Origin of the sequence: Luteolibacter ambystomatis, assembly GCF_018137965.1 — a bacterium.
Lineage (GTDB): Bacteria > Verrucomicrobiota > Verrucomicrobiia > Verrucomicrobiales > Akkermansiaceae > Luteolibacter > Luteolibacter ambystomatis.
In genome coordinates, this window is record NZ_CP073100.1 from 4607397 (window position 1) to 4664259 (window position 56863).

Sequence of the window (56863 nt, forward strand, 5' to 3'; positions counted from 1 at the left end):
TACCGCAAGCCCGCCTGATCTTACGCCTAAATCCTCAGTGAGATGATCACGCCGAGCGGATTTCCGCCACGGCGTAGGCCATGTCCGGCGCGCGGAAGGTGGAGGAACCTGCCACCATCGCGTTCGCGCCCGCTTGGCCGCAGAGGGCCGCAGTGCGGGCGTCGATGCCGCCGTCCACCTCGATGTGATACGCCAGCCCGTGTTCGGCACGGTACTTCGCCGCCGCTTCGATTTTCGGCAGGACTTCCGACATGAACGCTTGGCCGCCGAATCCCGGCACTACCGTCATGCACAGCAGCAGGTCGATCTGCTTGAGATAGGGGATGGCCGCCTCGAACGGCGTCGCCGGATTGAGCGCCAGACCGGCTTGGCAACCGGCGTCCCGGATGCGGCCGAGGGTGTCGCAGACATCGTGATCCGCCTCGACATGGACGGTGATCAGGTCCGCTCCCGCCGCCACAAAGCGCGGCAGGTAGTGGTCCGGCCGGGAAATCATCAGGTGGACGTCCAGGAAGATGTCATTGGTCTCATGGACCGTCTGGACCATCGCCGGGCCGAAGGAAATGTTGTCCACGAAGTGGCCGTCCATCACGTCGAGATGCAGCCAGTCGGCCCCGGCGTGGATGGCGCGGGTGACTTCCTCACGGACACGCGAAAAATCCGCCGCCAGCAAGGACGGCGCCACCACCCGGTCGTGGAACGTTCTTTGGATCACGCGGAGAGAGAAGCGGCGGAGCCGGAAACTGCCAAGCCACAAGTGGACGGCAATTTTTCATGGGCGGAGCGCCCGCGGCTCATGTGGGCCGGCGGATCGGTGCACCACGCACCTCCGCGGCGGAATTTTGCACCCTCCGGGGGTCTCAAATATCCCATGCATTTTGCGAAAAACGACAACGAGCCATTTGATTTCAGCGGATTGCGGTTCCATGGTGCCGGATGGCCCGGTGATTGCGATGGGGGTGCCAAGAGATTCGATCTCGATTGCACAACCCGAAACGATCATGAAAAAGACTCGCACACCTCTCCGCGCCGGCCATTCGCACGAACACGCTGGTCTCATCAACTACCTCGCCCTGATGCACGCCATCTCCCATCCGGAGCCGGCTGAAGCAGGCGGGCATTGAGCGGAGGGGGCCTCAACCCCGTCCGTATCCAAATCAAATGAAACCGTCCCTTCGTTCCCTTCTCAAGATCGCCCTCGCTGCCCTTGCCGGAGCCGCCCTCAGTTCCTGCGGTACCGTCGCTGGCTTCGGCCACGATGTTCACAAGGCCGGGCGTGCGATCGAACGCACCGCCAACAGTTGAACTTCCATGAACACCACCGTCGCCGAGCCTTCCGCCAAATCCCCTGATGCCACCGAAGTCCGGGCGAGCCGGATGCTCGGCGATCTGATCCGTGTGTGCCGTGATGGCGAGGACTTCCATCGCTCGGCCGCCGAGCGTTGCGTGTCCGATTCGATGAGGGCCCACCTCATGGAGCGCTCGCATCAGCGAGCGGGTTTCGTGGCGGCGCTGCAAACTTTACAGCGCCGTCACGGGGGGGATTCCGTCCGGGAAAGCGGCTCCGTGGCGGCAGCACACCGGACTTGGAATGAAATGCGGGACGCTTTCTCCCCCATCACGGATGAGGCGATTCTCTCCGACTTGGACGCCGCCGAAGCCTCGGCGATCCAAGGCTATCGCAACATTCTCAATGATTTTCCGGCCGGACTCTACCCTGCGGACGCGGCGGTGATTGCCTTCCACCTGCGGGAAATCGGTCGCTCGCGCGACAGCCTCCGGGCGCTGCAAACTGCCAATTTGGCTGGCTGAAATCCCCGATTGGAAAGAGGCGTGAAACGGTTAACGTAGCGGCGTTTTTTGCGCTCTATGTACTCCGTCTTGTCCCGATCCGCCGTGGTCATGATTCTGGCATCCACCGCCCATGGTGCGGTGGACCTGAACAATGAAGCCGCCCTGCAGACCACCGCGACCACACCGCAAGGTCGTCATGAACTGGCGGTGGCGGAACTGAAACGGATCGCGGGTCCGGAGCTGGACAAGATGAGCGGTGTCTCGGACACCCGCTGGTTTGCCCAGGATCTGCTGGCCTCCAAGGAGCGGATGGCGGATCTGATGTTGTCCGGTCCGTTGGAGAATCCGGCGAAATCGCTGCGCATTCTTGCCGCGATCTGGAAAATGGATCCGAAAGGCGTGGCGGACCGCCGCGAACAGACCACTGCGGCAGCCGTGGCGCTGATGTTCGCCAAGGACAAGTGGCCGGAGGATCGTGCCTTGGATCGCTACAAGTATTACCGCGATTCGCGGGTGGCGGGAAAACTCCACCCGCAGTTCGATACCTTCGACACATGGGAGAAACGCTTCGTCGTTTCCGGCGGCCAGAATGGCGGATGGTCGGACAATGGTGCCGCCTGGGGTGACGACTCGCTGGTGTGGCTGCGTGACAACGTGAAGCTCACCGCGAAGGAATACACCGGCGCATGCTGGCAGGCTCCTTACAAGCTGAACAATCTCTTCGGCGATTCCATCCACGGCGCGAATTACTACGCGCCTTTTAAGAACGAGATCCACGCCGAGCGTGTACGCGATGTCGGTGGTGTTTGTGGATCGCTGTCCCACTACGGGGCGAATGCGGCGCGTGCCAACGGTCTGCCCGCGACGACGATGGGCGAGCCCGGCCATTGCGCGTACACGGTACGTGTTGCGCGTGGCGATTGGGAACCGGCCTATTCACTTTCCTGGCAACGCGGTCTTCACATCAGCCTGTGGGGCACCACCTGGACCCAGCTCGTCCTTCAGGAAAAGATTTTCGACGACAAGGCATCCTACGACCGCTGCATGGCCCACGTCTGGCAGGCGCGTGCCTTGAAGAGCAAGAACCCCGTGCTCGCCGAGCTGGCCTATCAGGCGGCTTTGGAAACCCAGCCGATCAACTACCCCGTGTGGTGCGAATCGGTGGAGTTCCTCCGGGATGTCCGCAAGCCGGATGCACAGGCTTGGGAGATCATCGGCAAGTCCGTGGGAGCTGCCCTGGCTGCTTATCCGGAAGCCGCTTGGGACGTGCTGTCCCGCATCGACGAAGCCGCATTCAAGGCGCTGCCTGCCGACCGGCGGATGGCGTTCTTCCTGAAGTATCACGAGCAGATCGCGAAGCAGGAGGGCCCGGCGATGTGGGAATACGAGAAAGCGCTCGACGATCAGGCGAAGGCCCTCGGCGGCGATCCCAAGCAGGAGCTTGTGTTCTTCGAGAAGGTGCTGGCGATCCAGTCCGCATCGAAGTCGTGGTTCGCCCCGACCATCGCGTGGGGACAGAAACGTTTTGCGGCCGATGGCGGATCCACGAATGCGTTCTTCGCCGCGCTGGGCCGGGTTTTCTCATCGGCTGCCTCCGGCGCGAACCAAGATGGACTGAAGAGCGCGCTCGGGCCCGCGATCCTCGCGGCGGAAGCGGCTGGCAATGTGGATGCCTTCCAATCGCTCGGCCGGGCCGGGCGTTCGTTTTCGAAGAGTGCTCCGCTGAAAGCGGAACCCTTCCCCGGTGACTTGCTATCTTCCGGCGGCATCCTGAAAATATCCTCCACCTGCCAGTGGGATCATCCGGAAAACCACTGGGGTATCCTGGAGGAAGACGGCGGCTCGTTCCACACCGACAAGCAGGTCCGGCCGAATGTCGTGGCCCGTCTCGGCAAACTCGGCGACCTCAGCGGCATCGTGATTCTCGGCAGCGACTACGGCCAGAACGGCAGCCGTCAGATGCCATTGAAGATCTCGGTATCCGAGGATGGATCGACCTGGCATGAGGTTTTCCGCACCACCGAGCAACAGGGCCCGTGGCGCATCCCGCTCTCCGGCAAGGCAACGCGGGTCCAGTATGTGAAAGCGGAGCGCGATGACGATCGCACCGAGTTCTTCCACCTCGCGGGCATCCGCGTTTACGGCCGCCGCCTCCAATAAACCTCCACCACCATTCCGATCATGATGCGTTCTTTCATCGGCGGCCTGTGCGTGGCCGCATGCCTTTCCACCGCCTTCGGCCAGCGTGTGGCGGATTTCACCGCCGCGCTTGAGCAGGCAAAGGGTTCCAAGGCGGATATCGCCGTGTTCATCCATGGTTCCGATTGGAACCGCCCGGGTGAAGCGGCGGCGAAGATCTGGAACGATCCTCGTTTCCTCAGCGGGATCGGTTCCGATGTGCTGCTGATGGACATCGACCGCAAGGAAGCTCCCACTGATGCCGACAAGGCTCTGGCGAAGCGCAACGAGAAGGGCAATGCGGATGTCCGCAGCGTGCCGGCGGTGGTGGTGTTCGATTGCGAGGGCCGCATGGTCGGTTCGCTTGCCGGCACCGCCGAAATCGATGCCGCGGGAGGGCTCATTCCAGCCACCAAGAAGCTGCTTGCGACCCGCCGCGAACGTGATGATTTTTGGAAAACCGCCGCGGGTGCTTCCGGCATGATGAAAGCCGGACGTCTTGGCCAAGGCCTCGACCGCATGAACCTCGGCCTCGGGCCGAAGGGCGCTTACAAGCCGGTGTTCGAAGAGATGAAGAAGGCGGACCCGGAGGACAAATCCGGCTACATCGCCAAGTATTCGTTCTCCGGCGAGAAGCTCGTGGATCTCGCCTTGGGCAAGGCGGAGAAGAAGGAGTTCACCGATGCCGAGAAGGAACTCGACAAGTGGTCGGCCAATCCACGGCTCTCACCGAAGCAGAAGCAGGAAGTGGAAGCCGCGCGCTTCGCGCTCTACCAGCGCTGGCCGGAGAAAAAGGACAAGGTCCGTCCGACACTGGAGAAGATGCGCGACGTTGATCCGAAGTCGGAACTTGGCCAGGCCGCGGCGAACTACATCGAGATGCTCTTCAAGGAAAAGAAGAAGGGCGATCCGCAGGCGTGAGAGTTTTTCTTCGTAGCCGGATTGGTCACAATTCGGGCGGGGAGGACGAACCATCCAAGTGATGGCGTCCCTATCAAAAAGACATGCCCGCACGATCTTCCCGCATTCAAGTCGCAGGAAACTTCGCCAATCCACCCAGCCCGAACTGTCACCAGTCCGGCTACAAAGAGGCTACGCCGCCACCGCCTGTTTCTTCGGCTTCCCGGCGAGGAACAGCAGCACATCCGTCTTCGTCACCGCTCCGAGCAGTTCACCAGTGATCGCGGTGACCGGCAGACGTTCGGCTTCGGCCTGGCCGAAGAGTTCGAGCGCCTCGTTCATCGTCTGGTCCGGCTGGAGGCGGGTGAAGTCGTCGCGCATCACATCACGCGCGATCAGCAGCGATTCCAACTCGGGTTGGTCGAGGTAGGGCTTGATGTCGTGCAGCGAAACCACGCCGAGGAAGCGGTTGTCGTGGACGATGTGCAGGAACTCGTGACGGCTCTGGAGGAAGGCTCGGGCGACTTCGCCGAAGGTGGCATTCGGCGAGAGTGTGCCGGTGTCCGGCGTCATCAGGTCGCCGACCTTGAGCGTGGCGAGATGCTGTGCGACAGCGGCGGCACCCTTGCGCTTGAGCGCCTCGCCATAGAGGGTTTCGGGTTTCAAAGAACGGCAGATGTAGTAGGCCACCACACTGGCCAGCATCACCGGCATCAGGATCTGATAGTTGAGCGTCAGCTCAAAGATCATGATGATGGCCATCACCGGCGCACCGGTTGCCGCAGCAAGGAAAGCTCCCATTCCGATCAGGCCGAATGCTCCGGGCTCCATGCCCCATGCCGGGAATAAGGAGCACATGGCGATGCCGAACAGGTAGCCGAATGCCGCACCAGCGAAGAGCGTGGGCGTGAATACACCGCCCACCGCGCCGGAGCCGAAAGTGGCTGCTGTGGCCAGCAGCTTGCAGATGAGCACGACGGCCAGTGCCTGCCATGCCCAAGGCTTGGTCAGAACGTCGATCACCAGTTCGCGGCCGTTTCCAACTACTTCCGGACGAAACACCGTGATCGCGCCGACAATGAGCCCACCGAGCGCCAGCTTCACCCAGACCGGTGCTTTCAGCAGCGAAAACGCGCGTTCGCCGCCCTTCATCAGCGATAGGAACATCGGCGTGGCCAGACCGCAGGCGATACCCAGTCCCACATAAGGCAGCAATTCCGCGTTGGAATGCAGCGTGAAGGCTTCACCGCCTTCCAGGATCGCCGCATCGCCCTCGTGGGCGCGGATGGTCAAGGTGGCGATGACCGAGGAGATCACCAGAGGGCCGAAGGCTTCCATCGCCACCGATCCCAGCACGATCTCCGCCACGAAAAACGCTCCGGCGATGGGGGCGTGGTAGGCGCTGGCGATACCGGCAGCCGCACCGCAGGCCACGAGCTGGCGCTTGCGCGCGAGCGGGAACTTCAGCCATCGGCCGAGGACCGAAGCCACCAGCGAGGAGAGCTGGACCAGGGGGCCTTCGCGACCGATCGACGCGCCGGAAGCGCCGGAGAACCACGCTGAAACGGATTTCACCAGGCTGACCCGCACCGAGAGGTTCCCATCTCCGACGACCACGGCCTCCATGTAGTCGGTGGAATTGGCCTGTGCTTTGAAGCGGGTGCGGAAAAGGAGCGTGAGTCCGGCCAACAAACCACCGATGGTCGGGATCAGCAGCCGCCGCCATGTCGGCATGGATTTGAAGCTCGCAATTTCCGTCTGATGGAATCCGGTGAACAGGTGGTGCAGCCACTCGGTTGCTTCCTTGAACGCAATGGACGTCCAAGCTCCAAGGAAGCCGATGATCGCGGCCCACAACAGGGTGGCCTGGAGTTCATTGAAGCGGAGGCGCTCGCCCAGCCAGATCCGCACGCGGACCAGCCGACGTATGAATTTGCTCATGCCGGCCGTGCCGTCCGCTTCGGTCATGCGAGCGCTTGGGTGAATGCCACGGCGTCCTGCGCCTCCAGCAGTTGCTTCACCACTTCCGGATCGCGCAGGCGGCGGGCCAGTGCGGCGGTGGTGGCCAGATGTTCCGCCACGCGGTGGGGCGGGATGCCATAGAGGAAGATGAGTCGCACGGGCGTCTGGTTCTCCCCGAAGTTCACATGCTGCTTGCAGCGGGCCATCGCGAAGACGACCTCCTTCACCTGTGAGGTGCGGGCATGGGGCATGGCGATGCCATTGCCGAGCAGCGGGGGATTGATCTTCTGCCGCTCGAACACGGCCTCGGCGAAGGCGGGTTGGTCGAGCACTTCCGGGTTGCCTTCCAGCAGGCCGATCACCGCGCTGATCGCTTCGTCTTCCGTGGAAACATCGAGATCGAGGAGGAGTGGAGCATTCGGCGGCAACACGGGTGAACTCATTGGTCCCCCAATTAACCAAGCGGCCATGCAGGAACGCCACCAAAAAGAGGTCCCATCTTTGCCTAATCCTCCTCTGGCACCGGACCGGGAATAGGCTTAGCGTCTGATTCGTGAAGCCCGATGTGCCCGATGCCCGCCCGCCCGTGGAGGACCCCGGCGATTTACAGGTCAAACCGCCGAAGACCTGGGCCGTGGGCTTTCCGGCGGTGGCCTCGGCGATGTCCCAGATTGTGATGAAATCCGGCCTGCGCGGCACCCGTGCCCTGCTGGATCTCAACCAGTCCGGCGGATTTGATTGCCCGAGCTGTGCATGGCCGGACCCGGATCACCACCGCTCGATTGCGGAATTCTGCGAGAACGGAGCCAAGGCGGTTGCTTCCGAAGCGATGGGAAAGACCATCGGACGGGAGTTTTTCGCCGCGCATTCGGTGGAGCAGTTGGCGGAACAGAGCGATGCCTGGCACGATTTGCAGGGACGTTTGACGGAGCCGATGCTGCTGGAGGAGGGAGTCACCCATTACCAGCCGGTGGGCTGGGATCGCGCGTTTGCAATTCTGGCTGAAGAGCTGAGGGCACTCGTCTCGCCGAATGAGGCGCTGTTCTACACCTCCGGCCGCGCGAGCAACGAGGCGGCCTTTCTCTATCAACTTTTCGCCCGCGCCTACGGGACGAACAACCTGCCGGACTGCTCGAACATGTGCCACGAATCGAGCGGCACCGCGTTGAAGGCCGCCATCGGGGTCGGCAAGGGCACGGTGACGCTGGAGGATTTTTTGGAGGCGGAGACCATCCTCTGTGTGGGGCAGAATCCCGGGACGAATCATCCGCGGATGCTCACCACGCTGGCGCAAGCTGTGGCGAATGGCGCGAAGCTGGTCGCGGTGAACCCGCTGAAGGAAGCGGGCCTCACGGGGTTCGCGCATCCACAGGAGGTATTGGGCTTGCTCGGGAGGACTTCGCCCTTGGCGTCCACCTACCTGCAGGTGCGGGTGAATGGGGATCTAGCGTTGTTCCGTGGTGTCGCGAAGGCGATTCTGTCCGTGGGAGCGGAGGATGTTCCTTTCCTCTGCGAGCATGTATCCGGTTACGAGAGTTATCGTAGTCAAGTGGAAGGGACGGCATGGGAGGAAATCGAGACGCTTTCCGGTATCGCACGAGTGAAGATCGAGGAGCTGGCGGCCCTGATGGTCCGCGGTGAGCGCCGCGTGATCACCTGCTGGGCGATGGGGCTTACCCAACACCGCAACGCGGTCGCCACGATCCGCGAGATCACGAACGTTCATTTGCTGCTCGGCGCGATCGGTCGTCCCGGGGCGGGGCTCTGTCCGGTGCGCGGACACAGCAACGTGCAGGGCGATCGCACGGTGGGCATTTGGGAAAAGATGCCGGAGTCCTTTATGGAGGCGTTGGATCAACAGGCGGGCATTGTTTCGCCGCGTGAGCACGGGCACGATACGGTGGCCTCCATTCTCGCGATGCACCGCAGCGAAGCAAAGGTGTTCTTCGCGTTGGGCGGGAACTTCGCGCAGGCCACGCCGGATACGGATTTTACCGCCGCGGCGCTGAGGAATTGCAGGCTTACCTGCCATGTCTCGACCAAGCTCAACCGCAGTCATTTGGTTCACGGTCGCCGCGCGTTGATCCTGCCATGCCTGGGGCGGACCGATCGCGATCACGGGCGGTTTGTTTCGTGCGAGAACTCGATGGGCGTGGTGCAGTCGTCGGAAGGGAGGCTTGAGCCGGTTTCAACGGAGCTGCTGAGCGAGTGCGAAATCGTGGCGCGAATGGCGGAGGCGGTTGCCGGTGACGTCGGCAACATCCGTTGGCGTTGGCTGGTGGAAGATTACGATCGTATCCGTGATTGGATTGAAGCGGTCGTGCCGGGTTTCGAGAGCTACAATGAACGTGTGCGCCAACCCGGTGGTTTCTACCTTCCGAATGCCGCAAAGGAACGGCGTTGGAACACCGACACAGGCAAAGCCAACTTTGCCGCCGGGCCGCTGGATGCCTTCACCCCCGCGCCGGGTTGCCTGATCCTCCAGACGATCCGCAGCCACGACCAGTTCAACACGACCATCTATGGCATGAACGACCGCTATCGTGGCATCGGTCACGCGCGGCGCATCGTGCTGGTGAATCCCGATGACCTGGCGGAACGCGGGTTCAAGACGGGTGATCTGGTCGACCTCATCAGTGTGTGGGAAGATGGCGAGCGCGTGGCCCCGCGCTTTCAAGCCATCGCCTATGACATGCCGCGTGGTTCTGCCGCGGCATATTTCCCGGAGGCGAATGCATTGGTGCCCGTGCGCAGCACGGCGGAAGGCAGCAACACGCCGACGAGCAAATCGATCTCGGTGCGAATCACGGCTTCATGCTGAGCCGTTCGGTTGACACCGCCTACTGTGTGCTGCTTTGAAACTCGCCGCCTTCCAAGCGTGCCTTGGCTTCGCCTACGAGGAATAGGGAGCCGGCCACAAGCACGGGCTCGTTGAACGCAAGAGAGGCTTCGAGAGCCTCATCGAAGGTGGCGTATTCCGTGGCCATCGCGCCCTCGGGCAGAGCGGCGGCGAGTTCGGAAGTTGGTACGGCGCGCAGCGTATCGACGGGGCACAGAAGAATGCGTCCGGCCAGCGGAGTGAGCAGCGAGAGGATGCCGGAGATGTCTTTCGAAGAGACGGCGCTGAACAGCAGCGTGGCCTTCTTGTCGCCGAAAACCTGCTGCCAGGTTTCCGCCAGCACCTTCGCGGCATGGGGATTGTGCGCACCATCGAGGATAATCTCGGGTCGGCAATCTGCCGGGAAGCGTTCGAATCGCCCGGGCCACTTTACGTGGGAGAGCCCGTATTGGACCGTATCGAAACTGAGTGGCACGGCAGCGGCATCGAGCGCGGCCAAGGCAAGCGCGGCGTTCCATGCCTGATGTGGTCCGGCGAGCGCGATGGAGTAGCCGAGCAAAGGCTCGCGTACGAACGTGAGCGGGCAGCGGCATTCGTTCGCTTCCTTCTCCAGCACGAATCGGGCGGCTGGTTCCTGTGGCGATGAAACGGCAGTGGCTCCTTCGATGAAAATGCCTGCTTTCTCGGCGGCGATGAGTTCCAGCGTGTCGCCAAGCCACTGGGTGTGGTCGAGGCCGATCGGCGTGACCACGCAAACGTCCGCAGGCACGGCGGTGGTGGCATCGAGACGGCCGCCCATGCCGGTCTCCAGCACGATTAACTCGCACTCGCGCTCACTGAACCAGCGCATCGCCAGCGCGAGAGTGATTTCGAAGAAAGTGGGATGGGTTTCCAATCCCTCGCAGATGCCGCGCAGTTGGGTGAGCATAGCGGCGCAACCGTCCTCCGGGATCTGCTGTCCGGAGACCTGGATGCGCTCGCGGTAATCGACCAGGTGCGGCGAAGTGAAAAGACCGGTGCGGAGACCCGCGGCGCGTGCGACGCTGTCGATCATCGCGCAAGTACTACCTTTGCCGTTGGTCCCGGCGACATGGATGACCTTCACGCCGCGCTTCGGAAAGGCGAGGTATTCCTTGAGCAGGTTCCGAGGTCCCTCCAGCCCCAGCTTGATGCCGAACATCTGGGTGGAGAAGAGCCAGTCGATGGCTTCGGGATAGGTCATGGGAAGGGTAGGGACGGATCGCCGATCCGTCCGGGCGGAAAGAGATGCGTTCGCGGAATCCATCCGCTTCCAAAACAGAGAACGATGAAATGGGATGCGCGGCGCTGGAAAGCGTGAGCGCGAGACCCGGACGCCTCGGCGAGGCGTCCCTACCGGCTCACTCCGGCATCATGTAACCCAGCAGTTCGACGAGCTTGTCGCGCAGTTCCTTGCGCGGGACGATCGAGTCGATCAGACCGTGGTCGAGCATGAACTCGGCGGTCTGGAAGCCGGGCGGCAGGTTCTGGTGGGTCGTCTCCTTCACCACGCGCGGGCCGGCGAAGCCGATCATGCACTTCGGCTCGGCGAGGTTGATGTCGCCGATGGTCGCGAAGGACGCGGTGACGCCACCGGTGGTCGGGTGGGTGAGGACGGAGATATAGGGCAGCTTGGCTTCGGACAAGCGGGCGAGCGCGCCACAGGTCTTCGCCATCTGCATCAGCGAGAGCATGCCTTCCTGCATGCGGGCACCGGAGGAGGCGGAGACGATGACCACGCCGCGTTTTTCGGCGACGGCGGTCTCGATGGCGCGGGTGATCTTTTCCCCGACCACCGAACCCATCGAGCCGGCGAAGTATTTGAAATCCATCACCGCGATCATCGCGGGCTTGCCGCCGATGGTGAGGCGACCGGTGACGACCGCATCGTTGAGACCGGTTTTCTGGCGCAGGGAAGCGGTCTTCGCCTCATAGCCCGCGAAGCCGAGTGGGTTGGCGGAGACGAGGTCGCGTTCCGTTTCCTCGAAGCTGTCCGCGTCCGCGATCAGGGCGATGCGGTCGCCGGAATCCATCAGGAAATGGTTTCCGCACTGCGGGCAGGTGTGGAGATTCTGCTGGAGTTCCAGCGTGTGGATCATCGCGCCGCAGTCCGGACACTTGGTCCAGAGGCCCTCGGGCATGTCATCGCGTTTTTCGCGGCTGCGGAGACTCGGCTTTTTGAAGATGCCCATGAGAATGAGGAGGTTCGGGGCGGCGGCGGGGAAGCGCTCGCGCCGTGGCGGCCAGCCTAGCCGCGCATCACGGTCACGACAATCACCTTTTGAACGCCGCCCCGGCGGAGCACCCGGGCGCATTCGTGGACGGTCGAGCCGGTGGTGAAAACATCGTCGATCACCACCGCGCCGGGAGGTTTGCCGGAGGCGAAGCGGGTGCCGGTGCGGCTCAGGGCGAAGGCCCCTTTCAGGTTGGCCAGCCGTTGGGTACGACCGAAGTGGGTCTGGGTCTCCGTTTTCCGGATGCGCTTGAGGGCTGGCAGGACTGGCAGACCCGTGACGGCGGAAACGGTGCGGGCGATTTCCGCGGCTTGGTTGAAGAAGCGCTCGCGTTGGCGGGCCGGATGGAGCGGCACCGGCACCAACGGCCAGGATTCCGCGAGAGCGGGAGCGAGCCGGGGATCGGCGAAGGATTCGGCGGCGAGGCGGCCCAGTTCGGGGGCGAGATGGAGGGCCTTCTGGTATTTCAGACCGTGGATCAGCTCCATCGTCCGCAGGTCTTTCCGGAGTGCGGGACGGGCGAATTCGAAGGCGGGATCGAGCCCGGTGCAGTTCGGGCATTCGAAGGAGGTTTCGATGACGCCATCGAACGATTCACCGCAGACCGCGCAATAGGGTTCGGTGAGGCGTGGCAGGCTGTCCGCGCAAGCTCCGCAGAGCGCACGACCGTGGGCGAGAGGCGCGTGGCAGAGTCCACAGGATGGTGGGTAGACCAGATCCAGCGTCCGGGAAACCAAGGCCCGCCAGCCGTGCGGCGGCTCAGATGCCGGGTCGGTCGGCATGGCGGCGGGTGATGAAATGGATCACCACGCCGGTGACCGCCACGATCGCCAGCGGCAGCAGGCCTTCGCGCAGGGTGGTGCCGATCAGGAACCGGGAAACACCGCCCAAATTCGGGATCGGCTGGGTGATCGCCTTGAACACGAAAACGCCGAAGACCCAGCCGGCATGCAGGCCGATGGGCATCCACAGTCCGGCGGTCCTGACCCGGGCGTAGGCCACCACCGCTCCGAGCACGAACAAGGTGCAGAAGCTGGAGAGCAGAGGTAGTGGGTCCGCGTACTGGGCGAAGATCCGGCCTAGCAGCCAGAAGCCTGCCTTGGCGGATTCCGGATCGGGCACCGCGCCGAGGGTTTTCGGATCGAGGAAATGCAGGAAGGCAAACAGCAGCGAAAGGCTTGCGATGGCCGCCCACGGCTTCATGGCGCGCAGGAAAATCCCAAGCAGTACACCGCGGAAGACAATTTCCTCCAGCGTGGCCACCAGCAGCGAGCTGAACAGCGCCCCCGGGATCACCTTGCCCAGATGGAGCGGCTTTGGTGGGAAGAGGTTCGGCACGCCCTTGGTCGAGAAGGCGCGGTTCTCCATCACGAACGCCCCCGCATGGAGCAGCCACCAGGCCAGCAACGCGAGGCCGCCGAGAGCGAGCACGAAGCCGAGCGTGAGGTGCAGCCAGCCCTTGGGGTCGCGCTGGAGCGGCTGGCCTTCATTGGCAGCGATGGCGGATTCCGGCAGGCGGAAGGACCATGGCGTATCGCGGTAGCGGACCTGGCTGCGACCGATCTTCAGCCAGCGGACCAGCGGGAAGAACAGCACCAGCGCGGACAGCATCACCGAGCGGTTGAAGAAACGGGGGAAATCCGAGCGACCGCAGGCCTCGGCCAGCCATTTCACGAAAGAGTTGGTCTCCTTGCCATGGGTGACCTCGAAGAGAGCCTTGCCGCCATTGTAGAGCATGGGAGAGATTGCCGCGGCCAACAGCAGCACGCCCGCCACGTAGCACAGGATTTTGACGACATCGTTGGTCAGGGCTCTCCGCACGCCGGGATGCTGACAGCGGGCCGGGGGCAGTCAACGTCATCCCTCTGGACTCCGGCCTCCCGCGCCCGTAGCCTCCGGCCATGGAAAGTCATGAATGGCACGAGCGCACTGAGGAAGGTGTCCGATATTACCGTGCCAACCGCCATGCCAACAAGTGGACGTTCATCACCACGCTGAAGACCGACCCGGACTGGGAAACCGTCGATCCGGTGCCGGAAGCACTGTGGCGGGAACTCCGCGACGTGCTGTGGCGGAAGTACCAGCGCAAGCGGTGCCCATGGAAGTTCATCGAGGACATCGACAAGATGCTCGGCGATGAGCCGAAGCCCGAGGGGCGGTGAGCATCAGGCTCAAGTGTGGTCACGGACCGGGCGGCCCATCGTTGTCCGCGCAACGAAATAGGCGCCGTTGGTCATGAGGCACCAACCCAGGGCGCACAGGCCGGGGAGGAACCATATGGGCCGCAGATCCTGATAGGTCTGAGACCAGCCGCCCATAGGGGACGGGCCGCCCCGGGTCAGGCTGAGGCCTGATGATGAGGAGAATACCGCGGAGGGACCCAAGCCAGGGTGGGTGGTGGCAGGCAATGCGTTGCTCCAATTGACGCAGTATCGATCCAGATACCCGACCACCAGATCCTCATTTGCGGGGGCTACGGTTTTTCCCTTCAGATCATGAACGATTTGAAGGAGCCCTTTTCCATCCCAGGGCAGGGTTTGATCGCTGCCTTCCTTGATGATCTTCTGGCTGCCGCGCACATGCAGCCAGCCGGGAAGATCCGGTCGTCCGGCTGGATGCAGACGAAGTGCCGCCGCGTGGTAGCGGGTAGGTACCCCGCCGTGGATGAAATCCGCCCACGTGCCACGGACAGACCGGCAATTCTCGGTCCAATCCACCCGGAGCCATTGGTCCAACTGCAGCGGCTCCGGACTTGGTCGGATGGGCATGGCACCGGTGGAGACTTGGGATGAGAACCCCGGAAGCAGGATGCGGCAGTTATCCGTGATCCAGCCCAATCCACATAGCAGGACGAGAATGAAGAAGCTCGCATAGGATACCCATGGTGCTTGTCCGTGCAGCGGCAGGTGCTTGCTTCGGATGCGCTTTTCCACGAGGCGAAGCCCCAGGAGACAGAGCAGTAGCAACGCGATCACCAGGATCAAACCCCGCCCGAAAAGGTGGTCGCGGTTCAGCCCCCACCAATCCGGCGCTGGTGCGGGTGGGTTGGATGAGGCGAACCAGAAGAACCCCAGCCAGACCACGGCGGAAACAGCCACGAAGCTCATCCGCACCCGGGTGGGAACGATGGGGATGGAGTGGCGTTCGGTCATGCGGTGGAACGAGAGACTGGACGGCCGCGCATGGGATTCACGCAAAATTCACGCGTCGGGGCGCTCACACATGGTAAATCTTCCAGTGCTATGGCTTGGACACGTCGGCAATTTCTGTTTCGCCTGCCCTGCATCGGTGCGGGTCTCGCAGCGCTGGATGGGTTTGCGGTGGAGCCGGATTGGATCGAGATCACCCGGCATGATTTCAGCCACCTGGGAGTGGGCAAAACCATCGTCCATTTGACGGACACTCACTATCGCCGCAGCGACAGAGGTTGGCTCGAAGGGGTGCTGCGCACCGCGCTCGACCAAAAGCCGGATCTGATCTGTTTCACAGGGGATCTGGTGGATGGGAAAAACCGCAAGATTCTGCGCGAGGCACTGGAGGTGATGGCCACGCTGCCGGTGCCGCTTTACGGGGTGATCGGAAATCACGATCCGGACGATGCAGGCACAAGAGCGCTTTTCCGGCAGGCGGCGAAGGCCACCGGTGGAATGTGGTTGTTCAATGAGCGGCTGGATTTGGGGAAGATCGTGATCGAGGGAACGACCGGCTATTTCGGCCTCCAGCCCCGTCATGCGAAGCCGCGCATCCTGCTGTGCCACTATCCGATCGTGGGAGATCGCCCGTCGGGCCGACCGTATGAGCTGATCCTCAGCGGCCATTCCCACGGCGGCCAGTGTCGTCTCCCCGGTGTGGCGGCCTTGTATCTGCCGCAGGGCGTGGGTCGCTATGTGGCGGGCCACTATGATTCTCCGGCGGGGAGGCTTTTCGTCAGCCGGGGGATCGGCACCACCGGACTGCCCGTACGCTTTGCCTGCCGTCCGGAGATGGCCGTGTTCCGAATTTGAGGGAAACGGGTCTCAACGGAGTCGGCGGAAATCGAAGGTTGGGCTCCGAAATCCGCCGGCTGTTTTTTTTGGGGGGAGATTTGAATCAGGAAAGAGGTCCGGGGGGAGGTCTTGCTGACAGGGGGAGAGTGACACAAAATCGGCCATCGTGATATACCGTGATCGCGTTGGAAGATAGATATGATGGGTTCGTGCGATCTGCACGATATTGCCGAACTTCATCTCGGACAAAGATCCGAAGCCTTCGATTTCCCTTGAGCAAACGCCTCTGCCGGAAGCCTCATGTGGGGATGACGCGGATGATTCTGGCGGGAGTGTATGCGGCGATGATGGGAATGGCTGGGGCCGGGACGGCTCTGCCTGACCCCCTGACCGCGCTGGATGGCACGAAGATCGGGAACCCCGCGCAGTGGCGTGAGAAACGCCGGCCGGAGCTATTGGAACTTTTGACGAAGCAGATGTACGGACGCTCCCCCGCCCGGCCGGAGAAAATGAAGATCGAGGTGTTCGACCGCGACCCCCACGCCCTCGGAGACAAAGCCACCCGCATCCAGATGGCGCTCTATCCGAATGGCGACCCGAAAGGGCCGCGGATGGATTTGCTGGTCTATGTGCCGAATCAGGCCAAAGGCCCGGTCCCGGCGATCCTCGCGCTGAATTTCTGGGGGAATCAGGCCATCCACACCGATCCCGGCATCCGGATCACGGAGAGCTGGGTGGAGGAAAAAACCTCCTACGTGAATCTATCCGCCGTGAAGGACCACCGCGCGCTGGAGGGCTCCCGCGGCATCAATGCGAAGCAGTGGCCGGTGGAGCGCATCCTGGAACGCGGCTACGCACTGGCGACGATGTATCGTGAAGATATCGCGCCGGACCATGAGCCGTATTTTGCCTCCGGCGCACAGTCGCTCTATCCGGAACTCCAGCAGGGTGACGACAATTTTGGTACCATCGCGGCGTGGGCGTGGGGGTTGAGCCGGGCGATGGATGCCTTGGAGAAAGAGCCTGCGATCGATGCCAAGCGGGTGGGGGTGCTGGGCTGGTCCCGTCTGGGGAAGGCCGCCCTGTGGGCCGGGGCGAACGACGAGCGTTTCGCCGCCGTCTACAGCCATGAATCCGGTGCCGGTGGCGCGAAACTGTTCCATCGCGGGGTGGGCGAGAACATCGAGCGGCTGAACCGCGTTTTTCCGCACTGGTTCGCCCGCTCGTTCCGCCAGTATGTGGGGAAGGACACGGAACTGCCCTTCGACCAACATCTGGTGATGGCCTTGGTGGCTCCACGTCCTTTGTATGTCGCCAGCGCGATCGAGGACAAAAATGCCGATCCGGAAGGCGAGTTCGCGGGCGCGAAGGCTGCGGAGCCGGTTTTCAAGCTGCTCGGAGCGGGCGGGCTTCCTGCGGAAACCTGGCCTGCCGTTGGTCAGCCGGTGCTGGACGGGATCATCGGCTACCACGTGCGCCCGGGAGGCCACGATCTGACCGATCACGATTGGGAGCAGTATCTGGCGTTTTCCGACCGCCAGCTCAAAGCCCGCTGAAAGCGCCGGGCCGAAAAGGAGATCGGCGGATGTCGAAAGGGGGGCCCCCGACATCCGCCGACCAATTTTTGGGGGGAGAATGATTGCTTCCTTTGGGTGGAAGGCCCTCGCGCCGGGTGGCGCGCTGACGAACCCAATATGATCAAAATCGGCCGCAGCGGCACTACGCGATCGCGTAGGTTGGGGCGGAATGTGTCTTTTCCGTCAGTAAATGTGCCTCTGGTGTTGATGACAATGAGGGCGCGCGCGCGTATCAGACGCTGATGACACACGGAGCGGAGTTTTCACGCCGGGGATTCCTCGGCTCGGCTTTGGCGGGATTGGCCCTCCCCGGGATGGCGGGATCGGCAGCCGGCGAGGGTGCCAATCCCGACAAGCCCTTTCGCAATCCGTTCGTCTATCGCTTCACCATCGGTGATCTGGAGGCCTTTTCGATCAGCGACTGCAATTTACAACTGCGGGAAGGTCTCGGCCTGATGTGGCCGGAGGAAGATCGTCCGAAGATGAAGGACGTCATGGATCTGCACGGCGAGGCGGGCAACCAACTGCCACTCTACGTGAATCTGCTGGTGGTGCGCTCCGGCAAGGAGGTGGCGGTGTTTGATGCGGGATTCGGCCGCGGCAGCAATCCGCAGATGGGGTGGTTCGAGTCCGGTCTGGCGATGGCGGGTGTCCGCCCGGAGGAGGTCACGGCGGCCTTTCTCAGCCATTCGCACTCCGATCATCTGAACGGTTTCGTCACTGCCGGGAAGCCGACGTTTCCGAATGCCGCCTTTTATGTGCTGCCGGAAGAGGTGGCCTTCTGGCGTTCGCCCGAGCCGGATTTCTCCAAGAGCAAGCGCGACAAGAAGCCGCTTCCGAACATGGTCCGCGAGGTCCGGGCGAACTTCGATATTCTCCAGCCGGTGATGCAGCAGGTGAAGCCGGGGACCCAGCTCTGGAATGGCAAGGTGACCGTGGAGGCGGCGCCCGGCCACACGGACGGGCACGCGTGCTTCCGTATCAGGTCCGGCAATGACGAACTGCTGCACCTGATGGACCTTTCCCACCACGCGCTGCTGATGTTCGCGAACCCGGATTGGACCATCGCCTTCGATCACGATCCGGTGCAGGCGGTGGTGACGCGGAAAAAGTATTGGAGCGAGGCGGCGGCGAAGCGGACCCGCTGCTACGGCTTCCATCTGCCATGGCCGGGGCTTGGGCGGATCGTCCAGACCGGAGCTTCCTACAGTTGGTGGGCGGAGAAGCTGACGTGGATGGCGTGAGCGGCGTTTTCGATTTCCCGTCGGGAGCGGCTGCTCCAAGCTCCGCTCATGCGTGAGGACAGCCGCCGGTGGATCGAGGAGGACAGGAGCCATTGCTGGCATCCTTTCACCCGGCAGGCGGATTGGTGTGCGGAGGAGCCGCTGGTGCTGGTTCGCGGTGAGGGCGTGTGGTTGTGGGATTCGGAAGGGCGGCGTTACTTTGATGGGAATTCTTCGATCTGGACGAATATCCACGGCCACCGGCATCCGCGCCTCGATGCGGCGATCCGGGCACAGCTTGATGAGGTCGCGCACACGTCCTTCCTCGGCTTTGCCAATCCGCGGGCATCCGAGTTGTCCGCGCGCCTGAGCGGGCTGTTTCCGGATGGGACCCTTGAGCGGGTGTTTTTCTCCGATGATGGTTCCACCGCCATCGAGTGTGCGGTGCGGATGGCGCTGCAATACCGGTTGAACCGCGGCGAGAACGGGCGCACCGGTTTTGTCGCGTTCGAGAACGGTTACCACGGCGATACGCTTGGCGCGGCTTCGCTGGGTGGGGTTGGACGCTTCACCGGATTGATGCAACGCTTCGGATTCGGTGTGAAGCGTGTCACCGATGTGGCGGCGCTGGAGGCGATGCCGGAAAGTGAAAGCGCGGGGATCGCGGCGGTGATTCTCGAACCGTTGATCCAAGGCGTGAACGAGATGCGCCTGTGGCCGCAGGGCATGCTGGCGGCATTGCGCCGCTGGTGCGATGCGCGCGGCATCCATCTGATCCTGGATGAGGTAATGACGGGCTTCGGGCGCACGGGGCGCATGTTCGCCTGCCAGCATGAAAACGTGACCCCGGATTTTCTGTGCGTGGCGAAGGGGCTTACCGGCGGCTACATGCCCATGGCGGCCACTCTGACGACGTCAGCGGTATATGATGCCTTTCTCGGCTGTGCGGAGAAGACTTTCTACTATGGACATAGTTACACGGCGAATCCACTCGGATGCGCGGTAGCCTTGGCCGGGCTGGATGTCTTCGAGCAGGAGCGGGTGCTGGAGAATCTCCAGCCGAACATCGCGCGCATGGAGGAACTGCTGGCGGGTTTGAAGGAGCGCTGTCCGCAGGTGCATGAAATCCGCCAGTGCGGATTCATCGCGGGGATCGAACTGCGGCAGCCGGACGGCAACCGCTTTCCGGCGGAGACTCGTACCGGTGAAACGGTGTGCCGGACCGCTTGGAAACATGGCCTGCTGACACGACCGATCCTCGATACCATCGTGCTGATGCCGCCGTTGGCGGCGACGGAGGAGGAACTGGCCTTTGCCGTGGCCGCGTTGGAGAAGGCGATTGGAGAAGGGGCCCGCTGATCCTACTTCGCGGGATCGAGCGAATCCGCGCGCTGGCGCAACGCGCGTGCGGCGTCGGCATTTTTGTTCTGGGATTCCCAGAGTCCGGCGAGCTTGCGGAGAGTCGCGGCAGTTTCTTTTTTCGCGTCCGGCGGAAAGGCGCGGATCGCCTTGCGCAGCCGGTCCTCGGCGGCCGGGATGCGCTTCTCTTCGATCAGGCAGTCGGCGGATTCGGAGAGAAACGCGGGATCGGGTGACGTGCCGTTGGGAAGGAGCGACTCGGCTTGCCGGAATAGAATCGAGGCATGGGCGCGGGTTTCCGGATCGCGTCGGGTGGCGATGGCGAGCTTCGCGGCGACCGTGGGGTCCGCCGGGTGATCGTAGGCCGCTTTTTCGAGAAGAATGCGGGCGGGCTTCGGCTGGTCGGCGGCGAGCCATTCATCCGCCAGCGAGGTGAAGGAGGACGGATCGCCGCCCCGGATGCGCAGCACCTGGGCGGCGTGCTCGCGGCCGGGTTCCGGCTGGTTGTGCTGGCGATAGAACTTGGCGAGCGCGTCGTGGGCGATGGCGCGCTGCGGATCAATGGCGAGCACGTCCTTCAGGGTCTTTTCGCCCGCCTGGTCCCGGAGCGCGGCGAACTGGAGAATGCCCAGCCGTGTCCTCAATTCCAAGTCGGCGGGGGCGGCCCCGGCGTGCTTCTGAAGAATGGCGATCGCCACATCCATGCGGTCGGTTTTCCGGAAATGATCGGATGCCGCCCGGGCGAGGCCGGAATGGCGGGGGGCGGCATCCGCGGAGGCTTGGAAAAGCTTGTCGAGACGTTCGCGGGCGGACGCATCGTTCGCGGCGAAGAGCAGGTTTGACCAAGTCTCCGCCATCAGCATTGACGCCGGGTCGAGGGGTGGATTGGCGACGAGCTTGTCGAAGAGCTGGCGTGAACGCTCGTGGTCGCCGCGGTTTTCGGCGCTGCGGAAAAGGCGTTCCAGAATCGCCGGATTGGCAGGGAAGCGCTTCAGCGCCATTTCCAGCGTTTCTCCGGCCATCTTTTCCGCCAGGCCATCGCCGCGGCCTTCCGAGCGTAGGAAATCGGCGTATGCGAGCTGATTGGACAGATTGTCCGGAGTGGCGGTGGCCAGTTCGCGGTAGAGACTCACGGCTTTCGCCAGATTGCCCTCGGCCATGAAACGGTTGGCGGCGTGCCGCACCAAGGGCACGGCGGTGGGGTCCGCCTGGCGGGCGGCTTCGAAGCGGGCCACGGCTTCCTCCTGCTTGCCCCGCGATTGATCGAGCAGGCCCTTTGCAAATTCGAGCCGTGGATCGACCTCAGCCAAAGCAGGCAGGGGAATCAGCAGGGGCAGGAGGAATCGCACCGGGCGAGGATGGCGGGTGTGGGAGGAACTTCCAAGCGGGAAAGCCCTCATGGCCGTACGCAAGGAAAGGGACCCGGCCGGAACCGGATCCCTTTTTCAAAACGTTACCTGCAGAAGGCCGCGTTAGGACTTGTAACGCAGACGCTTCTTGTGGCGGTTCTGCTTCATGCGCTTCTTGCGCTTGTGCTTGTTGATCTTGGTCTTACGACGTTTCTTGATGGAGCCCATGGCCTTCTGGTCGGGGTTGGATGTTCAGTGGAAAGGGATTACGGGACGATCTTGTTGAGCGGATACTCGATGATCCCTTCCGCGCCGAGGCGCTTGAGGGCCGGAATGATGTCCCGGACAACGGTTTCGTCAATGATCGTCTCGACCGCGACCCAGCCTTCTTCGGCGAGTTGGGCGATCGTGGGGCGGCGCAGTGATGGCAGGAGCTTCAGAAGTTCGTCCAACTGGGACTGCGGGAGGTTCATTTTCAGGCCGACCTTGCCGCGGGCGCCGAGGGCGGCCTTCAGCAGCAGGGCGATTTGTTCCATCTTCTCACGCTTCCAGTCGTCCTTGGCGGCGGCGGGGCTGGCGTAGAAGTGGGGGAAGGAGGTCAGGAGGGTGTCGACGATGCGCAGGCGGTTCGCCTTGATCGAAGAGCCGGTTTCGGTGACGTCCACGATGGCGTCCACGAGATCCGGCACCTTCACTTCGGTGGCACCCCAGGAGAATTCCACATCGGCCTTGATGCCGCGCTCGTCGAGGTAGCGCTGGGTGATGCCCACTCCCTCGGTGGCGATGCGCTTGCCCTGAAGATCCTCCGGCTTCTCGATCGGAGAGTCTTCCGGGACCACCAGCACCCACTTGGTGGGGCGGGCGGTGGCACGCGAATAGGGAAGCTCGGCCAGATCGACCAGCTCGACGCCGTTTTCGTAGGCCCAGTCGTAGCCGGTGATGCCGCAATCGATGAAGCCCTGGCCGATGTAGCGGCCGACTTCCTGGGCGCGGATCAGGTAAACGTCCAGTTCCGGATCATTGGAGGCCGGGCGGAGTCCGCGGGAGGACACGTAGATCTCGAAGCCGGCCTTCGAAAGCAGTTCGATGGTCGGCCCTTCGAGGCTCCCTTTCGGGATGGCGATCTTGAGGGTGCGGGTGTCTTCCGGCATGGCGCGGGGCGGCGCTGATAGCGGCTGATCCCCGTTGAATCAAGGGGAAGTTTTTTAAAAAGAACCTGCTCAGGGTTTCAGCGAGGCCGTGTGCGGCATTCCTGGAAACGAAAACCGCCACCGTCCCTCGGCGGGAGCGGTGGCGGCAGGCGTTGCATGGGTGCCCGGAAAGAACCTTACGGTCCGGGTGCTCTCAGCCGGACGAAGAACTTGCCATTGCTCGCCAGGCTGGAGGGCAGGGACACGACGATGGCGTCCACTCCGTTGAAGTAGCCCGGCACCGTGACGATGGATACGCCGTTCGTTCCATCCACGGCCGCCGTCCAAGCGGACAGATTGTTGCTATATTCCGCGTGGGCATTGATGGTGGAGGCGTTCGCCGACTGCGGGAAGGCGAAGACCACGTTCTGGGACGAGTCGTAGCTCACTTCCGGTCCCAGGCCCTGGGTGACGGTGCCGGGATTGCTGCCATAGAGGAATTCCAGCAGGTTGTTGATACCATCGCGATCCGGGTCGCCCAGTGGGGACAGATCGGACAGATCGGAGTAGTTGGCCATCCATAGCGTGAACGGGTGGGGAGTTCCCACGATCTCGATCTGGTTGAGGGCCGTGTTGTAGTTCAGCGAGTAACCGGAGGGCAGGCCGGTGACCGAAGCGAAGGTGCCCGTCAGGCTGCCGTAGCTGGCGATCACGTAGGTTCCCTGGGTGAAGCCGACTCCCAGCGCCTGGACCGTAAGGGTCGCCCCCGTCACATTCAGATTGCCGGTAGTGGCGATCTTGTCGGCGGACTCCCCGGCGACTTCGCAGATGAATGTGCCCGCTACGCTGGCGCTTCCCGCGGACGTGAAGGTACCGGTGCCACCGCTGGTGCGGAGCTTGATGCCGGCCGTCTGCAGGTTCGCAAGGGTGAAGGCCTGGTAGAAGGTGCCATCGGTCGCGGTGCCCGGGGTCGTGTCCGTGAAGCCGACACCCTTGCCCGGACCCCAGCCGGTGGCGGTGAAGGGACCCACTCCGCCGCCGCCCTGGGTGGCTTGCAAGATGATGGGGTACCATCCCGGCCCGGTGGAGGTGAAGGAACCGGTCCCCGTGACATTGTAGGCGTTGGTCGTGAGCACCGGAGTGCCACCGATCGCCAGCACGATGGCGTCATCGAAGCTTTCGGCGAAGTAGTAGATGGTGCCGTTCGCGCCGGGGAGGTAGATCTCACCGGTGTAGGTGTAGGTGGTGTTGTTCGGAACGACGACGCCGGTGGTGTTGTGCAGTTCCTGGAAATCGCCGGTGGTCGTGACCGTGGTTGTGGCACCGCTGGTGACCGTGCGGACCAGCTTGTTGCTTTCGTTCGGCGGAGGATTGCCGGGAGCCAGCGTGGCGCCGCTGGCCACGGAGAGCGAGGCCACCGTGCCACTGCCATAGAGGGCGGAACCACTGGCGACCGAGACGGCGCTGTTCGGAGCGCCGCCGTTCAGAGCCACGCCGCCGCCATTGACGGTGATCGGACCGGAGAGGGTCTGGACGCCGGAGATTTTCAACGTGCCGGTGCCGGACTTCACGAGGGCGAGGTTGTTTTCATCCGTGCCGCCGCCGCCGAGGATCGCGGGGAAGTTGCTGTCACCGCTGCTGACTACCCGCAGGGTGGACAGCGTCGCGCTGCCTCCCACAACCGAGTTGCTGCTGCCGCTGCCGGATACGCTGAGAGCGCTGGTGGTTTGATCGGAGCCGCCGAGGAACAGCTTGCCGCTGTTGGTGCCCGCACCGAGCACGATCGGCGCGGTCGAGGAGAGCGGGTTCGTTCCCGGAGACAATGCCAGTGTTCCGCCGCCCACGGTGGTGCTGCCGCTGTAGGTGCTGGTGCCCGCGAGCGTCAGCTTGCCTGCGCCCTGCTTCACCAGTCGGGCGGTGGTGCTGTTGCCGATGGGTGTGGCGAAGGTCACGTCATTGCCATTGGTGTCGAGGGTGGCGGCGGTCGTGGCGGCCATCGTGAGGCCATTGGAGATGTCCTGCGTGTTGCCGGTGTTCCAGATCAGGGTGCCGCCGTTGACGGTAACGCCGCCGGTGCCGAGCGAACCATTACTGAACGCGATCGCCGCGCTGCTGATGGTGGTGCCGCCGCTGTAGGTATTGGCTCCCGTCATGGTGACGGTCTCACCACCCGTGCGGACGATCGAACCGGTGCCGGAAATCACTCCGCTCAACGTGATGTTTCCATAACCGCCGGCGAAGGTGAAGCTGTTGGTGCCGGTGACCGTGATCGGGCTGGTGACATTGATGCCGTTCGGTCCCGGCCAGGCGCTGGAGAAGTTCGCGCCGTTGAGAACCATCGGCATCGAGATGTTCACCGCGTTGGCCCACCGTTGGATGGAGAGCTTCGCGCCCGGGCCCACGGTCAGGGTGCCGGTACCGGCGAGCGTGACCGCCTGCTGGTTGCCCTCGGTGTAGCCGCGGCTGAGCATCAGCGTGCCGGCCGTGACGTCGATGTTGCCGTTGCTGGAGGAGACTCCGTTCAGGATCAACTGGCCGCTGCCGGTCTTGGTCAGCGTGTGGTTGTTGAGGGCCAGGGTGCCGCCACCGCCGGTTCCGTTCGCGCCGACCACGATCTCATTCGCCACATTGATGGTGGCATCCGCTGCGAGCGAGAGGCTGTTGACGGCGGCGCGGGTGGTTGAACCGTTCGTGAGCGCACCGCCACCGGAAACCCCTGTTCCGCTGATGGAAATGTCCTCGGTGACCGCTCCAAGGTCCTGGCCGTTCAGATTGATGGAGGCTCCCGCCGCCACGGTGGTTCCGGTGGAAGCCGCACCGAGGGCGGTTGCGGAGCCGAGCATCACGGTGCCGCCATTGATGGCGGTGGCACCGGTGTAGCTGTTGGCTCCGTTCAACGTGAGGTTGCCGGTTCCATTTTTGGTCAGGCCGCCGTTGCCTGCGAGAGGCGAGCCGCCGAGCGTGTAGGCTTGGGTGGAGTTGTTGAACAACGTGTCGCTCGGATCGATCGTGCCGGAGAGGGTCACGGTGTTCACCGCAGAGGTGTCGTCGAACTTCACTCCAAGACCGCTGGCGAACATGGCCGTGCTCGAATCGCTCACCCGTTTCCAGTTGATGGAGGTGGTGTCCCAGTTGGCATTTGCCGCACCGGTCCAAAGAAGCGTGTCCACGGAAGTGATCGACAGCACGACGCGGGTGTTGACCGTGTCGTTCTGAAGGGTGGCCGTCACGCCGGCGGGAAGGGTGCCGAGTTGCAGGCCGGGGAAACCGTCGACGCCGATGCTGCCGGCATAGTCGATCAGGGTATAGGTTCCCGGGCTGATCGTGCCATTCGCGGTGATGTTGATGGTGTGATAGGCGGTTACGGTCAGGCCGTTGGTGCTCGTAACCGTGACCGAGTCCGATCCCGCGGAGCCGATACGGAATGTGGAGGTGAGGCCCGTGCCCAGATTGGCGAGAGCCGTGGAGGCAGCGGTGCCTTCATTGAAGAAATGGTCCGCGACCGGCAGCGTCTCGATGATCAGGCCCGCCAGGGTGCTGCGGATGCTGCCGGAGCGGGATACGCCACGGATGGTGATGGTGTCCGCAGTGAGTCGTGAAGAGACAATCGTGTCTCCGTAAGTGGCTCCGCCTCCGCTTGTGGTAGGGTTGGTGAGGGTGGCCAGCAATGTTCCGCTGTTATCGGTGCCTTGGTAAATTTTCAACGGTTGGAAACCGGTCGCATTGTCGGAACCCTGCATGCCTTTGATGCTATAGGCTTCGCCAGGCCCGAGCAGACTGGAGAGTCCGTGGATGGTAACCGAATATCCCGAGCCGCCATCATCTAGGTATCCGATGTAAGGATAGATGGGGTCCGTTTGCGCCGGGAATGGAGCGTAAATGGTTTGCCAGGTATTCGGCGCGCTGTAATCCAGCGTGACTCCGGTGGCGCCCGGGGACGTGAGGGCCTGGCCGGTGTGGCTCAACGGACTGCCGCCCAACTGGTCGATGGGCGCCATGTTGTTCCAGTTTGCCGCGGCAACTCCATCGATGATGTCCGAGGTGCCGGTGTCGATCGTGGAGGCGATATAGGTGGTGTTATACACATAACGGAAGTTGATGCCGATCGAAGTAGCATCCGCTTCCGCGACGAGCCCGGCAGCCATCGCGGCCGCCGTCATCGCCAACTTCATGTTCCGATGATGATCTTGGGAGTTTTTAACATGCATGACACTCCAGCCTTCGAAATCATAAAAGCTGCCACAAGTGCCAACGGATTCGGCCTGCGCTCCCGAGGTACGCAGATGAGGAGCGCCGCATGAATGCGGCTTCAGGGATGAGCATCCTTCCGGACATGGCGGGAGATTTCATGCAAGAATCTCCCGCCATGCGCCGGGGATGCCGGCGGTCATCGCGCTTTCGTGCGCGGATGCCTTATGGACCGGTGACTTTCAGGCGCACGAAGAACTTGCCGCCATTGGCCAGGGAGGAAGGCAGCGAGACCACGACGGCATTCGCCCCGTTCGGGAAGTAGTTTGGTATGGTGAAGATGGAAATGCCCGCTTCTCCGTTCACCGCCGTGGTCCATGAACTGAGATTGGTGCTGTATTCCACCCGCGAGTTCATCGCCGAGGCTTCCAGCGTTTGCGGGAAGGCAAAGGTCATGTTGTGTGAGGAGTCATAGACCACTTCCGGACTCACGCTGTTGACCGAGCTTCCCGGATTGGTGCCATAGAGGAACTCCACCAGATTGCTCAATCCATCGCGATCCGGATCGCCGCCGGGGCTGGTATCGGAAAGGCCGGGATATCCCGCGATCCAGGTATCATATGGACTGCTGCCGGCGGCCGTGTAGGCGAGCACCAGATTGTTTCCGCTGACCTGCACCGCCCACGTGCCCGTGCCGGCCGTGAACTGGGTGGAATTGATGATGAACGCGGAGGGATCGAAGCCGGTGATGCCGCCCGTGGTGGAAACCAGCACGAAGCCACGGCTTGCATCCGCGAAGTTGGCGGGGGTGCCAGGAGTGCCGATGGTGATGGTGACCGGATTGGAAGGTGTGGCGGTGAGATTGAGGGAGGTGGCGGCCACCGCGTCACTGCCGGTTCCAGCGGCGCCGGTCCAATCGGCGAGATTCCACGAATAGGTGGAGCTCGGGTCCAGGGTGAGGATGCCTGTCACATTGAGTTGTCCGGTGCTGCCGCCGCCGGGTGTGAGGCCTCCATCCACCACCATGTTTCCGTTCACCGTCCCCGTGCCGGAAAGTGTCTGGGCGGGCGTCAGGGTGAAGACCGATGTGAGGGTGGAGACATCCAGTGTGGCTCCGGAAGCGACAGTGACCGAGGCCGCAGCACTCACCGCGGCACTTCCATCAAGCGCCAGCGTGCCGGTATTGACGCTGAGTGCTCCGGTGAGGCCGCTGGTGGCCTTGAGCTTCATCGTGCCCGCGCCGGTCTTGGTCAGCGTGCGTGCGCCGCCGCTTTCGGTCATGGGCAGTTCGATGGTGAGATCCGCCGCGGCCGCGCCATCCGTGACATCGAAGGTTGCGTTTCCGAAGACGGTCATGCTGTTGCCCGTGATCAGCGATCCCCCCGATGAAGCGCCGACGGCCAAAGTTCCCCCGAGCAGGCGGAAGTCATTGGCCGCCACGGAGACGGTGCCGCCATTGAGCAGGAGATTGCCGCCATCGAAGTACTGCTCGTGCTGGAGGGTCCATGTGGCACCGGCGTCCAGCGTGATCACCGGTTGATACAAGGCGCCGCCGAGGCCGCCCAGCGAGTGGGTGTCCGTCTTGAGCGTGCCGCCCGATTCCACGTGAATCGTGCGGGTGGTGTTGGCGAAGAAACTGGTCGCCCAGCCACCACCCATCGCAGCAAGCGTGGCACCGTTCTTTACGGTGAAGGCGCTTCCGTGGCCCGCACCGGTCATGGTGACGGTCCCGGCGCGACTGATTTCCACCGTTCCCGCGCCATTGATGGCACCGGTCAGTGTTGCCGCTCCGGAGCCCAGCACCTTCACCTGGCTGTCGTTGGTGATCGGCGCGGCCAAGGAACCGCTGGCGGGTGGATTGAAGTCCAGACGGGTTCCTGCTGCCAAGGTGATGGAACTCGCTGCCAGCGTGCCGGTGGTGCCATTGCCCACCGCGAGCACGCCTTGGGAGACACTCACCGCGCCTCCGAGCACGGTCTGGTTCAGGAGGGTGACATTGCCCGTCCCGGACTTGGTCAATCCCTGGTCCGCCTGCAGGGATTGCCCTGTGAGCGTGTAGCTCTTGGAGTTGTTGGTGAAGGTGAGGGATTTCGGAGACACCGCCGCACTGATGCTGATGGTGCCTCCGGAGCCGGTGTCATCAAAGGTGGGGATGTCCCCATCGTGGTAAACGGTAGCGGAGGAGTCGCTTTGCAGCTTCCAGTTCTGCGTGGTGGCGATGTCCCACGTCTGGTTGGTGCTGCCGGTCCAGGTGATCGCGGTGGCGGTAGGCAGCGGGAAGGTTTCGATGACCAGTCCGGCCAGCGTGCTGCGGATGGGTCCATTCCGCGGGTCTCCCTTGATGGTGATCGTATCCGCGGTGAGGACGGAGGAGGAGATGGTGTCCCCGTACACATAGTCGCCATTGCCGACAGCCGGATTGGTGAGCTTCGCCAACTGGGTGCCGGTGGTATCGGCGCCTTCGTACACGTTCACCGGGGCGAGCCCTGGAGCTCCGCCGCTGGCGGATTGCATGGCCCGGATACGATAGCCTTCGCCCGGAGCCAGAATGCTTGAGAGGCCGTGGATGGTGACCTTGTAGCCGGTTCCGCTATCGTCCAGATATCCGAAGTAGGGAAACGTCGGATCCGTCTGGGCCGGGATGCCGCCGTAGAGGAACCATGAGTTCACGGCACTGTAGTCCAGCGTGACACCGGTTGCCCCCGGTGAAGTCAGGGCCGCCCCTGTGTAGGCCACCGGGCTGACACCGGCTCCGTCGATGACCCCCATGTTGTTCCAGTTGGCTGCCGGCACGCCATCGATGATGTCGGAAGTGCCGGTGTCGATCGTTGGCCCCGTGTAGGTGGTGCCGTTGTAAACATAGACGTAGCGGAAATTGACGCCGATCGAGAGCGCGTCCGCCTCCGCGGCGAGACCGGCAGCAATCGCCGCCGCCGCCATCGCCAATTTCATATTCCGATAATGGTCTTGGGTGTTCTTCGCATGCATGACACTCCAGCCATACGGATCGCAGAAAGAGTCACAAGAGGCTTCCAAATTGATCTGCGCTCCCGGGATGCGCAGATGAGCATCTTCATGCGAAAGCAGGCTTGAGCATGAGAGGGCATCCGCGTTTGGCTGGGACAGCATGGAGAGCGACGCGCGGCAGGAGGATGATGTGGCGGTATTGACGGAGGCGTTTCACGCCCGGCGGCGCGGCGACTACCAGGGAGCCATCGAGCGCTTCCGTAAGGTTTTCGAACGCGATCCTTCCAACCCGTGGCCGTTGATCGAATCCGCGAAGGTCGAGTTCATGCGGACGGACTTCCTCGCCATGCGGGACTACCTGCGGCAGGCGGAGGTGTTGGCGGGTGAAGATGCGGAGGTTTGGTTGGCGATGGCCTCCGCATGGATGGATTGCCTCGATCCGGAGGAAAGCTTGAGAACCGCAGAGCTCGGGGCCCGGGCCGAAGTGGCTGATCCGCGGTTCCTCACGGCGCGGCTGCTGGCGCTGGAACGTCTCAACCGCATCCGGGAAGCGGCTGCCGTGGTGGATGCCGCGGGAGAATTGCCGCCCGGCAATCGCGTGGCGGCGGCCCGGGTGCTGCGCCGTGCCGATCGGGCGGAGGAGGCCAGACTGTTGGTGGCGGGCGATCATTCCGCCGCCGCGCTGATGGAGCGGGCGCGCGTTCTCGATCATATGGGGAAGCATCGGCTTGCGGTGGAATCGCTCGCAGAGGCGAAGCGCAAGCTCGCCGCGCACCCGGAGTCCGAATACGAGCGCAAGCTGGCTCCGCTCCATCGTCCGCAGCAGCAGCGTGAACTTGGCTTTGCCACGGCGGAGCAGATCGTGCGCTGGCGGGAAGAGCGCACCGACGCTCCGTTGCGGCTGGCCTTCCTGCTGGGGCACCCGCGCAGTGGCACCACGTTGTTGGAAAGTCTCATCGAACGTCGCGGCGGCGCGGCCATCGCGTCCGAGTTTCCGGTATTGGAGGGACGGCTGCGCCTGTGGGTGGCGGACCTCGCGACCCGGGACACCAGCATTTCCCCCCTGTTGAAGAGTGAAAACCTGCCACGACTGCGTGCGGCGTATTGGAATCAGATCCATCACCTCGCCGGAGCGCAGGAAGGGCAACTGGTCATCGACAAGAATCCGGGCCTCACCGATGGCGTGCAGTGGGTGGCAAAGATTTTCCCCGAAGCGAAGATCCTCACCGCGCTGCGCGATCCGCGAGATGTGATCGTGAGCTGTGTGTTCCAGGACTTCGGTTTCACCCGTCTCGGCGTGGCTTGTTTGTCATGGGAAGGCGCGGCGAAATCGTGGGCCGCCACGATGAACCACTGGGCGGACATCCGCGAACGCCTGCCCGCCGGACAATGGCTCGAGGTGCGCTATGAGGAGCTGGTGATGAACCCGGACGGGGTGATGCAGGACGTGCTCGGGTTCCTCGGATTGGCTGCGCTTTCCGAAGAGACAAAAACCGACCGGCTCATCCGCACGCCCAGCTATCCGGAGGCCGCGAACGCCGTGCACTCCCGTGCCGTGGCGAGATGGAAAGACTACGAACGATGGCTGAAACCGCTGCGCCCGATCATCGAGCCGGTGATGCGACGGCTCGGATACGAGTGGTGACGGCTATTCCTGGCCGGGTTGCTCGAAGAGCTTCTTCGGTTCCTTCGCGCCCTTTTCGATCTGCCAGAAAGTCTTGTTGTCCGCTCGGAACGCGATCTTCCACGCGCCATCCGGACCGGTCCACACGCAGAGCCCGTCCACGGACTCGATGGTGTCGAAGCCCTTCTCCTCGCCCTCTTGGGGAAGCAGCACCGGCTGGGCCTGCGCGAGTTGTTCGCGTTGGATTTTCCACGTCTCGGTCAAATCCGGGTGCTCCTGATCCGCGACTTTCTTTTCCAGCGGCACCGAAACCAGCGCGCCCATGTGACGGCCGCCGAGTGCCGCCCAAACCGTGTCACCAGCGATGACCACCTGCCGCACGCCCATGCCGCCGCCATTGGCACTGTCTGTATTGAACATGCCGAGCGGGGCGCTGCGGTGGCCCCAGAGGGTTCCGGCGCGGAAGTCCATGTCCTCTTCCTCGCCCTCGAGTCCGCCTTCCCACAGGTCGTGATCGCCGCCGAAGACCATCCGGCCATTGGCGAACACAGGGCAGGCGGTGACGTGCTCCAAGCGCCGGACGAAGACGGGTTTGAAGGCCTTCCCGCCCGGCTTGAGTCCGAAGAGGCTGGCATTCTCGTCCGCATCCTTCGGCTTCGGTTTCGCCGGATCGAGGGAATACCAGCCGTTGATCAGGACCATGCCCGCCACGCCCTCGCCATCCGCGCGACTGAGCCCGAAGACTTGGAATGACGCGGGCAGCGGCGCAACCGCCTTCGGAGCGGCTTTGGCGTCGGCGGGGTTCCACTGCCACAGTTTGCCCGCAGCGGTGACAAGCAGCCCCTGCGGATCGGCGAGAAGCTGGGAGGCCTCTCCGGCGAAGGCTTTCGGCAGCGGGATTTGCTTCGGTGTGACATTCCCGGTTTCGAAGGCGAGCAGCCCGTCACCCGTGCGGGAGATGGCGTAAAGCGTCTTCCCGTCCGTGGAAAACGCCGCCTCCGTAGCGCTGGCGGACGTTGCGATGCTGAAAAAGCCGAGGGCGAGGGCGGGAAGAGCACGCATGCGTGCCCTTTTACCACGCTGGATTGGTCGGGCGCGAGATGGATTCGCCGATGGCGGCGGTCGCGGGGGCTCCAATCGCCCCGGAGTTTGGAATTCAGAACCTTCCAGACTTTCGGCTTGCCAAGGGGCGTCCTGCACCTAGCCTTGCGGCCCGTTTTTCTTTCTCTGGCAAGCGGTTGGCGCCCCGGTGCTTGTCAGAATTCCTATCGGGGCAATGTCGGAAGGAAAACGAAACCATCAACCAACCCCAACCCCACAAACCATTATGAGCAGCGCAATTGCCGCTCCAACCAACCAGGAACTGAGCGATCTCATCGATTCCAAGTTCCGTGAGTTCCGCGAAGGAACCATCGTCAAGGGCACCATCCTTGAAATCCGCCCGCAGGTCGTCCTCGTCGACATCGGCTACAAGTCCGAAGGCGCGATCCCGTCCAACGAATTCGAAGACGACGAAATCGAAACCGGCGACGAAATCGAAGTTCTCCTCGAGAAGCTCGAGAACGACGAAGGCATGGTCGTCCTCTCCAAGGAAAAGGCCGCTCACAAGCAGAACTGGGAAAAGATCGTCAAAGTCTATCAGGACGGCGGTCTCGTCCGCGGCAAGGTCAAGTCCGTTGTCAAGGGCGGTCTCACCGTCAACGTCGGTGTCGAAGCCTTCCTTCCCGGCTCCCAGGTCGACATCATCCCGCCGAAGGACCTCAACGAGTACGTCGGCAACATTTACGAATTCAAGATCGTCAAGGTCAACGACGAGCGGAAGAACATCGTTCTCTCCCGCCGCGAAGTCATCGAAGCCGAGCGCGCGGAACTCCGCCAGCGCTTCCTCCAGACCGTCAAGGTCGGAGACAAGGTCATCGGTGCCGTCAAGAACATCACCGACTTCGGTGCGTTCGTCGACCTTCAGGGCATGGACGGCCTTCTCCACATCACCGACATGTCGTGGGGCCGCATCAACCACCCGTCCGAGATGCTCCACATCGGCCAGTCCGTTGAGGTCATCATCCTCGACGTGGACCGCGAGAAGGAGCGCGTCTCCCTCGGTCTCAAGCAGATGTCCGACAATCCTTGGGAAGACATCGAGCGCAAGTACCCGATCGGCCAGCGCGTCAAGGGCAAGGTCACCAAGCTCCTCCCGTACGGTGCTTTCGTCGAAATCGAGCGCGGCGTCGAAGGCCTCGTGCACGTTTCCGAGCTTTCCTGGGTCAAGCGCATCACCCGCCCGTCCGACGTTCTCGAACTCGGCCAGGAAATCGACGCCGTCGTGCTCGGCATCAGCACCGAGGAGCAGAAGATCTCCCTCGGCGTGCGCCAGCTCGACACCAACCCGTGGGACGAGATCGAGCTCCGCTACCCGGTGGGCGCCACGATCAAGGGCCCGGTCCGCAACCTCACCGCCTACGGTGCGTTCGTGGAACTGGAAGAAGGCATCGATGGCATGATCCATGTGTCCGACATGTCCTGGACCCGCAAGATCAACCACCCGTCCGAAGTCCTCAAGAAGGGCGACGAACTGGAAGCGATCGTGCTTGCCATCGACAAGGCCAACCAGCGCGTGTCTCTCGGCATGAAGCAGCTCGAAGACGATCCATGGTCGCTCATCGACAGCCGCTTCAAGGTCGGCGACCTCGTCAAGGGCACCGTCGCCAAGATCGCGTCCTTCGGCGCGTTCGTCAGCCTCGATGGTGACATCGACGGCCTCATCCACATCTCGCAGCTCAGCGAGGACCACGTGGAGAAGGTCAAGGATGTCATCAAGGTCGGCGAAGAAGTCGAAGCCCGCGTCATCAAGGTCGACAAGGTCGAGCGCCGCATCGGTCTCTCCATCAAGGCGGTCAACTACAACGAAGACCAGCTCAAGAAGGAGAGCGCCAGCTTCGAGAGCCTCCGCCCGTCCTCCGAGATGGTCGGCCTCGAGCAGGCCTTCAACCTCGCCGCGGCCGCTGCCGAAGAGTGGCGCCCAGGTCAGGACTGATCGTCCACGTAAGACAAGATTCACGAAAACCGGCGGAGGCAACTCCGCCGGTTTTTTGTTTTTCCGGCGGCCGTGCCATATGGAATGCAACTCCGTGCAGAACAGGGGGTTGGATCGCGGAATCTTTGTTTGTCATGAAGCGATTGTTCCTCTTTGCCCCGCTGGCGTTCGCGCCGACGTCCGTCCGCGCCGCCGACCGGAAGCCGAATTTCCTCATCCTGCTCTCCGATGATGCCGGCTACGCTGATTTCGGCTTCCAAGAGAAGTGCGCGCCGGAGCTGAAAGCCGTGACTCCGGCCTTGGACAAACTGGCCGGTGAGGGAGCCCGGTTCACGGACGCCTATGTGTCCGGCTGTGTTTGCTCGCCCTCCCGCGCCGGTTTGCTGACGGGGCGCTACCAACAGCGCTTCGGTCACGAGCAGAACATTCCGGCGGGTTACATGAAGGGTGGCTTGCCGCTGGATGAGAAACTGATGGGTGACCAACTGAAGCCGCTCGGTTACGCGTCCGGAATCGTCGGGAAATGGCATCTCGGCTACCCGGAAGCTTATTGGCCGGGCAAGCGCGGCTTCAACCAGAGCTACATCTTCCTCCAAGGTCAGCGGAAATACACGCCGCTGGCGAAACAACAGCCGAACCAGATCTTCTTGGAGAATGGCAAGCCGGTGCCGGATGAGGGCTACTCCACCGACCGCATCGGGGATGCCGCCTGCCGGTTCATGGAGGCGAAGAAGGATCAGCCATGGTTTCTCTACGTTTCCTTCAATGCCGTGCACATGCCTCTCGAAGGCCGCGAGGAAGACATGAAGAAGCTTGAGGACATCAAGCCGCCGCTGCATCGGAAATACGTGGGCACGATGAAGGCGATGGATGACAACGTTGCCAAGATCCTCGCGAAGTTGGATGCCCTCGGACTGGCGAAGGACACGCTGGTGATCTTCACCAATGACAATGGCGGACAGACTGCCAATTCCGCGAGCAATGCACCGCTCCGCGGTCACAAGGGACAGGTCTGGGAAGGCGGCACCCGCGTGCCGATGGTGATGCGTTGGCCCGGGGTGATCACGCCGGGGCGGGTGATCAAGGATCCGGTGATCTCGCTCGATTTCGCCACGACCTTCCTCGCGGCGGCAGGAGGAAAGGCTTTGCCGGAGCACAAACTGGATGGAGCGGATCTGCTGCCGTTGTTGAAGGACTCGAAGTCACTGCCTGAGCGCCCGCTCTTTTGGCGCAGTGGCGGGAAGAACGGGATCGCGGCGGTGCGCTCGGGGGATTTCAAGGTGGTCTGGAACCGTGGAACGGATGATGACAAGCCGCACTTGTTCAACGTTCGCGAGGACATTTCGGAAGCGAAGGACCTGTCCGCGGAAAACCCGGACAAGCTCAAGGCGTTGCTGGGTTCGCTGGCGGCTTGGGAGAAGGAAACCATCGACCCTCTTTGGGGGAAGACAGCCAAGGGGGAAGCTCCTGGCGAGGAATGAGGTGACGCAATCTTGCTCCGGACGTGGGATTGGGCTTTGGATAGGACATCATGAAACTTCTGATCCTTCCCGGCAGCATCCGCAAAGAGTCCTACAATCTGAAACTCGCCGCGCTGGCTGCCGAACATGCCCGGCAGGCCGGCGTGGAGGTGGATCTGGTAGCCCCTGACGACCTGCGCCCGATCCCACTCTACAATGGTGATCTGGAGGAGGCGGAAGGCCTGCCGACGGCCGTGAAAACCCTGAAGCAGCGCTTCATCGCGGCACAGGCGATCGTACTCGCCTGCCCGGAATACAATTCCTCGATCACACCGCTGCTCAAGAACACCCTCGACTGGGTCAGCCGGGCGGAGACGGACGACGAGCCATCGCTCGCAGCCTATCAGGGCAAGGTCGCCGGACTGCTTTCCGCCTCGCCGGGGGGGTTCGGCGGCATGCGCGGGCTGGTCACCGTGCGGTCGATGCTCGGAAACATTGGTGTGATCGTCGTGCCCACCCAACTGGCGATCCCCAAGGCCTACGAGGCTTTCGATGATCAGGGCGCTCTGAAGGAGGCACGGCAGCAGAAATCACTGGCAGGTGTGGTGGATGAGGTGATCCGCGTTGCCAAGGCCTTGGCGATCAAAAGCTGATGCATTGACTTCCGGGTGCCCAACAGATAGAAGCGGTGATCATGAGACAGCAGCAGTATCACGAAAAACTCGGTCTGGCCGCGTTCGTCCTTTCGCTCGTGGGCGTGGCCACCGCGGGACTGCTTGTGATTCCCTCCATGATCTGCGCGTTGATGTCGAAACGCCATGCCGAGGCCATGGGCCTGCCCCGTGACGGTTACGCCACGGCCGCGATGGTGGTGTGCATCAGTGTTCTCGGGATGTGGGGGCTGCTTTTCGCCACCGGCAGTCTGGTGGTGCTGAGCGGACTGCGGATCTCGGAGGATGGCTTGCGCGTCATTCTGGCGGTTGGCGGGCTGCTGCTGACTGGTGTGGCAGTCCGGCAGATCGTCAAACACACGGCGGGCGCGAAACGCATGCGGCGTCTGGCGGGGTTGCGCTAACCTCGGGTCGCGTGCGCGATCCGCGAACTTATCGGGTGCCAGCGCCTGACCATGTGGCGGTACGCGAACTGCTTTACGGTTGCGCTCGGCGGGTGGGTTTTCTAGCGTGCGCGTCGATTTCCCCAAAGCTTTGCCCATGAAACCTGGAATTTTCCTGACTTCCGCCGCCGCGTCCGTGGCGCTCCTCAGCCTCGGCCTCACCGGTTGCAAATCCGGCGGTGGCGATACCATCAAGGTCGGCGAATTCGCCTCCCTGACCGGCAAGGAAGCGACCTTCGGCACCTCCTCGCATGAAGGCACCCTGCTTGCGGTCGAGGAAATCAACGCCGCCGGTGGCGTGCTCGGGAAGAAAATCGAACTCCTCACGGAAGACGACCAGACCAAGGCCGGTGAACCTGCCAACGCGGTCAACAAGCTGATTTCGAAGGATGGCGTCGTCGCCATCCTCGGCGAAGTCGCCTCCAGTCGCTCGCTGGAAGCCGCTCCGATCTGTCAGCAGGGCGGCATCCCGATGATCTCCCCGGCTTCCACCAACCCGTCCGTCACCCAGGTGGGCGATCATATCTTCCGTGTCTGCTTCACGGACACCTTCCAGGGCGGGGCGCTCGCCAACTTCGCCACCGAGAAGCTGAACGCCAAGAAGGTCGCCGTGCTCACGGACACCAAGAGCGACTACAGCAAGGGCCTCGCGAAGAACTTCAAGGAGAAGTATCTCAAGAACGGCGGCCAGATCGTCACCGAGTTGGATTTCAACGGCGGTGACAAGGACTTCAAGGGCCAGCTCACCACCATCAAGAACGCCGCTCCGGACGCGATCTTCCTTCCCGGCTACTACACGGATGTCGCCCTGATCGCCATCCAGGCGAAGCAGCTCGGCATTTCCATCCCGCTGTTCGGTGGCGACGGATGGGAAAGCGAAACCCTGCTGACCATCGGCAAGGAAGCGATGAACGGAAACTACTTCTCCACCCACTGCGCCGCCGACCAGGGCACGCCGAAGATGACCGCCTTCGTGGACGCGTACAAGAAGCGCTTCAACGGCAAGACCCCGGACGCGATGGCGGTGCTCGGCTACGACTCCGCCATGGTGCTCGCCGATTCGATCAAGCGCGCCGGCTCCACGGAAGGTGCCAAGCTCCGCGACGCCATCGCTGCGACCAAGGACTATGAGGGCGTGAGCGGCAAGTTCTCCCTCAATGCCGACCGCGATGCGGTGAAAGCGCTCGTCTTCATCAAGATCGAAAACGGCGCGTTCAAATACTCCGCTACGGTCAATCCGTGAAATAGTTGAGAGTGAATGGTTGAGAGCTGAGAGTCAGAAACTCCTCCCGGATGTTCAATTTCGAGAAACTGGAAGTTTGGCACAAGGCGATTGAATTCGCGGATGCCGTCTACGCTGCGACTCGTCATTTTCCGTCGGAGGAGCGCTTTGGCCTCACCAATCAGATGCGCCGAGCCGCAGTTTCCATTTCCTCAAACATTGCGGAGGGTTCGTCCCGGAGCTCACGGGCAGACTACGCCCGATTTTTAGAAATCGCCACCGGGTCGCTTTTTGAAACCGTCTCCCAATGCACCATTGGGCTTCGACAAGGGTTTCTTGCCGAAGGGGACTACGCAGCGCTTTACGCTGCTGCGGAAGAACAGAGCAAAATGATCAGCGGATTGCGTCGGGCGATTCTCGACGCCATCTGATCTGACTCTCAACTCTCAACTACCACCTCTCAACTCACGTGGACTTTATTCAACAGGCGATCAACGGGCTGGGCCTCGGAGCCATTTACGCCCTGATCGCCCTCGGATATACGATGGTGTATGGCGTCCTCCGTTTCATCAATTTCGCGCACAGCGATGTGTTGATGCTCGGAGCTTTCGCGGCGTTCTATCTTGCGCCGCGGATGCAGCAGGTGTTCGGGCAGCAGTCCGTGTTCGGCGTGATCATGCTGTTCATCGCGGTCGCGCTGATCTGCGCGTTGATCGGGATGACCATCGAGCGGTTCGCCTATCGCCCTCTGCGCCATCGCCCGAAGCTGGCGGTGCTGATCACCGCGATCGGCGTCTCGTTGTTCATCGAGTTCACCTGCCAGAATCCGCATGTCTTCGGTGCCGCCACGCGACCGTTTCCGAAGCTGGTGGCGGAAACGCAGTTCCACCTCGGAAATGCGATCATCGGCAGCACGGACATCCTGGTCATCGTCGTCACCGCCGTCCTGCTCGGAGCCATGTGGTTCATCGTTCAGAAAACCCGCATCGGCACCGCCATGCGGGCTGTTTCTTTCAACCAGCAGGCAGCGTTGCTGATGGGGGTGCCCGTGAACAAGATCATCTCGTTCACCTTCGGCCTCGGCTCATCGCTCGCCGCCATCGCGGGCATCCTCTATTCGATGAAGGCTCCGGGCATCGAGCCGCTGATGGGCGTCCAGCCCGGCCTCCGCGCCTTCGTCGCGGCGGTGCTCGGTGGCATTGGCAATCTGCCGGGCGCGGTGCTGGGTGCCGTGCTGCTCGGCCTGCTTGAAACCTTTGCCGGCGGGGTTCCCGGCTTGTCGAACTACCGCGACGCGATCGCCTTCGGCATCCTGATCCTGATCCTCCTGCTCAAACCCGCCGGCCTCCTCGGCCGCGCCACCATCGAGAAAGTCTGATGCCCTTGCCCGGAGCAAAACGCTGGCTGTTGGTCGGGATCGCGCTTGCGGTCATCGCCACTTACCTTGCCCCGCAATTCAACCGCTATTACCTCGGCATCGTCATCGATGTCGGGATCGCCATCATCCTTGCGACGAGCCTGAACCTGATCAACGGCCACACCGGCCAGTTCAGCCTCGGCCACGCCGGATTCATGGCGGTGGGCGGATACTTCTCCGCCTGGATCTCGCTGGAGATCGGCAGTTCGGCGCACGCGCAGTGGTATTTCCCGCTGTCGCTGCTGGCGGGCGGCCTGCTCGCCGCAGTGGTGGGCCTGATGGTCGGCATCCCCTCGCTGCGGCTCAAGGGCGACTACCTGGCGATCGTCACGCTTGGCTTCGGGGAAATCATCCGCGTGGTGGCCCAGAATACGGAAGCGGTCGGAGCGGCCAGCGGCCTGAAAGGCATCCCGCAGTATACCAATCTCGGATGGACCTTCGGCCTCGCCGCCGTGACCATCTATGTCATCACCGCGCTGGTGAATTCGACCTACGGTCGCGGGTTCATTGCCGTGCATGACGATGAGATCGCCGCCGAGTCGAACGGGGTGAACACCACCGTCACCAAGGTTACGGCCTTCGTCACCGGCGCATTCTTCGCGGGCATCGCGGGTGGCCTTTATGCCCATCACAAGCGCTTCCTTTCACCGACCGGTTTCGATTGGCTGAAGTCCATCGACATCGTCGTCATGGTGATCCTGGGTGGCATGGGCAATACGGTGGGCGTCATCCTGGCCGCGATCCTGCTGACCCTCATGCCGGAGTTCCTCCGCGACTTCGCCGAGTATCGCATGATCATCTACGCGCTGCTGATCATCCTGCTGATGCTCCTGCGTCCGAACGGCCTGTTCTCCTTCAAGAAATTCAAACGCCGCGGCACCGCATGAGCAACCCGCTCCTCGAACTCGAAAACGTCACGATCAAGTTCGGTGGCCTCACGGCGGTGTCCGAACTGACCACCACCGTCGGCGAGGGCGAGCTTGTCGGCCTCATCGGGCCGAACGGCGCCGGCAAGACGACGGCGTTCAACATGATCACCGGCGTCTATCAGCCCACCTCCGGGAACATCCGCTTCGGCGGCAGGAACACCCGCGGCATCAAGCCCAGCAGGCTCGCGGGCATGGGCATCGCCCGCACCTTCCAGAACATCCGTCTCTTTGGTTCGCTCAGCGTGCTGGACAATATCCGCGTCGCCGCCCGCCTGCACAACAAGCAGGGCTACCTCGGCGCGCTCTGGCGCGGCAAGGGATGGAAGGCCTCCGAGGCCGAAACCGAGCGTCTCGCCATCGAGCTCCTGGAGATCTTCGACCTCGCGGGTCAGCGCGATGAGGAAGCCAAGTCGCTGCCTTACGGCGACCAGCGCCGCCTTGAAATCGTCCGGGCTCTGGCGACCCGCCCGAAACTTCTTCTGCTCGACGAACCCGCCGCTGGCATGAATCCGTCCGAAAAGGACGATCTCATGCGCCTGATCCGCTTCATCAAGGAGCGCTACAACCTCGCCGTGCTCCTGGTGGAGCATGACATGAAGGTCGTGATGGGCATCTGCGAACGCATCGCCGTCCTTGAATACGGCCGCAAGATCGCCGAAGGCACTCCGAAGGAAATCCAATGCCACCCCAAGGTGATCGAGGCCTATCTCGGTGCCGCGGCGGTGGTCTGACCCGCAAACCAAGCTCCGCATGTTCGGTTCCGAAAAACTGGCAGTCTGGCAAAAGGCCATCGTCTTCGCGGACGAGGTCTATGCGGTTACCGGTGGATTCCCGACCGATGAGCGGCTCGCTCTCGGCCGCCGGATGCGGCGTCTCGCAGTGGCCTTGTCTTCGAACATCGCGGAGGGATCGATCCGCCGCTCGCGCAGGGATTTGCCCCGCTTCGTGGAAATCTCCACTGCCATCGTGTTCGAGATGATCTGCCTCACGCGTGTCGCCATGAAACGCGGCTGGCTGACTGAGGAACAATCCGCGGTGCTCCAGTTCGTGGCGGAGGACGAGTTGCGGATGTTGAAAGGCATCCGCCGGTCCTTTGGGCCGGACGGCGGCAACTGAACCCGCGCGATCCATTCCATCCTTTTCCCATGCTCGAAGTCGAAAACCTCCACGTCTCCTACGGCGCGATCAAAGCCCTCCACGGCGTTTCGCTGAAAGTGCCGCCGGGCAGCATCGTCACGCTCATCGGGGCGAACGGCGCGGGGAAATCGACCACGCTGCGCGCGTTGTCCGGACTGGTGAAGCCAACCGAAGGTGTGATCCGCTACGATGGTCACGACATCGCCCGCATGCCCGCGAACCGCATCGTGTCCCGTGGCCTCTGCCACGTGCCGGAAGGGCGCATGGTTTTCGCGAACCTCACCGTCCGAGAGAATCTCAAGATGGGGGCCTATCTCCAGAAGGACCGCAAGTGGATCGCGGAGCAGACCGACTACGTCTTCGGCCTCTTCCCGCGGCTCAAGGAGCGTGAGAACCAAGCCGCTGGCACGCTTTCCGGTGGAGAGCAGCAGATGCTCGCCATCGGTCGCGCCATGCTTTCGAAGCCGCGCTTCCTGATGCTGGACGAGCCTTCGCTGGGCATCGCGCCGCTACTGGTGAAGACGATTTTCGAGCGCATCGTGGAGATCAACCGCGAGCAGGGCCTGACCATCCTCCTGGTCGAACAGAACGCGAACCTCGCGCTCGAGGTTTCCACATACGGGTACGTGCTGGAGACCGGTAGGATCCTGCTCGAAGGACCGTCCGCCGAACTGAAGGCGAATCCACAGGTTCAGGAGGCCTATCTGGGGGCTTGAGTTCCGTTTTCGGAAACACCGGGCACTTGCGTTGCTCCGGCGGCCTGCTTCATTGTTAGGCATGCTGAGACACCTGTTCCTCGCTCTGATCGGCTGTGCCGCGCTGCACGCCGCGGAGATCCCGCTCACGGATGCCACCGTGGTGCCGGGGGAGCGTGTCGGCCCGATTGAGAAGGGCATGACCCTCTTCGGGTTGAAGACCCTTTTCGGCGCGGACAAGCTGAAGTACGTGGACTTGCCGGGAGCCGAGGGCGAAACCACCCCGGGGGCGATCGCCTTCAAGGGCACCGACCGTGAGGTCCAGGTGGTGTTCAATCCAGACGGCGATGAGAAGGAAATCATCGAGGTCCGGATTGTCGGCAAAGGCTGGAAATTTCCCGATGGACTGGCGAAGGGCGCGTCTGTCGCACAAGTGGAGAAGGCCAATGGCAAGCCTTACAAGGTGTCCGGTTTCGACTGGGACTACGGTGGCTATGCCGACTTCACCGGCGGCAAGCTGGCGGGCAAGGTGTCCGTCCGCTTTTCCCACGGCAGCAAGGAACTCGACAAGTCCCTGATCGGCGACCGCTCGATCCCATCCTCCGACAAGAAACTCCGCGCTGCCGAGGTGACGGCGGCGGAAATCAGTGTCATCTTTCTTCTCAAAACCCCCGCACCCGAAAAACCATGAGCGAGACCAATCGTGAGAAAGCCTTCCGCTGGATGGAAGGAATCTGGAACCAACGACAGTTCGGCGTCATCGACGAGTTGTTTGCTCCGAATGGAGTGGGCCATCACGAGGGGATGGAGACGCATGATGTGGAGAGCATGCATCATTTCGTCGCGGGCATCCTCGAAGCATTTCCGGATATCCGGGTCGAGGTGGACCACGCCATCGAGGAAGGCGATCACGTCGTGATCCGCTGGACCGCTCACGGCACGCACATTGGCAACAATCTCGGCGTGCCAGCTACTGAAGCCGAGGTTTCCTTCAGCGGCATGACGTGGATGACCTTTGATGACAACGGCCAGATCTGTGAAGGCTGGGACTCCTGGAACCAGGGGGCCCTCATCCAGCAGCTCGCCCAAGCGGCATTGGTGCGCTGAAACCATGGCGGCGCTTTCCAAGCGCCAAGCCTCTGCCTTCCGCACCCCGCTGACGCATGGGTGCGGATTTTAAAATGAACCTGTCTCCGGTGGTCGCTGCGCGACACACCGGCTATGTTCCGTGACCTCTCCGAGGTCAGACCATCTAGTCATCCGCACCCGCGGACGATGGCAGGGACAACGCCGGTTCCTCTGCCAGAGGGGCCGGAGGCACACGCGCCTTCCACGAGAAGAGCGCGTGCAGCTTGTCCCAGAAATCCCCGCCGAGCACGAACAGGCCGCCAATGCAGATGAGATGCGCGGCCACCATCGCCTGCCAGCGGAGAGGGGAGCTGTCTGGCAACCATTCCGGTTTGAAAGCCTGGAGATAGGCAGGCACCAGCGGCAGCAGGAACATGCCGAGGCCGATGTAGTGGCGTGTGAGGCTCACGTTTCCCGCCGGTCGGATGCGGCGGAGGATCGCCGCGGCCTTCAAACGGAACATCTCGTAGTTCTCTTTTCCCATCACCGCCGCTCCGATGAGTGTGCCGACTTCCGGAGTGAAAAAGAAGATGGTGAAGAGCGTGGCCTTCACCCCGGCGGACCACGGCATCCAGTAGATCCAGCCGTGGGTCAGGAAAAGGAGGTTGCTGCCCAGGATGAAGGAGATGCCGATCTTCAAGCGGGTCCGCGCGCGCATGATGGTGAATCCCCCGCGCGAGCGCGGCTGTCAATGCGTCTGTCTTACCTGATCACAGCGCCTTTGTTGGCAGCTGGCGGGCTGGGCATGCCGAGAAACAAGCCTTGGGAATTGGAGGTGCCGGTGGCAAAAGGATCGGCTGGCGGCTTTTCCGTTTCGGCGTTCGTTTTAACGGACGAAGGCTTGGGCGCGGCGGGCATTCCCGGAACCACGCGATGCACTTCGCCCTTCTGCTTTTGTTCGGGAGGTGCGGTTACTTTGCCCGCCACCGCCCGGCCCATGCAGGATACCAGCGTGGCCGGAAGAACCAGGGCCATGGCGGCTGCGATCCGTGGGATGCGCGCGGACAGCCACAGCAGCTTTCGTTCGAACAGGTTCGGGGAATGAATCCTGCCCTCGTCGGCTTGCACATAGGCCACGCACTCGCGGCCCTGCGTTTCCTGGGCGAAATCCGTCGCCTCGCGTTCGGTCATCGCGGAGAGGTTGAAGACGTGCTTGCCGCATTGCGCGCAGAAGCGTTTCCGTTCGTCGCCGTCCATGGCGTCCCAGTTCGCGGAACAGGGCTTGGTAATGACGAGGGGCGGTTCGATCCGTTTCATCACCTGTCATACGATCAGGTCCGGGATTCCCTGTCGAGGCTGTGCGGACAAGCGCATTGATTCGCATCAGTAATGCGCGGGTTGCCGTGCCGGGGACGGTTCGATAGCCGTCCGATGTCCAATGGATCTCCGTCTTCCGTCCATCCGGGGGGATGCATGGAAAGGAGATCCGGTGGACCAGGAGCCGCATCCACGGCTCCGCAACCCAAACCCAAGAAACCCATGCATCCACCCAGCCGTTGTGCCGGATTCGTTCCGGCGCGCTTCCTAGCCTTGTGTCCCGGACTCGCTACAGGGTCCGTGTTGTTCGCCGCCGTGGCGGCACTGAAGGCGGGCACGCTCACCTTCAACACCACCGCGCCCACCGGCGGTGCCGCTGCGGTCAGCAGTTGGACCGGAGCCACCTTCGATGCCGACAATGTCGGCGGCTCCGGCGTCAATGCGAATGGCGGCTCCGACAATGGCGCAGCCAATGATGGCACCACCTATGTGGCGGGCAATCGTCCTGTCCAGGGTCAGACCTTCACCACCGGCTCGAATACGGGCGGCTATCTGCTCTCCGCCGTCACCGTGCGGATGCAAGGCTACACGAGCAACACCGCGTCCGGTGGAAACATCGGCGGCTACGATCTCAATGACACAGGTTCCGCCCTGCGACTGCGAGTGGGCCGCATCGATGGTTCGGTGTTCGTGCCCTTCACCCAGGAAACCGCGGCCTGCGGTGGCAGCGGGAATCCCGGCCAGGGCGGTACCGCCAATGGTCCCGGAACCTATCTCACCTTCACACTCGGTGCGCCCATTGTGCTCGCGCCGAATACCGTCTATGGCTTCGATTTCGGAACCACCGGCGATTACTTCGAGATGCTCGGCATCCGCAATGGCGCGAGTGGCGGCAATCCCTATGCGGGTGGCACCGCCTATACGTCCGGAGCAAACGGCTATGGCAACAACGCCGTGACCACGCAGACGGGTGAGCGCGCGTTCCTGGTGGACATGACCACCTACACCGCACCCACGCCCGGCACGTTTGTCCATCCGGGATTGCTGCACACGGATGCGGATTTCGAACGCATGCGCACGAAGGTGGCTCAGGGGGCGCAACCGTGGGCGGACGGCTGGGGCGCGTTGACCTCGAACGGCCGTGCCCAGCTTGGAACCGCGCCGCGTCCGTTGCAGACGGTGATCCGTGGCGGCGATGGCCAGAACTTCACCCAGATGTACATCGACATCGCACGCGCCTACCAACTGGCGCTACGGTGGAAAGTCTCCGGCGACACCGCCTATGCCGATCAGGCCGTGGTGTTCCTCAACGCATGGTCGAACACGATGACCACGCTCACCGGGAACTCCGACCGCTTCCTCGCGGCTGGCATCTACGGCTACGAATGGGCGAACGCCGCCGAGATCATGCGCACCTATCCCGGCTGGGCGGCGGCCGATGTGACCAAGTTCCAGAACCTGCTGGTGAACGTCTTCTACCCGATGAATCACGACTTCCTCGTGAATCACAACGGGGCGGCGATCACCAACTACTGGGCGAACTGGGATCTGTGCAACATGGCCTCGATGCTGGCCATCGGCGTGTTCTGCGACCGTCAGGACATCTACGACGAAGCCGTCGATTATTTCTACAACGGCAAAGGCAACGGCTCGGTTTCGAAGTTCGTCTATCAGGTCCATCCCGGCTATCTCGGCCAGTGGCAGGAATCCGGACGCGATCAGGGACACACGACTTTCGGCATCTCGCTTGTCGGACCGATCTGTGAGATGGCGTGGAACCAAGGACTCGATTTCTACGGCTTTGACAACAACCGCTTCCTCGCGGGATCGGAGTACGTGGCGAAGTACAATCTCGGCTACGACGTTCCATTCCAGCCGTATGCGTGGGGCACCGGGCAATCCGGTTCGTGGCAGATCCAGACGGTGGTCTCGAATGCGGCCCGCGGCATCTACCGCCCGTGCTGGGCGCTCGTTTACAACCACTACGTGAACCGTCGTGGCATCGCCGCGCCTTACACGGGTGGCGAAACCACGTTGCTCCAGCCGGAAGGCGATGGCGGCAATGGCGACCAGCTCGGTTTCGGCACGCTGACGTTTTCGCGTGATCCCATCGCCACCGGCCAAAAACCCAGCGGCCTCTCCGCGATGGAGGATGCGAACACCATCAAGCTGAACTGGTGGGGAGCGGCTTATGCCACGAGCTGCAACATCAAGCGCGCCACCACCAGCGGCGGCCCCTATACCACCATCGCCACGGGCGTCACGGATCTGCTCACCTATACGGATAGCGGGCTCCCACCCGGAGCCTACTACTACGTCGTCACCGGCACCACGGCGTCGGGAGAAACAGCGGCCTCGAACGAAGCCCGTGCTGTTTCGCGTGCGGAACTCCACACTTGGCTGAAGCTTGATGAAGCCACCGGCACCACCGCGAGCGATGCCTCGGGGCGCAGCCACACGGGGACGCTGGTGAATGGACCCACATGGACCACCGGCAAGACCGGCAACGCGCTGTCTTTCGACGGCACCGATGACTACGTCTCGTTGCCGAACTCCCTGGTGCGCGATCTCGATGACTTCACCGTCTCCACCTGGGTGTATCTCAACGCCAACAACACCTGGAGCCGCATCTTCGATTTCGGCGATAGCAACGGCCGGGGCATGTATCTGACCACGAAGAACGGCGGAGGCGTGGTCTCGTTCGGCAGCTACACCGTTTACAACTACAATACCCAAACCATCAACGGCACCGCGGCGCTGCCAACCGCGCAATGGGTGCATGTGGCGGTGAGCGTTTCAGGAAAGACAGGCACGCTCTATGTGAACGGCGTCGCTGTGGGACAGAACACCAGCCTCGACTACCAGCCGCTCCAACTGGGCCAGACGCGCGGGAACTATCTCGGGAAATCGAATTGGGCGGACCCTTATCTGAATGGAAAACTCGATGACTTCCGCCTCTATCGCGGCGTGCTGAATGCCGATGAGATCCGCACACTTGCGGCCTCCGGAACAGCGCATCTGGAGTTCGATGAAGCCAGCGGCACGACCGCCACGGACATCACCGGCAATGGTTGGAACGGCACGCTGGTGAACGGTCCGCTGTGGTCCACCTCTGGAAAGATCGCGAGCGCCGTGGATCTCGATGGCTCGAACGATCATGTGACCCTGCCGGCCGGCGTGGTCAATGGACTCACCACCGCCACCATCTCCACCTGGGTGAATCTCGACACGGTGAGCAACTGGTCACGGGTGTTCGACTTCGGCACCGGCACGACGACCTACATGTTCCTCACGCCGAAGAACGGCAACACCGGCACGGTCCGCTTTGCCATCTCCACCGGCGGCGGTGGTGGAGAGCAGAAGATCGATGGTGCCGCCGCGATTGCCACCGGTGGCTGGCATCACGTTGCGGTGACTCTGAACGGGGCCACCGGCACGCTGTATGTCGATGGCGTGCAGGTCGGACAAAACACGGCGATGACACTCACGCCATCGTCGCTGGGTGCCACCACCCAGAATCGCATCGGCCGCTCGCAGTACAATGATCCGTATCTGGATGGACGCGTGGATGACTTCCGCATCTTCGGCCGCGCGCTCACCGCATCCGAAGTATCCGCTCTCGCGGGAACGTTCCCCGCTCCGTCCGCGCCTGCGGCATCTTCGGGCAACAACTCGGTGGCGTTGTCATGGGCGGCCGTCAGCGGAGCATCGTCCTATCAGATCCGTCGCTCCACCACGAATGGCGGTCCTTATACCACACTTGCCGTAGGTTTGAGCAGCACGTCGTGGACGGACGGCAGCGCGGTGAATGGCACCACGTACTACTACGTGATCGCCGCGGTCACGCCGTTGGGTGAAAGTGTTTCCTCCCAGCTCACGGCATTGCCACTGCCGCCACCGCCCGCGGTTCCCACCGCGCTGGCATTGAACGGCTGGAACGGTTCGGTGGATCTCACCTGGACGGCTTCCAGCGGTGCAACGAGCTACACGGTGAAGCGCGGCTCCACCAGCGGCACCTACACGCAGACGTTCACAGGCATCACCACCACCATGTGGTCGGATACCACCGCTGCGGATGGAACGACCTATTACTACGTTGTATCCGCCAGCAACATGGGTGGAGAAAGTGCGAACTCATCCGAGGTGTCCGTCCTGTTCACCCAGCCGCGTGCTTACCTGAAGTTCGACGAAACCACGGGCACCGCCGCCGCCGATGCTTCCGGGAACGCCTGGCAAGGCACGCTCGTCAACGGCCCACTGTGGAGCGCGGGACGCAGCAACAACACCGTGGACCTCGACGGCACCGACGATCATGTCACGCTGCCCACTGGTGTGGTGAATGGCGTGACCGGTTGTACCGTGATGTTGTGGGCCAACCTCGACAACGTGGCCACGTGGCAGCGGCTGTTCGACTTCGGCAACAGTGCCAGCGTTTACATGTTCCTCACGCCGAAGAACGGCGCGAACAACAACCTGCGTTTTGCCATCAGCACGGCGGGCGGGGGTGGCGAACAGAAGATCGATGGCACCGCGCCATTTCCGACCGGTGGCTGGCATCATGTGGCGGTGGCTCTCGCGGGAGCAACCGGCACGCTGTATGTCGATGGCGTGCAGGTGGGTCAGAACACCGCGATGACGTTGACGCCATCCAGCCTCGGCTCGACCACGAAGAACTACCTCGGCCGTTCGCAGTATGCCTCCGATCCGTGTCTCGCCGGTCGTGTTGATGAGTTCCGCATCTACAACCGCGCGCTCACCGGCAGCGAGATCGCCTCGCTCATGGCTACGAGCCCGTTGGGATTGATGGCGGCACCGACTGGTATTGCGGCCACGGCGGGCACCACCCAGGTGGCGCTGGCGTGGACCGCGCCTGCAGGAGCCACCGGCTACGATGTCCTGCGCGCCACGGTGGCGGGCGGTCCTTATACGGTGATCTCCACCAATCAGAGCGCCGCCTCCTATACCGATACGGGCCTGACCACGGGCACTACTTACTATTATGTGGTGGTTGCCCGCAGCGCGACCAGCGAGAGCCAGGACTCGGCGGAAGTGAGCGCAACGGCTCAATAAACAACCACAGGCCAAAATCAAAAACCTCCGCCCGGTGCCGGACGGAGGTTTCCTATTTTCTAAAAAGCAGTCTCACATGCCGGAGCGGCCTTTCGGCACATGCGCGCCATCGCCACCGATGCCGAAGGTCACCTTGCCGTGGACCTGCGATGGAGCTTGGGAGGATGATGAAGGGTCCGAACAAGAAGCCAGGAGGGCGAGAGGAATGAGCAGGGAGAGGAGCTTCATGAGGAGGAATGCGGGGAGTGGATACGAGAAACCCACCGGCCCGGAGGCCGGTGGGTTGGCGCTGCAGGGAGTCAGGCGACTTCCTTGATGTCCAGCGCTGCGTACTCGCCGTCCTTGCGGCGGTAAACCAGTGTCAGGCAACCGCGGCGGGCGCTCTTGTAGAGCACGAAGGGGCGGTCCGAGAGTTCCAGCTCCATGACCGCATCTTCCTTGTACATGGTTTTCACCTTGTACTTGTCCGGATGCACGATGAACGGCTCGGGGTCGTGCTGCGAATCCTCCGGATGATCCAGCACTTCCTCGGTGAAATAGCGTTCATCGAGATGGCGGATCGATTCGTTGCGGTGCGGGCGGTTCTTCTTCAGGAGGCGGGTCTTGTGCTTGCGCATGCGGCGCGAGATCTTGTCGATCGTCTCATCAAGGGCCGCGTACATGTTGCCGTTTTCAGTGTGTGCTTCGATGGTGATGTGGTTGGCGCAAAAGAGAATGATTTCAGCGATATGCCGGTTTTTCTGAACGTCGAGAATGGCCTTCGCTTCGATGATTCGCGGGTAGTCGAGGTGCAGACCCTCGATCTTCTTCTGGGCGTAGTCCCGCAGGGCGTCGGTCACTTGCTCGTGCCGCACCGTGACGGTGATCGGCAGATTGACGTTGGCAGTTTGCATGGTTCTGTTTCGGTTTGATTTCAGCAATATGGATGGCGGTTCCATCCGCCACATCCACCTGACACCTTGGGCCAAAGGTGTCGAAAATGCCACGCGGAACTTCTAAAAAATTTTTCGCGTGGTGCTCCGCTGTGGAACACTTGAAAACACGACAAAGCCCTCCGTAGAGGGCTTTGCGGGCGAAGAACTGGATTGCAAACCGTGACGTTTTCCGTCACATCTTGAAGTCCTCCCCGAGGTAATACTTCTTCGCAACCGGGTCGTTGACCAGTTCTTCGGAAGCACCTTCGAGGATGACGCGGCCATCGTGGATGAGGAAGGCGCGGTCGGCGATGGAGAGGGTCTCGCGCACCGAGTGGTCGGTGATGAGGATGGCCAGTCCGTCGCGCTCGCGGAGATCGCGGACGATCTTCTGGATGTCCTCCACAGCGATGGGGTCGATGCCGGCGAAGGGCTCGTCCAGCATCAGCAGCTTCGGGTCGGTGCAGAGGGCGCGGGCGATGGCGAGGCGGCGCTTTTCACCACCGGAGAGGGTGATGGCGAGCGACTTCGAAAGCTTGGCGATGCCGAAGCGCTCCAACAAATCGTTGGCACGATCGAAACGCTCCTTGCGGCCAAGGTTCGGGCGCGTCTCCAGAATCGCGAGCAGGTTGTCCAGCACGCTGAGCTTGCGGAAGACGGACTCTTCCTGCGGCAGATAGCCGAGGCCGAGGCGGGCGCGGCGATGCATCGGCAGGCTGGAGATGTCCGCGCCGTTGAAGTGGACCGAGCCCGCGTCCGGCGGGACGAGTCCGGCGATCATGTAGAACGACGTGGTTTTGCCCGCACCGTTCGGACCCATCAGGCCCACGATCTCGCCGGGCTGGACGGTGAGCGATACGCCGTCCACGACCGCACGACCACCGTAGGTCTTGCGCAGGCCGGTGGCGGAGAGGATGGCGGTGGCGGTATTGCAGCAGGAGGAACCGGGCGCGTGCGAGGTTTGGACGGGCATGGCTTGGGACGGGCAGGAGAGGGAATGAAAGGATCAGCGGTTGGCGGGCTTCGGAGCCGGAGGCTGCGCTGGCTTCGGTCCTTGGGGCTGCTGGCCCGGCTTGTTGTTGGGCTTGTTCTTGTTGGCGTCGTCCTTGTTCTGGAGCTGGCCACCCATCTGCCAGTTGCCTTCGGTCACGAAGCTGCCGTCCTTCTGGATGCGCAGGTAGAGGTTCGGCTCCATGGCGCGCATGAACTTGTCTCCCTGCTTCACCCAAGGATAGCCGCCGTTGAGAATGATCTCACCGGTCTTGGCGTTGTAGTTGAGTACGGCGGCACTGGCTTCCACCGGCGGCTTTCCGTCCACGCTCTTTTGGAGCACCTTCACCGCGCCGGTGGCGGTGATGTGATCGACATCCCCGAAGCCATCGGTCGCGCCGGTAAGACCCGGAGCGGCCTTGGCTTTTTTCGCGGCAGGATCGGCGGCCTTCTGGGAACCGTCCGGCTTGGTGTCGTCGGGTTTCGGAGCGGGTGCTTTGTCGTCACCTGGTTTTTCGTCGCCGGGCTTCGCATCGCCCGGCTTGGCGTCGGGCTTCTTCTCTTTCTTTTCGAGGAAGACCTTCAGCTCGTTCGCGCCGCTGAGCGTGAATCGCGGATCGGCGAGGCGCACGTCCTTGAGATAGACGAACAACCCTTTGTCCGCATCGAAATACATGCCGCCGGCGGCCTCGATCAGGGTATCGTCCGGGCCTTGCTTGACCTCCAGTGGCTTGGTGGAGGTGTTGTAGCTCGGAGCGGCCGTGTCCGGCTTCGTCGTCGGGAGTGGCTGGGGAGTGGTCTCGAGTGTGATGGTGGTCAGGGCCGCCTTCTGGAGAAAGGCGAGCACCTCCTCGTCCGCGGCCTTGGCGGACTCGGTGGCGCCGGCCAGCAGGTCGCCGGTGCCTTGAGCTGCCTGCACGGCCTTGGGCGCGGCGGACACGGTTTCCTCGGCGAGCCTGGCGCGTTCTTCCGCGCTGAGCTTGGCGGGGACGGCCCCCGTGGAGGGTAGAATGATGGCCGCACCCAGCAGGGCTAGGGCGGAACGGGCGGAGAGGGAAGGGGTCATGGGGAAGCGGGCTGCTGGGGTTTGGCGTAGAACCGGGTTTTGACCGGGCCGATCAGAAAGCCTTTCGATTGCTCGACGACGTAGGAAAGACCGGCACCTTCGGCATGAAAGTCCTCGGAAATCATTTCGACCGGCTCGCGGGTATCCAGCGTGCCCTTCTGCTGGTCGAAGCGGGCGAACTTCAGGTCCACCCGGCCCTTCGCGCTGCGGTCGATATTGAAGAAATCGAGCCGGACATTCTTCGCCTCCAGCGTCTGGGAATCCACCACCGTGAGCTCCATGGCCCGCAGCGAGGCCCGGAGGCGGCGGCCGGCATCGTAGCTCGGGATCGTCACCTTCGTCAGCACGCTGCCCACCGGCATCAGGGAAACGGCCGGCAACTGGTTGTCCGGAACCAGTTCCGGAGGCAGGGCGGTCGGCTCCGCCGCCAAGGCGGCGGATGCGATCAGGATGGGCAGGATCAGGCGCAAGATGCTGGAGGGTAGGATGGATTGGCCGGATTCCAACCGGAATCACGGCTGGCTGCCCGGCTTCAGCCGTGGGCGGCGTGGTGGATGGCGATCAGTTTGACGAGAACATCCTCCATAAATTCGAGCGGAATTTGGTTCGGGCCGTCCGACATGGCATTGGCGGGGTCGGAGTGGGTCTCCATGAACACGCCGTCCACTCCCGTGGCGATCGCCGCGCGGGCCAGCACGGGGGCGAGCTCGCCGTCGCCGCCGGTCGCACCGCCGAGGCCGCCCGGGCGCTGGACCGAGTGGGTGGCGTCGAAAATGACCGGCAGGCCTTCCTTGCGCATCCAGTAGAGGGAGCGCATGTCGGTCACCAGGTTGTTGTAGCCGAAGGTGGTGCCACGTTCGGTGAGCAGGAAGCGTTCGCAGCCGAAGGAGCGCAGTTTGTCGGCGATGTTGATGGTATCCCACGGCGCGAGGAACTGGCCCTTTTTCACGTTCACGACGCGGCCGGTTTTGGCTGCGGCTTCCAGCAGGTCGGTCTGGCGGCAGAGGAAGGCCGGGATCTGGAGCAGGTCGATGTAGGCTCCGGCGATCTCCGCATCCTCCGCAGTGTGGATGTCCGTGGTCACCGGCACGCCGAGCTCTTTGCCGATTTCGGCCAGGATGCGGCAGCCTTCTTCGACACCCGGGCCGCGGAAGGACTTCACCGAGGTGCGGTTCGCCTTGTCGTAGGAGGCCTTGAAAATGAAGTGGATGCCGGTTTTGTCGGCGATTTCCTTGAGGGACTTCGCCATTTCCCAGGCGAATGCCTCGCTCTCGAGGGCACAGGGGCCGAGGATGAAGAACGGGGCGGGGCCGCCGACCGGGACGGTGCCGATGTTGAAGGGATCGAAAGACGACATGGTGGGAAAGGGGACGGGTTATTCCTCGGAGACCTGCATGTAGAGCGGGCGGAGGTTGTTCAGGGCCACGGACAGGAGCTTTTCCTCCTTCTCCGTGAGGTTGCCGCGGGTTTTGTTTTCCAGCATTTCCAGCGAATCGAGCACGGATTTCGCCGCCCGCAGGTTGACTTCGTTGCGGCCCGTGACGGGATTCGGGATCTGTCCGAGGAACATCCCGGCGTTCTGGGCTTGGAGGAACAGGAATTCGGAAAAGCGGGGATCGGCCTGCGGCTCGTCGGGCATGGCGGGGTTGTAATGCAGGACCGGCCGGGTGTCCAAGCGGGAAGGTGAGAGGCAAGGAGCCATTGGGAGCGGGCGTTTCGCTTCCCGACCCGGAAGATTCGGACGGCGATGTCTCTGGAAAACAGCTGCCCTTTTCAAATTGCCGCCTAACAGATGGTTGGATCAAATGACGGCATGCTGAAGATCCATATCAACGCCGGCACGAGCCCATGCCCGATGTGCCGGGAGGCGATTTCCCGTCAAGCCAGCATCTGCCCGCACTGTCGCAGCGATCTGAGGAATCGCGAGGACTGGAAGGTGGAACCAGTTCAGCAGGGTGGCTGCGCGGCCATGCTGGTCGTGGGAGCCATCGGGCTCAGCGGCCTTGCGGGAGTGGGGCTGTCGCTCCTGCGTTGAACATCAATCTTCCGGCAGCACTGTGATGGTTGTGGCGGCCACGCTGAAGATGCGCTCCGCGGTGGCGCGGACGCTTTCCGGGGTGAGCGCCTTGTAGATGTCCGGGAGCTGGCGGTGCTGGTCGGCGGGCTGGCCGAAGAGCAGGTCGATCGCGGCCTGGCGGGCGGTGCTGGAGAGCGACTGCTGTTGGATCGCGAGGCTGCTGAGGACGGTCGAGCGTACGCGCTCGAAGGCTTCGTCCGGGATGCCGCGGGTGGCGATCTTGGCGATCTCCGCCATCAGCTCGGCCTTGGCGAGTTCCGCCTGGCCGGGCGAGGTCGCGAGGTAGAAGGCGAACATGCCGGTATCGAAACCGAGGAACTGGGTGGTGCCCACCTGATAGGCGAGTCCGAGGTCCTCGCGGATGCGGGTGAACAGCGGGCCGGCCATGTCATTGCAGTATTCCTGAAGCATCGACAACGCGTGGCGGTCTTCCGAAAGCGCGGCGGCTCCCGGATAGCCAATGGCGAGCACGGCCTGTTTTTTGGGCAAACGGAAGGTGAGGTCCGTGCCATGATAGAGATAGCTGTCCGGCGGGCTCCACGTCTGTCCGGCAGGCATGGCGGAGAGCAGCGGGGAAAGCGTGTCGATGGCGGCCGCGGGATCGAAATCGCCCGCGATGGCCAGCGTGAGATTGGCACCCGTGAAATGGCGATGGTGATGGCTGGCCAGTGCCGTGCGGTCGATCACGTCCAGGCTGAGACGGGTGCCGAGCGAGTCACGGCCGTAGCCCGCGCCATTGAAGAGCGCGCGGCGCAATTCGCCGAGGCCGGTGTGCAGCGGATCTTCCAGGGCTTCCTCCAGCGCGGTGCGCTGGCTGGCCTTCTCGCGGGCCACGGCATCCGATGCCAGCAACGGTGCGCGTAGTACTTCGGCGAGGGCATCGGCCAGTACGGAAAAATCGGGAGCCAGACCGGCGGCCTGCACCAGCAGCGCGTTGTTTCCGGCGGAAGCGCCGATGGAGGCTCCGAGGGATTCAAGCTCCACCGCGAGTTCTTCCGCGCTGCGGGTGGCGGTACCTTGCGGCAGGGTGGCGGCGAGCAACTGGTTGATGCCATTGCTGACCTCCGTTTCGGATGGCAGACCGGACCGGACGGCGGTCTGGAAATGCAGCAGCGGTACCCGGCGGTCCGGCAACAGGGCGATGGTGACGCCGTTTTCCAGGATGTGCGTGCGGACTTCCTCGCGGACCCGCCTGCGCTTGCTGGCGCGGTCGGCCACGGCGGCACCTTCCGGATCGAGCACGGTGAGCGTCATCCGCTCCGCGATGAACGAAGCGGCCACGCGTTTCACATCCTCCTGTGTCACCGCATGGAGGGCCTTCAGGTAGTGGCGGGTGAAATCGAGATCGCGAGCCTCGTGCCAGTTCGAGGCGAGGTCAGCCGCACGGCCGGAGGCGCTGGTGAGCGAGCGGAACTGGCTGGCGGCGATCTGGCGCTTGGCCTTGGCAAGCTCGTCCGTGAGGTCGTCCTCCTGGAGCTTCGCGAGCTCCGCCATCACGCCTTCCACAAGCGCCTCGCGGTTGTCCGGGCGCACCTCTGCGCTGACGGCGAAGAGACCCTCGCGGCCCGGGCCGTTCCATGCCCAGGCGGAGATTTCGAGGGCCAGCTCCCGCTCCTGGCGGAGGTGGCGGTAGAGGCGGGCGGAACGACCCCGGCCGAGCACCGTCGAGAGCACATCCACCGCTGGGGTATCGGGATGGGAGAGCGGTGGTGTTTTCCAAGCCATCGTCAGGCGGCTGGCGGGCACCGCGAAGGTGGCGCGGGCGCGGCGGGGCCCGATCTGCGGCGTGTCCTGTGGCACCAGCGGGTCCGGACCTCCGCCCAGCGGCACATCGGCGATGGCGGCCGCCACCAGGGAGCGCATTTCCTCCGCATCGAAGTCGCCGGAGATGACCATGAACGAGCGGTCCGGTGTGTAGCGGCTCCGGTGGTAATTCCGAAGGTCATCGTATGACAGCGCGTCGAACAAATGGCGGTGACCGATCACCGGGTGGCGGCGCGGGTCGGAAACAAACGTCGTCGAGAA

51 protein-coding genes (1 of these 51 running past the window's edge) are annotated in these 56863 nt (G+C 62.9%); 27 read left to right on the forward strand and 24 right to left on the reverse strand.

Annotated features, from left to right (window positions below; translation table 11 throughout):
* Positions 1-46 precede the first annotated feature (46 nt).
* Complete coding sequence (gene rpe / locus KBB96_RS17845) at positions 47-715, reverse strand: ribulose-phosphate 3-epimerase (protein ID WP_226373579.1); 669 nt, start codon at positions 713-715, stop codon at positions 47-49.
* 286 nt (positions 716-1001) lie between these two features.
* Between rpe and KBB96_RS21215 the strand changes: the two genes are divergently transcribed.
* The 5 genes from KBB96_RS21215 to KBB96_RS17865 all read left to right on the forward strand — a co-directional run bounded on the left by KBB96_RS21215 (position 1002) and on the right by KBB96_RS17865 (position 4893).
* Positions 1002-1124 carry a hypothetical protein gene (locus tag KBB96_RS21215; protein WP_264176977.1) on the forward strand — a complete coding sequence of 41 codons (123 nt, stop codon included), beginning with the start codon at positions 1002-1004 and terminating at the stop codon, positions 1122-1124.
* Positions 1125-1161: 37 nt separating this feature from the next.
* Complete coding sequence (locus tag KBB96_RS17850) at positions 1162-1305, forward strand: entericidin A/B family lipoprotein (RefSeq protein ID WP_211630851.1); 144 nt, start codon at positions 1162-1164, stop codon at positions 1303-1305.
* A 6-nt stretch (positions 1306-1311) separates the two neighbouring features.
* Positions 1312-1812 (forward strand): PA2169 family four-helix-bundle protein, encoded by a 501-nt coding sequence (locus KBB96_RS17855; RefSeq protein ID WP_211630852.1) that lies wholly within the window; start codon positions 1312-1314, stop codon positions 1810-1812.
* Between the two features lie 90 nt (positions 1813-1902).
* Positions 1903-3954, forward strand: coding sequence for a hypothetical protein (locus KBB96_RS17860; protein WP_211630853.1), 2052 nt, complete (start codon positions 1903-1905; stop codon positions 3952-3954).
* A 21-nt stretch (positions 3955-3975) separates the two neighbouring features.
* Positions 3976-4893: a hypothetical protein gene (locus KBB96_RS17865; protein WP_211630854.1), complete on the forward strand. Its 918-nt coding sequence runs from the start codon at positions 3976-3978 to the stop codon at positions 4891-4893.
* A gap of 171 nt (positions 4894-5064) precedes the next feature.
* On the opposite strand, the gene KBB96_RS17870 is transcribed toward KBB96_RS17865, so the two are convergent.
* Entirely contained in the window at positions 5065-6840 is a 1776-nt protein-coding gene (locus KBB96_RS17870; protein WP_211630855.1) for a ClcB-like voltage-gated chloride channel protein, read from the reverse strand.
* Positions 6837-7277: a PTS sugar transporter subunit IIA gene (locus KBB96_RS17875; RefSeq protein WP_211630856.1), complete on the reverse strand. Its 441-nt coding sequence runs from the start codon at positions 7275-7277 to the stop codon at positions 6837-6839. Before KBB96_RS17875 ends, KBB96_RS17870 begins: the two co-directional genes overlap by 4 nt.
* Positions 7278-7387: 110 nt before the next feature.
* Between KBB96_RS17875 and KBB96_RS17880 the strand changes: the two genes are divergently transcribed.
* Positions 7388-9655, forward strand: a complete 2268-nt coding sequence (locus tag KBB96_RS17880) for an FdhF/YdeP family oxidoreductase (protein WP_211630857.1) — start codon at positions 7388-7390, stop codon at positions 9653-9655.
* Positions 9656-9674: 19 nt separating this feature from the next.
* Here KBB96_RS17880 and KBB96_RS17885 read toward each other — a convergent pair whose 3' ends face one another.
* The 4 genes from KBB96_RS17885 to KBB96_RS17900 all read right to left on the reverse strand — a co-directional run bounded on the left by KBB96_RS17885 (position 9675) and on the right by KBB96_RS17900 (position 13746).
* Positions 9675-10895 (reverse strand): bifunctional folylpolyglutamate synthase/dihydrofolate synthase, encoded by a 1221-nt coding sequence (locus KBB96_RS17885; protein ID WP_211630858.1) that lies wholly within the window; start codon positions 10893-10895, stop codon positions 9675-9677.
* A gap of 157 nt (positions 10896-11052) precedes the next feature.
* Entirely contained in the window at positions 11053-11883 is an 831-nt protein-coding gene (gene accD, locus KBB96_RS17890) for an acetyl-CoA carboxylase, carboxyltransferase subunit beta (RefSeq protein WP_211630859.1), read from the reverse strand.
* Positions 11884-11939: 56 nt separating this feature from the next.
* Positions 11940-12707 carry a ComF family protein gene (locus KBB96_RS17895; RefSeq protein WP_211630860.1) on the reverse strand — a complete coding sequence of 256 codons (768 nt, stop codon included), beginning with the start codon at positions 12705-12707 and terminating at the stop codon, positions 11940-11942.
* On the reverse strand, positions 12685-13746 hold the full coding sequence (locus tag KBB96_RS17900; RefSeq protein WP_211630861.1) for a CPBP family intramembrane glutamic endopeptidase: 1062 nt from the start codon (positions 13744-13746) through the stop codon (positions 12685-12687). Before KBB96_RS17900 ends, KBB96_RS17895 begins: the two co-directional genes overlap by 23 nt.
* An 80-nt stretch (positions 13747-13826) precedes the next feature.
* Here KBB96_RS17900 and KBB96_RS17905 point away from each other — a divergent pair, with 80 nt between their 5' ends.
* A complete protein-coding gene (locus tag KBB96_RS17905; protein ID WP_211630862.1) occupies positions 13827-14087 on the forward strand; it encodes a hypothetical protein in 261 nt (86 codons plus the stop codon).
* Positions 14088-14096: 9 nt separating this feature from the next.
* Here the strand turns inward: KBB96_RS17905 and KBB96_RS17910 are convergent, their stop codons facing one another.
* Positions 14097-15077, reverse strand: a complete 981-nt coding sequence (locus KBB96_RS17910; RefSeq protein ID WP_211630863.1) for a hypothetical protein — start codon at positions 15075-15077, stop codon at positions 14097-14099.
* 90 nt (positions 15078-15167) lie between these two features.
* Here KBB96_RS17910 and KBB96_RS17915 point away from each other — a divergent pair, with 90 nt between their 5' ends.
* From KBB96_RS17915 to bioA, 4 genes are all read left to right on the forward strand, one after another.
* Complete coding sequence (locus KBB96_RS17915; protein WP_211630864.1) at positions 15168-15929, forward strand: metallophosphoesterase; 762 nt, start codon at positions 15168-15170, stop codon at positions 15927-15929.
* A 290-nt stretch (positions 15930-16219) separates the two neighbouring features.
* Positions 16220-17467, forward strand: a complete 1248-nt coding sequence (locus tag KBB96_RS17920) for a glucuronyl esterase domain-containing protein (RefSeq protein WP_211630865.1) — start codon at positions 16220-16222, stop codon at positions 17465-17467.
* 263 nt (positions 17468-17730) lie between these two features.
* Positions 17731-18732, forward strand: coding sequence for an MBL fold metallo-hydrolase (locus tag KBB96_RS17925; RefSeq protein WP_211630866.1), 1002 nt, complete (start codon positions 17731-17733; stop codon positions 18730-18732).
* 48 nt (positions 18733-18780) lie between these two features.
* Positions 18781-20070 (forward strand): adenosylmethionine--8-amino-7-oxononanoate transaminase, encoded by a 1290-nt coding sequence (gene bioA, locus KBB96_RS17930; protein ID WP_211630867.1) that lies wholly within the window; start codon positions 18781-18783, stop codon positions 20068-20070.
* Positions 20071-20072: 2 nt separating this feature from the next.
* On the opposite strand, the gene KBB96_RS17935 is transcribed toward bioA, so the two are convergent.
* The 5 genes from KBB96_RS17935 to KBB96_RS17955 all read right to left on the reverse strand — a co-directional run bounded on the left by KBB96_RS17935 (position 20073) and on the right by KBB96_RS17955 (position 29689).
* Complete coding sequence (locus tag KBB96_RS17935; RefSeq protein ID WP_211630868.1) at positions 20073-21419, reverse strand: tetratricopeptide repeat protein; 1347 nt, start codon at positions 21417-21419, stop codon at positions 20073-20075.
* 123 nt (positions 21420-21542) lie between these two features.
* On the reverse strand, positions 21543-21647 hold the full coding sequence (locus KBB96_RS17940; protein ID WP_200267957.1) for an AURKAIP1/COX24 domain-containing protein: 105 nt from the start codon (positions 21645-21647) through the stop codon (positions 21543-21545).
* Between the two features lie 38 nt (positions 21648-21685).
* On the reverse strand, positions 21686-22570 hold the full coding sequence (gene hisG, locus KBB96_RS17945) for an ATP phosphoribosyltransferase (RefSeq protein WP_211630869.1): 885 nt from the start codon (positions 22568-22570) through the stop codon (positions 21686-21688).
* 176 nt (positions 22571-22746) lie between these two features.
* Positions 22747-26721, reverse strand: a complete 3975-nt coding sequence (locus KBB96_RS17950; RefSeq protein WP_211630870.1) for a beta strand repeat-containing protein — start codon at positions 26719-26721, stop codon at positions 22747-22749.
* A 241-nt stretch (positions 26722-26962) separates the two neighbouring features.
* On the reverse strand, positions 26963-29689 hold the full coding sequence (locus KBB96_RS17955) for a beta strand repeat-containing protein (RefSeq protein WP_211630871.1): 2727 nt from the start codon (positions 29687-29689) through the stop codon (positions 26963-26965).
* A 175-nt stretch (positions 29690-29864) separates the two neighbouring features.
* Here KBB96_RS17955 and KBB96_RS17960 point away from each other — a divergent pair, with 175 nt between their 5' ends.
* Positions 29865-31349 carry a tetratricopeptide repeat-containing sulfotransferase family protein gene (locus KBB96_RS17960; RefSeq protein WP_211630872.1) on the forward strand — a complete coding sequence of 495 codons (1485 nt, stop codon included), beginning with the start codon at positions 29865-29867 and terminating at the stop codon, positions 31347-31349.
* A 3-nt stretch (positions 31350-31352) separates the two neighbouring features.
* Here the strand turns inward: KBB96_RS17960 and KBB96_RS17965 are convergent, their stop codons facing one another.
* The gene (locus KBB96_RS17965) at positions 31353-32390 is read right to left on the reverse strand and encodes a hypothetical protein (protein ID WP_211630873.1); all 1038 of its coding nucleotides are present in this window, start codon (positions 32388-32390) and stop codon (positions 31353-31355) included.
* A 265-nt stretch (positions 32391-32655) separates the two neighbouring features.
* On the opposite strand from KBB96_RS17965, the gene rpsA reads away from it, so the two are divergent.
* The 13 genes from rpsA (at position 32656) to KBB96_RS18030 (ending at position 43443) form a co-directional block, all read left to right on the forward strand.
* Positions 32656-34362 carry a 30S ribosomal protein S1 gene (gene rpsA, locus KBB96_RS17970; protein WP_211630874.1) on the forward strand — a complete coding sequence of 569 codons (1707 nt, stop codon included), beginning with the start codon at positions 32656-32658 and terminating at the stop codon, positions 34360-34362.
* Between the two features lie 134 nt (positions 34363-34496).
* Positions 34497-35843: a sulfatase-like hydrolase/transferase gene (locus KBB96_RS17975; protein ID WP_211630875.1), complete on the forward strand. Its 1347-nt coding sequence runs from the start codon at positions 34497-34499 to the stop codon at positions 35841-35843.
* Between the two features lie 50 nt (positions 35844-35893).
* Positions 35894-36475 carry an NADPH-dependent FMN reductase gene (locus tag KBB96_RS17980; protein WP_211630876.1) on the forward strand — a complete coding sequence of 194 codons (582 nt, stop codon included), beginning with the start codon at positions 35894-35896 and terminating at the stop codon, positions 36473-36475.
* A 41-nt stretch (positions 36476-36516) separates the two neighbouring features.
* The gene (locus KBB96_RS17985) at positions 36517-36897 is read left to right on the forward strand and encodes a hypothetical protein (protein ID WP_211630877.1); all 381 of its coding nucleotides are present in this window, start codon (positions 36517-36519) and stop codon (positions 36895-36897) included.
* 136 nt (positions 36898-37033) lie between these two features.
* Positions 37034-38179, forward strand: coding sequence for an ABC transporter substrate-binding protein (locus KBB96_RS17990; protein ID WP_211630878.1), 1146 nt, complete (start codon positions 37034-37036; stop codon positions 38177-38179).
* 50 nt (positions 38180-38229) lie between these two features.
* Positions 38230-38589 (forward strand): four helix bundle protein, encoded by a 360-nt coding sequence (locus KBB96_RS17995; protein ID WP_211630879.1) that lies wholly within the window; start codon positions 38230-38232, stop codon positions 38587-38589.
* Between the two features lie 38 nt (positions 38590-38627).
* Positions 38628-39536 (forward strand): branched-chain amino acid ABC transporter permease, encoded by a 909-nt coding sequence (locus KBB96_RS18000; RefSeq protein ID WP_211630880.1) that lies wholly within the window; start codon positions 38628-38630, stop codon positions 39534-39536.
* Positions 39536-40462 (forward strand): branched-chain amino acid ABC transporter permease, encoded by a 927-nt coding sequence (locus tag KBB96_RS18005; RefSeq protein ID WP_211630881.1) that lies wholly within the window; start codon positions 39536-39538, stop codon positions 40460-40462. Before KBB96_RS18000 ends, KBB96_RS18005 begins: the two co-directional genes overlap by 1 nt.
* Entirely contained in the window at positions 40459-41235 is a 777-nt protein-coding gene (locus KBB96_RS18010) for an ABC transporter ATP-binding protein (protein WP_211630882.1), read from the forward strand. Before KBB96_RS18005 ends, KBB96_RS18010 begins: the two co-directional genes overlap by 4 nt.
* A 19-nt stretch (positions 41236-41254) precedes the next feature.
* Positions 41255-41620 (forward strand): four helix bundle protein, encoded by a 366-nt coding sequence (locus KBB96_RS18015; RefSeq protein ID WP_211630883.1) that lies wholly within the window; start codon positions 41255-41257, stop codon positions 41618-41620.
* A gap of 29 nt (positions 41621-41649) precedes the next feature.
* Positions 41650-42357, forward strand: coding sequence for an ABC transporter ATP-binding protein (locus tag KBB96_RS18020; RefSeq protein ID WP_211630884.1), 708 nt, complete (start codon positions 41650-41652; stop codon positions 42355-42357).
* 61 nt (positions 42358-42418) lie between these two features.
* The gene (locus tag KBB96_RS18025) at positions 42419-43027 is read left to right on the forward strand and encodes a hypothetical protein (protein WP_211630885.1); all 609 of its coding nucleotides are present in this window, start codon (positions 42419-42421) and stop codon (positions 43025-43027) included.
* A complete protein-coding gene (locus tag KBB96_RS18030; RefSeq protein ID WP_211630886.1) occupies positions 43024-43443 on the forward strand; it encodes an ester cyclase in 420 nt (139 codons plus the stop codon). The genes KBB96_RS18025 and KBB96_RS18030 overlap by 4 nt, the downstream gene beginning before the upstream one ends.
* 145 nt (positions 43444-43588) lie before the next feature.
* Here the strand turns inward: KBB96_RS18030 and KBB96_RS18035 are convergent, their stop codons facing one another.
* A complete protein-coding gene (locus tag KBB96_RS18035) occupies positions 43589-44122 on the reverse strand; it encodes a hypothetical protein (protein ID WP_211630887.1) in 534 nt (177 codons plus the stop codon).
* A gap of 44 nt (positions 44123-44166) precedes the next feature.
* Positions 44167-44721 carry a hypothetical protein gene (locus KBB96_RS18040; protein WP_211630888.1) on the reverse strand — a complete coding sequence of 185 codons (555 nt, stop codon included), beginning with the start codon at positions 44719-44721 and terminating at the stop codon, positions 44167-44169.
* A 222-nt stretch (positions 44722-44943) separates the two neighbouring features.
* On the opposite strand from KBB96_RS18040, the gene KBB96_RS18045 reads away from it, so the two are divergent.
* Positions 44944-49791, forward strand: coding sequence for a LamG-like jellyroll fold domain-containing protein (locus KBB96_RS18045; protein ID WP_211630889.1), 4848 nt, complete (start codon positions 44944-44946; stop codon positions 49789-49791).
* Positions 49792-49863: 72 nt separating this feature from the next.
* On the opposite strand, the gene KBB96_RS18050 is transcribed toward KBB96_RS18045, so the two are convergent.
* The 7 genes from KBB96_RS18050 to KBB96_RS18080 form a co-directional block, all read right to left on the reverse strand.
* Positions 49864-50019 (reverse strand): hypothetical protein, encoded by a 156-nt coding sequence (locus KBB96_RS18050; protein ID WP_211630890.1) that lies wholly within the window; start codon positions 50017-50019, stop codon positions 49864-49866.
* A 71-nt stretch (positions 50020-50090) separates the two neighbouring features.
* Positions 50091-50684 carry a ribosome hibernation-promoting factor, HPF/YfiA family gene (gene hpf, locus KBB96_RS18055; protein ID WP_211630891.1) on the reverse strand — a complete coding sequence of 198 codons (594 nt, stop codon included), beginning with the start codon at positions 50682-50684 and terminating at the stop codon, positions 50091-50093.
* Between the two features lie 214 nt (positions 50685-50898).
* A complete protein-coding gene (lptB, locus tag KBB96_RS18060; protein ID WP_211630892.1) occupies positions 50899-51678 on the reverse strand; it encodes an LPS export ABC transporter ATP-binding protein in 780 nt (259 codons plus the stop codon).
* 33 nt (positions 51679-51711) lie between these two features.
* Positions 51712-52761, reverse strand: coding sequence for a hypothetical protein (locus KBB96_RS18065; RefSeq protein ID WP_211630893.1), 1050 nt, complete (start codon positions 52759-52761; stop codon positions 51712-51714).
* Positions 52758-53231, reverse strand: a complete 474-nt coding sequence (locus KBB96_RS18070) for a hypothetical protein (RefSeq protein WP_211630894.1) — start codon at positions 53229-53231, stop codon at positions 52758-52760. The genes KBB96_RS18065 and KBB96_RS18070 overlap by 4 nt, the downstream gene beginning before the upstream one ends.
* A 62-nt stretch (positions 53232-53293) precedes the next feature.
* Positions 53294-54118, reverse strand: coding sequence for a 3-deoxy-8-phosphooctulonate synthase (kdsA, locus tag KBB96_RS18075; protein WP_211630895.1), 825 nt, complete (start codon positions 54116-54118; stop codon positions 53294-53296).
* Between the two features lie 18 nt (positions 54119-54136).
* Positions 54137-54400: a DUF1844 domain-containing protein gene (locus KBB96_RS18080; protein WP_211630896.1), complete on the reverse strand. Its 264-nt coding sequence runs from the start codon at positions 54398-54400 to the stop codon at positions 54137-54139.
* A 174-nt stretch (positions 54401-54574) separates the two neighbouring features.
* Between KBB96_RS18080 and KBB96_RS18085 the strand changes: the two genes are divergently transcribed.
* The gene (locus KBB96_RS18085) at positions 54575-54796 is read left to right on the forward strand and encodes a hypothetical protein (RefSeq protein WP_211630897.1); all 222 of its coding nucleotides are present in this window, start codon (positions 54575-54577) and stop codon (positions 54794-54796) included.
* A 3-nt stretch (positions 54797-54799) separates the two neighbouring features.
* Here the strand turns inward: KBB96_RS18085 and KBB96_RS18090 are convergent, their stop codons facing one another.
* Positions 54800-56863: the 3' portion of a M16 family metallopeptidase gene (locus KBB96_RS18090; RefSeq protein WP_211630898.1), read on the reverse strand. Its footprint extends 447 nt past the window's final position; 2064 of the gene's 2511 nt are visible here — the last part of the coding sequence; the start codon falls outside the window, past its right edge; its stop codon occupies positions 54800-54802.

Excerpts from the sequence above, each read along its gene's own strand:
- KBB96_RS21215 (WP_264176977.1), top strand. The coding sequence starts at position 1,002 with ATGAAAAAGACTCGCACACCTCTCCGCGCCGGCCATTCGCACGAACAC.
- KBB96_RS17850 (WP_211630851.1), top strand. The coding sequence starts at position 1,162 with ATGAAACCGTCCCTTCGTTCCCTTCTCAAGATCGCCCTCGCTGCCCTT.
- KBB96_RS17855 (WP_211630852.1), top strand. The coding sequence starts at position 1,312 with ATGAACACCACCGTCGCCGAGCCTTCCGCCAAATCCCCTGATGCCACC.
- KBB96_RS17860 (WP_211630853.1), top strand. The coding sequence starts at position 1,903 with ATGATTCTGGCATCCACCGCCCATGGTGCGGTGGACCTGAACAATGAA.
- KBB96_RS17865 (WP_211630854.1), top strand. The coding sequence starts at position 3,976 with ATGATGCGTTCTTTCATCGGCGGCCTGTGCGTGGCCGCATGCCTTTCC.
- KBB96_RS17870 (WP_211630855.1), bottom strand. The coding sequence starts at position 6,840 with ATGACCGAAGCGGACGGCACGGCCGGCATGAGCAAATTCATACGTCGG.
- KBB96_RS17875 (WP_211630856.1), bottom strand. The coding sequence starts at position 7,277 with ATGAGTTCACCCGTGTTGCCGCCGAATGCTCCACTCCTCCTCGATCTC.
- KBB96_RS17885 (WP_211630858.1), bottom strand. The coding sequence starts at position 10,895 with ATGACCTATCCCGAAGCCATCGACTGGCTCTTCTCCACCCAGATGTTC.
- accD (WP_211630859.1), bottom strand. The coding sequence starts at position 11,883 with ATGGGCATCTTCAAAAAGCCGAGTCTCCGCAGCCGCGAAAAACGCGAT.
- KBB96_RS17895 (WP_211630860.1), bottom strand. The coding sequence starts at position 12,707 with ATGCCGACCGACCCGGCATCTGAGCCGCCGCACGGCTGGCGGGCCTTG.
- KBB96_RS17905 (WP_211630862.1), top strand. The coding sequence starts at position 13,827 with ATGGAAAGTCATGAATGGCACGAGCGCACTGAGGAAGGTGTCCGATAT.
- KBB96_RS17910 (WP_211630863.1), bottom strand. The coding sequence starts at position 15,077 with ATGACCGAACGCCACTCCATCCCCATCGTTCCCACCCGGGTGCGGATG.
- KBB96_RS17915 (WP_211630864.1), top strand. The coding sequence starts at position 15,168 with ATGGCTTGGACACGTCGGCAATTTCTGTTTCGCCTGCCCTGCATCGGT.
- KBB96_RS17920 (WP_211630865.1), top strand. The coding sequence starts at position 16,220 with ATGACGCGGATGATTCTGGCGGGAGTGTATGCGGCGATGATGGGAATG.
- KBB96_RS17925 (WP_211630866.1), top strand. The coding sequence starts at position 17,731 with ATGACACACGGAGCGGAGTTTTCACGCCGGGGATTCCTCGGCTCGGCT.
- bioA (WP_211630867.1), top strand. The coding sequence starts at position 18,781 with ATGCGTGAGGACAGCCGCCGGTGGATCGAGGAGGACAGGAGCCATTGC.
- KBB96_RS17940 (WP_200267957.1), bottom strand. The coding sequence starts at position 21,647 with ATGGGCTCCATCAAGAAACGTCGTAAGACCAAGATCAACAAGCACAAG.
- hisG (WP_211630869.1), bottom strand. The coding sequence starts at position 22,570 with ATGCCGGAAGACACCCGCACCCTCAAGATCGCCATCCCGAAAGGGAGC.
- KBB96_RS17950 (WP_211630870.1), bottom strand. The coding sequence starts at position 26,721 with ATGAAGTTGGCGATGACGGCGGCCGCGATGGCTGCCGGGCTCGTCGCG.
- KBB96_RS17955 (WP_211630871.1), bottom strand. The coding sequence starts at position 29,689 with ATGAAATTGGCGATGGCGGCGGCGGCGATTGCTGCCGGTCTCGCCGCG.
- KBB96_RS17960 (WP_211630872.1), top strand. The coding sequence starts at position 29,865 with ATGGAGAGCGACGCGCGGCAGGAGGATGATGTGGCGGTATTGACGGAG.
- KBB96_RS17965 (WP_211630873.1), bottom strand. The coding sequence starts at position 32,390 with ATGCGTGCTCTTCCCGCCCTCGCCCTCGGCTTTTTCAGCATCGCAACG.
- rpsA (WP_211630874.1), top strand. The coding sequence starts at position 32,656 with ATGAGCAGCGCAATTGCCGCTCCAACCAACCAGGAACTGAGCGATCTC.
- KBB96_RS17975 (WP_211630875.1), top strand. The coding sequence starts at position 34,497 with ATGAAGCGATTGTTCCTCTTTGCCCCGCTGGCGTTCGCGCCGACGTCC.
- KBB96_RS17980 (WP_211630876.1), top strand. The coding sequence starts at position 35,894 with ATGAAACTTCTGATCCTTCCCGGCAGCATCCGCAAAGAGTCCTACAAT.
- KBB96_RS17985 (WP_211630877.1), top strand. The coding sequence starts at position 36,517 with ATGAGACAGCAGCAGTATCACGAAAAACTCGGTCTGGCCGCGTTCGTC.
- KBB96_RS17990 (WP_211630878.1), top strand. The coding sequence starts at position 37,034 with ATGAAACCTGGAATTTTCCTGACTTCCGCCGCCGCGTCCGTGGCGCTC.
- KBB96_RS17995 (WP_211630879.1), top strand. The coding sequence starts at position 38,230 with ATGTTCAATTTCGAGAAACTGGAAGTTTGGCACAAGGCGATTGAATTC.
- KBB96_RS18005 (WP_211630881.1), top strand. The coding sequence starts at position 39,536 with ATGCCCTTGCCCGGAGCAAAACGCTGGCTGTTGGTCGGGATCGCGCTT.
- KBB96_RS18010 (WP_211630882.1), top strand. The coding sequence starts at position 40,459 with ATGAGCAACCCGCTCCTCGAACTCGAAAACGTCACGATCAAGTTCGGT.
- KBB96_RS18015 (WP_211630883.1), top strand. The coding sequence starts at position 41,255 with ATGTTCGGTTCCGAAAAACTGGCAGTCTGGCAAAAGGCCATCGTCTTC.
- KBB96_RS18020 (WP_211630884.1), top strand. The coding sequence starts at position 41,650 with ATGCTCGAAGTCGAAAACCTCCACGTCTCCTACGGCGCGATCAAAGCC.
- KBB96_RS18025 (WP_211630885.1), top strand. The coding sequence starts at position 42,419 with ATGCTGAGACACCTGTTCCTCGCTCTGATCGGCTGTGCCGCGCTGCAC.
- KBB96_RS18030 (WP_211630886.1), top strand. The coding sequence starts at position 43,024 with ATGAGCGAGACCAATCGTGAGAAAGCCTTCCGCTGGATGGAAGGAATC.
- KBB96_RS18035 (WP_211630887.1), bottom strand. The coding sequence starts at position 44,122 with ATGCGCGCGCGGACCCGCTTGAAGATCGGCATCTCCTTCATCCTGGGC.
- KBB96_RS18040 (WP_211630888.1), bottom strand. The coding sequence starts at position 44,721 with ATGAAACGGATCGAACCGCCCCTCGTCATTACCAAGCCCTGTTCCGCG.
- KBB96_RS18045 (WP_211630889.1), top strand. The coding sequence starts at position 44,944 with ATGCATCCACCCAGCCGTTGTGCCGGATTCGTTCCGGCGCGCTTCCTA.
- KBB96_RS18050 (WP_211630890.1), bottom strand. The coding sequence starts at position 50,019 with ATGAAGCTCCTCTCCCTGCTCATTCCTCTCGCCCTCCTGGCTTCTTGT.
- hpf (WP_211630891.1), bottom strand. The coding sequence starts at position 50,684 with ATGCAAACTGCCAACGTCAATCTGCCGATCACCGTCACGGTGCGGCAC.
- lptB (WP_211630892.1), bottom strand. The coding sequence starts at position 51,678 with ATGCCCGTCCAAACCTCGCACGCGCCCGGTTCCTCCTGCTGCAATACC.
- KBB96_RS18065 (WP_211630893.1), bottom strand. The coding sequence starts at position 52,761 with ATGACCCCTTCCCTCTCCGCCCGTTCCGCCCTAGCCCTGCTGGGTGCG.
- kdsA (WP_211630895.1), bottom strand. The coding sequence starts at position 54,118 with ATGTCGTCTTTCGATCCCTTCAACATCGGCACCGTCCCGGTCGGCGGC.
- KBB96_RS18080 (WP_211630896.1), bottom strand. The coding sequence starts at position 54,400 with ATGCCCGACGAGCCGCAGGCCGATCCCCGCTTTTCCGAATTCCTGTTC.
- KBB96_RS18085 (WP_211630897.1), top strand. The coding sequence starts at position 54,575 with ATGCTGAAGATCCATATCAACGCCGGCACGAGCCCATGCCCGATGTGC.